Origin of the sequence: Bradyrhizobium sp. CCBAU 25360 (genome assembly GCF_028128695.1) — a bacterium.
GTDB classification, from domain to species: Bacteria; Pseudomonadota; Alphaproteobacteria; order Rhizobiales; family Xanthobacteraceae; genus Bradyrhizobium; species Bradyrhizobium ottawaense.
The window spans coordinates 113,032-169,077 of sequence record NZ_LBJA01000041.1; the positions used below are offsets into that span (position 1 = coordinate 113,032).

Annotated in this window: 56 protein-coding genes (2 of these 56 cut by a window edge); 28 read left to right on the top strand and 28 right to left on the bottom strand. The window is 65.4% G+C overall.

Annotated features, from left to right (window positions below; translation table 11 throughout):
• From ctaD to XH81_RS22175, 8 genes are all read left to right on the top strand, one after another.
• Window positions 1-604 carry the final stretch of a cytochrome c oxidase subunit I gene (gene ctaD / locus XH81_RS22140; RefSeq protein ID WP_028139836.1) on the top strand. Its footprint begins 1,016 nt before the window's first position, so 604 of the gene's 1,620 nt are visible here — the last part of the coding sequence; the start codon falls outside the window, past its left edge; the stop codon is at window positions 602-604.
• Window positions 605-665: 61 nt separating this feature from the next.
• A complete protein-coding gene (locus XH81_RS22145; protein ID WP_028139837.1) occupies window positions 666-1,610 on the top strand; it encodes a heme o synthase in 945 nt (314 codons plus the stop codon).
• Window positions 1,607-1,783, top strand: coding sequence for a hypothetical protein (locus tag XH81_RS22150; protein WP_018316353.1), 177 nt, complete (start codon window positions 1,607-1,609; stop codon window positions 1,781-1,783). Before XH81_RS22145 ends, XH81_RS22150 begins: the two co-directional genes overlap by 4 nt.
• A 5-nt stretch (window positions 1,784-1,788) precedes the next feature.
• Window positions 1,789-2,442, top strand: coding sequence for a cytochrome c oxidase assembly protein (locus XH81_RS22155; RefSeq protein ID WP_028139838.1), 654 nt, complete (start codon window positions 1,789-1,791; stop codon window positions 2,440-2,442).
• A gap of 78 nt (window positions 2,443-2,520) precedes the next feature.
• On the top strand, window positions 2,521-3,417 hold the full coding sequence (locus XH81_RS22160; protein WP_028139839.1) for a cytochrome c oxidase subunit 3: 897 nt from the start codon (window positions 2,521-2,523) through the stop codon (window positions 3,415-3,417).
• A gap of 97 nt (window positions 3,418-3,514) precedes the next feature.
• The gene (locus XH81_RS22165; protein WP_028139840.1) at window positions 3,515-3,916 is read left to right on the top strand and encodes a DUF983 domain-containing protein; all 402 of its coding nucleotides are present in this window, start codon (window positions 3,515-3,517) and stop codon (window positions 3,914-3,916) included.
• Entirely contained in the window at window positions 3,913-4,677 is a 765-nt protein-coding gene (locus XH81_RS22170) for an SURF1 family protein (protein ID WP_028139841.1), read from the top strand. Before XH81_RS22165 ends, XH81_RS22170 begins: the two co-directional genes overlap by 4 nt.
• A 105-nt stretch (window positions 4,678-4,782) precedes the next feature.
• Window positions 4,783-5,148 (top strand): nuclear transport factor 2 family protein, encoded by a 366-nt coding sequence (locus tag XH81_RS22175; protein ID WP_028139842.1) that lies wholly within the window; start codon window positions 4,783-4,785, stop codon window positions 5,146-5,148.
• 66 nt (window positions 5,149-5,214) lie between these two features.
• On the opposite strand, the gene XH81_RS22180 is transcribed toward XH81_RS22175, so the two are convergent.
• A complete protein-coding gene (locus XH81_RS22180) occupies window positions 5,215-6,561 on the bottom strand; it encodes a histidine kinase (protein WP_028139843.1) in 1,347 nt (448 codons plus the stop codon).
• An 86-nt stretch (window positions 6,562-6,647) separates the two neighbouring features.
• Here XH81_RS22180 and XH81_RS22185 point away from each other — a divergent pair, with 86 nt between their 5' ends.
• The 5 genes from XH81_RS22185 (at window position 6,648) to XH81_RS22205 (ending at window position 12,021) form a co-directional block, all read left to right on the top strand.
• Window positions 6,648-7,292 (top strand): response regulator transcription factor, encoded by a 645-nt coding sequence (locus tag XH81_RS22185; RefSeq protein ID WP_028139844.1) that lies wholly within the window; start codon window positions 6,648-6,650, stop codon window positions 7,290-7,292.
• A gap of 561 nt (window positions 7,293-7,853) precedes the next feature.
• Window positions 7,854-9,272, top strand: coding sequence for a threonine synthase (gene thrC, locus XH81_RS22190; protein WP_028139845.1), 1,419 nt, complete (start codon window positions 7,854-7,856; stop codon window positions 9,270-9,272).
• A complete protein-coding gene (locus XH81_RS22195) occupies window positions 9,269-10,558 on the top strand; it encodes a M16 family metallopeptidase (RefSeq protein WP_028139846.1) in 1,290 nt (429 codons plus the stop codon). The genes thrC and XH81_RS22195 overlap by 4 nt, the downstream gene beginning before the upstream one ends.
• 39 nt (window positions 10,559-10,597) lie before the next feature.
• Window positions 10,598-11,185, top strand: coding sequence for a GNAT family N-acetyltransferase (locus XH81_RS22200; RefSeq protein WP_018316343.1), 588 nt, complete (start codon window positions 10,598-10,600; stop codon window positions 11,183-11,185).
• Between the two features lie 185 nt (window positions 11,186-11,370).
• On the top strand, window positions 11,371-12,021 hold the full coding sequence (locus XH81_RS22205; protein ID WP_028139847.1) for a hypothetical protein: 651 nt from the start codon (window positions 11,371-11,373) through the stop codon (window positions 12,019-12,021).
• Between the two features lie 171 nt (window positions 12,022-12,192).
• Here XH81_RS22205 and XH81_RS22210 read toward each other — a convergent pair whose 3' ends face one another.
• The 5 genes from XH81_RS22210 to XH81_RS22230 form a co-directional block, all read right to left on the bottom strand.
• Window positions 12,193-12,678, bottom strand: a complete 486-nt coding sequence (locus XH81_RS22210; RefSeq protein ID WP_028139848.1) for a F0F1 ATP synthase subunit B family protein — start codon at window positions 12,676-12,678, stop codon at window positions 12,193-12,195.
• A 5-nt stretch (window positions 12,679-12,683) separates the two neighbouring features.
• Window positions 12,684-13,250 carry a F0F1 ATP synthase subunit B gene (locus XH81_RS22215; RefSeq protein ID WP_028139849.1) on the bottom strand — a complete coding sequence of 189 codons (567 nt, stop codon included), beginning with the start codon at window positions 13,248-13,250 and terminating at the stop codon, window positions 12,684-12,686.
• Between the two features lie 66 nt (window positions 13,251-13,316).
• Window positions 13,317-13,547, bottom strand: coding sequence for a F0F1 ATP synthase subunit C (locus XH81_RS22220; protein WP_007599451.1), 231 nt, complete (start codon window positions 13,545-13,547; stop codon window positions 13,317-13,319).
• A gap of 53 nt (window positions 13,548-13,600) precedes the next feature.
• A complete protein-coding gene (locus XH81_RS22225; RefSeq protein WP_028139850.1) occupies window positions 13,601-14,350 on the bottom strand; it encodes a F0F1 ATP synthase subunit A in 750 nt (249 codons plus the stop codon).
• Between the two features lie 109 nt (window positions 14,351-14,459).
• The gene (locus XH81_RS22230) at window positions 14,460-14,834 is read right to left on the bottom strand and encodes an AtpZ/AtpI family protein (protein ID WP_028139851.1); all 375 of its coding nucleotides are present in this window, start codon (window positions 14,832-14,834) and stop codon (window positions 14,460-14,462) included.
• 359 nt (window positions 14,835-15,193) lie between these two features.
• Here XH81_RS22230 and XH81_RS22235 point away from each other — a divergent pair, with 359 nt between their 5' ends.
• On the top strand, window positions 15,194-15,715 hold the full coding sequence (locus XH81_RS22235) for a hypothetical protein (RefSeq protein WP_028139852.1): 522 nt from the start codon (window positions 15,194-15,196) through the stop codon (window positions 15,713-15,715).
• Between the two features lie 159 nt (window positions 15,716-15,874).
• A complete protein-coding gene (locus XH81_RS22240) occupies window positions 15,875-16,348 on the top strand; it encodes a secondary thiamine-phosphate synthase enzyme YjbQ (protein ID WP_028139853.1) in 474 nt (157 codons plus the stop codon).
• A gap of 77 nt (window positions 16,349-16,425) precedes the next feature.
• Here the strand turns inward: XH81_RS22240 and XH81_RS22245 are convergent, their stop codons facing one another.
• On the bottom strand, window positions 16,426-18,051 hold the full coding sequence (locus XH81_RS22245) for an MFS transporter (RefSeq protein WP_173015728.1): 1,626 nt from the start codon (window positions 18,049-18,051) through the stop codon (window positions 16,426-16,428).
• Between the two features lie 338 nt (window positions 18,052-18,389).
• Here XH81_RS22245 and XH81_RS22250 point away from each other — a divergent pair, with 338 nt between their 5' ends.
• A complete protein-coding gene (locus XH81_RS22250) occupies window positions 18,390-19,061 on the top strand; it encodes a response regulator (RefSeq protein WP_018316334.1) in 672 nt (223 codons plus the stop codon).
• A 71-nt stretch (window positions 19,062-19,132) separates the two neighbouring features.
• Here the strand turns inward: XH81_RS22250 and XH81_RS22255 are convergent, their stop codons facing one another.
• Window positions 19,133-22,009, bottom strand: a complete 2,877-nt coding sequence (locus XH81_RS22255) for an ATP-binding protein (protein ID WP_028139855.1) — start codon at window positions 22,007-22,009, stop codon at window positions 19,133-19,135.
• A gap of 198 nt (window positions 22,010-22,207) precedes the next feature.
• On the opposite strand from XH81_RS22255, the gene XH81_RS22260 reads away from it, so the two are divergent.
• From XH81_RS22260 to XH81_RS22270, 3 genes are all read left to right on the top strand, one after another.
• Window positions 22,208-22,627 carry an organic hydroperoxide resistance protein gene (locus XH81_RS22260; protein WP_028139856.1) on the top strand — a complete coding sequence of 140 codons (420 nt, stop codon included), beginning with the start codon at window positions 22,208-22,210 and terminating at the stop codon, window positions 22,625-22,627.
• Window positions 22,628-22,664: 37 nt separating this feature from the next.
• A complete protein-coding gene (locus tag XH81_RS22265; protein ID WP_028139857.1) occupies window positions 22,665-23,693 on the top strand; it encodes an alpha/beta fold hydrolase in 1,029 nt (342 codons plus the stop codon).
• Window positions 23,694-23,766: 73 nt separating this feature from the next.
• On the top strand, window positions 23,767-24,330 hold the full coding sequence (locus XH81_RS22270) for a cytochrome P460 family protein (protein WP_028139858.1): 564 nt from the start codon (window positions 23,767-23,769) through the stop codon (window positions 24,328-24,330).
• A 325-nt stretch (window positions 24,331-24,655) separates the two neighbouring features.
• Here XH81_RS22270 and XH81_RS22275 read toward each other — a convergent pair whose 3' ends face one another.
• From XH81_RS22275 to hemA, 3 genes are all read right to left on the bottom strand, one after another.
• Window positions 24,656-25,072: a RidA family protein gene (locus XH81_RS22275; RefSeq protein WP_028139859.1), complete on the bottom strand. Its 417-nt coding sequence runs from the start codon at window positions 25,070-25,072 to the stop codon at window positions 24,656-24,658.
• Between the two features lie 1,047 nt (window positions 25,073-26,119).
• Window positions 26,120-29,629, bottom strand: coding sequence for a PAS domain-containing hybrid sensor histidine kinase/response regulator (locus tag XH81_RS22280; RefSeq protein WP_028139860.1), 3,510 nt, complete (start codon window positions 29,627-29,629; stop codon window positions 26,120-26,122).
• A gap of 369 nt (window positions 29,630-29,998) precedes the next feature.
• Window positions 29,999-31,228 (bottom strand): 5-aminolevulinate synthase, encoded by a 1,230-nt coding sequence (gene hemA, locus XH81_RS22285; RefSeq protein ID WP_028139861.1) that lies wholly within the window; start codon window positions 31,226-31,228, stop codon window positions 29,999-30,001.
• A 342-nt stretch (window positions 31,229-31,570) separates the two neighbouring features.
• Here hemA and aroQ point away from each other — a divergent pair, with 342 nt between their 5' ends.
• Window positions 31,571-32,002 (top strand): type II 3-dehydroquinate dehydratase, encoded by a 432-nt coding sequence (gene aroQ / locus XH81_RS22290; protein ID WP_028139862.1) that lies wholly within the window; start codon window positions 31,571-31,573, stop codon window positions 32,000-32,002.
• Between the two features lie 34 nt (window positions 32,003-32,036).
• Here the strand turns inward: aroQ and XH81_RS22295 are convergent, their stop codons facing one another.
• The 4 genes from XH81_RS22295 to XH81_RS22310 form a co-directional block, all read right to left on the bottom strand.
• On the bottom strand, window positions 32,037-33,098 hold the full coding sequence (locus XH81_RS22295; protein WP_028139863.1) for an MBL fold metallo-hydrolase: 1,062 nt from the start codon (window positions 33,096-33,098) through the stop codon (window positions 32,037-32,039).
• Between the two features lie 134 nt (window positions 33,099-33,232).
• Window positions 33,233-35,398: a methyl-accepting chemotaxis protein gene (locus XH81_RS22300; RefSeq protein WP_028139864.1), complete on the bottom strand. Its 2,166-nt coding sequence runs from the start codon at window positions 35,396-35,398 to the stop codon at window positions 33,233-33,235.
• 164 nt (window positions 35,399-35,562) lie between these two features.
• On the bottom strand, window positions 35,563-36,288 hold the full coding sequence (locus XH81_RS22305) for an outer membrane protein (RefSeq protein WP_028139865.1): 726 nt from the start codon (window positions 36,286-36,288) through the stop codon (window positions 35,563-35,565).
• A gap of 224 nt (window positions 36,289-36,512) precedes the next feature.
• On the bottom strand, window positions 36,513-36,833 hold the full coding sequence (locus tag XH81_RS22310; protein WP_028139866.1) for a hypothetical protein: 321 nt from the start codon (window positions 36,831-36,833) through the stop codon (window positions 36,513-36,515).
• Between the two features lie 208 nt (window positions 36,834-37,041).
• Here XH81_RS22310 and XH81_RS22315 point away from each other — a divergent pair, with 208 nt between their 5' ends.
• The gene (locus XH81_RS22315) at window positions 37,042-37,326 is read left to right on the top strand and encodes a hypothetical protein (RefSeq protein WP_028139867.1); all 285 of its coding nucleotides are present in this window, start codon (window positions 37,042-37,044) and stop codon (window positions 37,324-37,326) included.
• A 15-nt stretch (window positions 37,327-37,341) separates the two neighbouring features.
• Here XH81_RS22315 and XH81_RS22320 read toward each other — a convergent pair whose 3' ends face one another.
• The 7 genes from XH81_RS22320 to XH81_RS22350 form a co-directional block, all read right to left on the bottom strand.
• A complete protein-coding gene (locus tag XH81_RS22320; RefSeq protein ID WP_333913685.1) occupies window positions 37,342-38,331 on the bottom strand; it encodes an AEC family transporter in 990 nt (329 codons plus the stop codon).
• A 109-nt stretch (window positions 38,332-38,440) separates the two neighbouring features.
• Window positions 38,441-38,650, bottom strand: coding sequence for a hypothetical protein (locus XH81_RS22325; RefSeq protein ID WP_028139869.1), 210 nt, complete (start codon window positions 38,648-38,650; stop codon window positions 38,441-38,443).
• Complete coding sequence (locus XH81_RS22330) at window positions 38,647-38,823, bottom strand: hypothetical protein (RefSeq protein WP_162832263.1); 177 nt, start codon at window positions 38,821-38,823, stop codon at window positions 38,647-38,649. The genes XH81_RS22325 and XH81_RS22330 overlap by 4 nt, the downstream gene beginning before the upstream one ends.
• 374 nt (window positions 38,824-39,197) lie before the next feature.
• Window positions 39,198-40,817, bottom strand: a complete 1,620-nt coding sequence (locus tag XH81_RS22335) for an ABC transporter ATP-binding protein (RefSeq protein WP_028139870.1) — start codon at window positions 40,815-40,817, stop codon at window positions 39,198-39,200.
• A 2-nt stretch (window positions 40,818-40,819) separates the two neighbouring features.
• Window positions 40,820-41,659: an ABC transporter permease gene (locus XH81_RS22340; protein WP_028139871.1), complete on the bottom strand. Its 840-nt coding sequence runs from the start codon at window positions 41,657-41,659 to the stop codon at window positions 40,820-40,822.
• Window positions 41,656-42,627: an ABC transporter permease gene (locus XH81_RS22345; RefSeq protein WP_028139872.1), complete on the bottom strand. Its 972-nt coding sequence runs from the start codon at window positions 42,625-42,627 to the stop codon at window positions 41,656-41,658. The genes XH81_RS22340 and XH81_RS22345 overlap by 4 nt, the downstream gene beginning before the upstream one ends.
• 206 nt (window positions 42,628-42,833) lie before the next feature.
• Window positions 42,834-44,384, bottom strand: coding sequence for an ABC transporter substrate-binding protein (locus XH81_RS22350; protein ID WP_028139873.1), 1,551 nt, complete (start codon window positions 44,382-44,384; stop codon window positions 42,834-42,836).
• A gap of 215 nt (window positions 44,385-44,599) precedes the next feature.
• Between XH81_RS22350 and XH81_RS22355 the strand changes: the two genes are divergently transcribed.
• The 3 genes from XH81_RS22355 to XH81_RS22365 all read left to right on the top strand — a co-directional run bounded on the left by XH81_RS22355 (window position 44,600) and on the right by XH81_RS22365 (window position 46,750).
• Window positions 44,600-45,238, top strand: a complete 639-nt coding sequence (locus XH81_RS22355; protein WP_028139874.1) for a TetR/AcrR family transcriptional regulator — start codon at window positions 44,600-44,602, stop codon at window positions 45,236-45,238.
• A 247-nt stretch (window positions 45,239-45,485) separates the two neighbouring features.
• A complete protein-coding gene (locus tag XH81_RS22360) occupies window positions 45,486-46,148 on the top strand; it encodes a DUF3313 domain-containing protein (RefSeq protein WP_097668976.1) in 663 nt (220 codons plus the stop codon).
• A 32-nt stretch (window positions 46,149-46,180) separates the two neighbouring features.
• A complete protein-coding gene (locus XH81_RS22365) occupies window positions 46,181-46,750 on the top strand; it encodes a DUF2147 domain-containing protein (protein ID WP_028139876.1) in 570 nt (189 codons plus the stop codon).
• Between the two features lie 3 nt (window positions 46,751-46,753).
• On the opposite strand, the gene XH81_RS22370 is transcribed toward XH81_RS22365, so the two are convergent.
• Window positions 46,754-47,065, bottom strand: coding sequence for a hypothetical protein (locus XH81_RS22370; protein WP_028139877.1), 312 nt, complete (start codon window positions 47,063-47,065; stop codon window positions 46,754-46,756).
• Between the two features lie 189 nt (window positions 47,066-47,254).
• Between XH81_RS22370 and irr the strand changes: the two genes are divergently transcribed.
• The gene (gene irr, locus XH81_RS22375) at window positions 47,255-47,740 is read left to right on the top strand and encodes a Fur family transcriptional regulator Irr (protein WP_028139878.1); all 486 of its coding nucleotides are present in this window, start codon (window positions 47,255-47,257) and stop codon (window positions 47,738-47,740) included.
• Window positions 47,741-47,761: 21 nt separating this feature from the next.
• On the opposite strand, the gene XH81_RS22380 is transcribed toward irr, so the two are convergent.
• Window positions 47,762-49,309: a winged helix-turn-helix domain-containing tetratricopeptide repeat protein gene (locus XH81_RS22380; protein ID WP_028139879.1), complete on the bottom strand. Its 1,548-nt coding sequence runs from the start codon at window positions 49,307-49,309 to the stop codon at window positions 47,762-47,764.
• Between the two features lie 133 nt (window positions 49,310-49,442).
• Between XH81_RS22380 and mddA the strand changes: the two genes are divergently transcribed.
• Together mddA and XH81_RS22390 are read left to right on the top strand one after the other, a co-directional pair.
• Window positions 49,443-50,231 carry a methanethiol S-methyltransferase gene (gene mddA, locus XH81_RS22385; RefSeq protein WP_028139880.1) on the top strand — a complete coding sequence of 263 codons (789 nt, stop codon included), beginning with the start codon at window positions 49,443-49,445 and terminating at the stop codon, window positions 50,229-50,231.
• Between the two features lie 216 nt (window positions 50,232-50,447).
• Window positions 50,448-50,870, top strand: a complete 423-nt coding sequence (locus tag XH81_RS22390) for a GFA family protein (protein ID WP_028139881.1) — start codon at window positions 50,448-50,450, stop codon at window positions 50,868-50,870.
• Between the two features lie 59 nt (window positions 50,871-50,929).
• On the opposite strand, the gene XH81_RS22395 is transcribed toward XH81_RS22390, so the two are convergent.
• Window positions 50,930-51,154 (bottom strand): hypothetical protein, encoded by a 225-nt coding sequence (locus XH81_RS22395; RefSeq protein WP_028139882.1) that lies wholly within the window; start codon window positions 51,152-51,154, stop codon window positions 50,930-50,932.
• 237 nt (window positions 51,155-51,391) lie between these two features.
• On the opposite strand from XH81_RS22395, the gene XH81_RS22400 reads away from it, so the two are divergent.
• Window positions 51,392-51,682, top strand: a complete 291-nt coding sequence (locus XH81_RS22400; protein ID WP_028139883.1) for a hypothetical protein — start codon at window positions 51,392-51,394, stop codon at window positions 51,680-51,682.
• A 136-nt stretch (window positions 51,683-51,818) separates the two neighbouring features.
• On the opposite strand, the gene XH81_RS22405 is transcribed toward XH81_RS22400, so the two are convergent.
• The 3 genes from XH81_RS22405 to XH81_RS22415 all read right to left on the bottom strand — a co-directional run.
• Entirely contained in the window at window positions 51,819-53,765 is a 1,947-nt protein-coding gene (locus XH81_RS22405) for a sensor histidine kinase (RefSeq protein WP_028139884.1), read from the bottom strand.
• Window positions 53,762-54,445: a response regulator transcription factor gene (locus tag XH81_RS22410; protein ID WP_028139885.1), complete on the bottom strand. Its 684-nt coding sequence runs from the start codon at window positions 54,443-54,445 to the stop codon at window positions 53,762-53,764. The genes XH81_RS22405 and XH81_RS22410 overlap by 4 nt, the downstream gene beginning before the upstream one ends.
• Before the next feature lie 151 nt (window positions 54,446-54,596).
• Window positions 54,597-56,046: the 3' portion of a DUF2235 domain-containing protein gene (locus tag XH81_RS22415; RefSeq protein ID WP_333909146.1), read on the bottom strand. The gene runs 1,232 nt beyond the window's last position; only the last 1,450 of its 2,682 coding nucleotides appear in the window; the start codon falls outside the window, past its right edge; the stop codon is at window positions 54,597-54,599.

Consider the following 56,046-nt stretch of genomic DNA (forward strand, 5'->3'; position numbering starts at 1 on the left):
TCCGACCGGCGTGAAGATCTTCTCGTGGATCGCCACGATGTGGGGCGGCTCGATCGAATTCCGGGCCCCGATGATCTGGGCCGTGGGCTTCATCTTCCTGTTCACGGTCGGCGGCGTCACCGGCGTCGTGCTGGCGAACGCCGGCGTCGACCGCGTGCTGCAGGAGACCTACTACGTCGTCGCCCACTTCCACTACGTGCTGTCGCTCGGTGCGGTGTTCGCGATCTTCGCCGGCTGGTACTACTGGTTCCCGAAGATGTCGGGCTACATGTACAACGAGACGCTCGCGAAGGCGCACTTCTGGGTCACCTTCATCGGCGTCAATCTGGTGTTCTTCCCGCAGCACTTCCTCGGCCTGTCGGGCATGCCGCGCCGTTACGTCGACTATCCCGACGCGTTCGCGGGCTGGAACCTGGTCTCGTCGGTCGGCTCCTACATCTCCGGCTTCGGCGTGCTGATCTTCCTCTACTGCGTGCTCGACGCCTTCATGAAGAAGGTGCCGGCCGGCGACAATCCGTGGGGTGCAGGTGCGACCACGCTGGAGTGGACCTTGCCCTCGCCGCCGCCCTTCCATCAGTTCGAAGTGCTGCCCCGCGTGCAGTGATCGATCTCCCGCGGCGCCCGTGACGGGCGCCGCGGCTCTATAACGAAGCGAGTTGAATTAAGTGTCCGTCCTCGACCACAACGTCATCGACATCAATCCCCGCATCTCCGAAGCGGAGGTCGGCGACTACATCGCGCTCTTGAAGCCGCGGGTGATGTCGCTGGTGATCTTCACCGCGCTGGTCGGGATGGCGATGGCGCCCGGGCATTTCCACTGGGTGCTGGCGATCACCTCGCTGCTCTGCATCGCCGTCGGCGCGGGCGCCTCGGGCGCGCTTAACATGGCGCTGGAAGGCGATATCGACTCCAAGATGTCGCGCACGGCGAACCGGCCGATTCCGCGCGGCCGCATCACCCGCCCTGAAGCCATGGCGTTCGGCCTGACGCTGTCCTTCTTCTCGGTGATGACGCTCGGCATCCTCGTCAACTGGATCGCGGGCGCGCTGCTCGCCTTCACCATCTTCTTCTACGTCGTGATCTACACCATGTGGCTGAAGCGCTGGACCGCGCAGAACATTGTGATCGGCGGTGCCGCCGGTGCGCTGCCGCCGGTGGTGGCCTGGGCCGCGGTCACAGGCACGGTCGACGTCGAGCCGCTGCTGCTGTTCGCCATCATCTTCTTCTGGACCCCGCCGCACTTCTGGGCGCTGGCGCTGTTCCGCTCCGACGATTACGCGCGCGCCGGCATTCCGATGCTGCCCAATGTCGCCGGTCCCGACGCGACGCGGCTCCAGATCCTGCTCTACACCATCGTGCTGATCGCGGTCGCCGCCGCGCCCTGGGCGCTCGGCTATTTCGACGCCGTTTACGGCATCGTCTCGCTGATCCTCGGCGCCGGCATGCTGGTGCTCGCGATCAACGTCTATCTGCGCCGCGAGCGAGCTGCGTCGCTGCGTGCGACCCGCAAGCTATTCGCCTTTTCGATCCTCTATCTGTTCGTGCTGTTCGCGACCCTGCTGGCCGAGGTCGTGTTCCGGGCACTTGCTCCGCTGGTAGGGGGCGCATGATCGCAGGGATGGTCGACAAACCCGAGCCAGATGGAATCGTCCTCACCGAGGCGCAGAAGAAGAGCCGTCGTCAGCGATCGATCGCGATCGCGCTCGCGCTCGGCGTGCTCGTGGTGCTGTTCTTCGCCGTCACCATGGTCAAGGGGCCGGCAGTCCTCGTGCGGCCGATGTAGGAAACATGGATCACGAGCCGACCATATCGCAGGATGTCAGCGCCAAGCCGGCCAAGCGTGAGCCGACCAAGGGCCGCGGGCTGGGCCGCGATGTGGTGGTTGCTTCCATCTGCGGCGGCGTGGTCGCGCTGATGGTGGGTGCCTCCTACGCGGCGGTGCCGTTCTACAACTGGTTCTGCCGCGCCACCGGCTTCAACGGCACGACCCAGGTTGCGACCTCCGCGCCGGCCACCGGCCCGATCGCGCGGAAAATCTCGGTACGCTTCGATTCCAACGTCGCGCCCGGCCTGCCCTGGAAGTTCGAGCCGGAGCAGAGCGAGATCGAGGTCAATATCGGCCAGGTCGTGACCGTCTTCTACACCGTGACCAACCAGGCCGCGCGCACCACTGCCGCGCAGGCCGCCTACAATGTCGCGCCGCTGACGGTCGGCTCCTATTTCCAGAAGATCAACTGCTTCTGCTTCACCGAGCAGACCATGGCACCCGGCGAGAAGCGCGAGATGCCGGTCGTGTTCTACGTCGATCCGTCGATCGCCGACGATCACGAGAACGACGGGCTGAACACGATCACGCTGTCCTACACCTTCTATCCGGTGAAGGATCCCGTGGTGAAGCCGCTGGCATCGGGCGAAGGCGACAAGCGCAAGGGAAATCTTTGATCGCCGGGCTCACGCTCAGGCGGTTGGAAACAAGGGGATAAGTGCCTGACAGGCACGGGATTGAGGAGAGAGACCGAAATGGCTACGGCGCACACCAAGCATCACGACTATCACCTGGTCGACCCCTCGCCATGGCCGGCCGTCGGTTCGCTCTCGGCCTTCATCATGGCGGTCGGCGCGATCACCTGGATGCATCACATGTTCTCGGCCGCGCCGATCGTGTTCGGCGTCGGCACCGTGGGCGTGCTCTACACCATGGCGAGCTGGTGGGGCGACGTGATCAAGGAAGCCCAGTACAAGGGCGACCACACCCGCGTCGTGCAGCTGCATCACCGCTATGGCATGATCCTGTTCATCGCCTCCGAGGTGATGTTCTTCGTCGCCTGGTTCTGGGCCTATTTCAACGCCGCGCTGTTTCCGGCCGACGCCGTTCACGCCACCCGCGATGCCGTATTCGGCTGCGGCCTCGGCACCCAGGCCGGCGCCTGCGCCGTCCCCGGCACCTGGCCGCCGAAGGGCATCGAGACCTTCGATCCCTGGCATCTGCCGCTCCTCAACACGCTGATCCTGCTCACGTCGGGCACCACCGTGACCTGGGCGCACCATGCGTTGCTGGAGAACGACCGCCAGGGCCTGAAATACGGCCTGATCCTGACCGTCGTGCTCGGTGCGCTCTTCACCTGCGTGCAGGCCTACGAGTACAGCCATGCGGCGTTCTCGTTCGGCGGCAACGTCTATGGCGCGACCTTCTTCATGGCGACCGGCTTCCACGGCTTCCACGTGCTGGTCGGCACCATCTTCCTGCTGGTGTGCCTGTTCCGCGCTTACGCCGGCCACTTCACGCCGAAGCAGCATCTCGGTTTCGAGTTCGCCGCCTGGTACTGGCACTTCGTCGACGTGGTCTGGCTGTTCCTGTTCCTCTGCATCTACGTCTGGGGACACGGCGCCGAGACCATGGCCCACGGCGCGCACTGAGCCGCGACAACGAGATCAGAAAGGGCGGCCGCCGGGCCGCCCTTTCGCTTTTGGGCCGCCGGAAGCTCCCGCGAAAACTGTGATAGAGTCTGCCATCATGAACGACACCGCCGGCAAGCCCGAGCCTGAAACCACCGTCCTGCAAAGCGCGCTGCGCGGGCTTGCCTGCCGATGCCCGCGCTGCGGCCAGGGCAAGCTCTATGCGGGCTTCCTCACCCTCGCACCCGCCTGCGACCGCTGCGGTCTCGACTACGCCTTCATCGATACCGGCGACGGGCCGGCGATCTTCATCATCATGCTGGCCGGTGGGATCGTGGTAGCGGCTGCGCTCATCGTCGAGGTCAAATACCAGCCGCCTTACTGGCTGCATGCGGCGCTGTGGTTGCCGCTGATCCTGGCCACCACGCTGCTGCCGCTGCGCGCGATGAAGTCGCTGCTGATCGCGCTGCAATTCCACCACAAGGCGGCGCCGGGCCGGTTGGTCGACCGCGCGAAATGAACCAGCCTGCGCGCAAGCCCCGCGTGGCCGGCTTCGCGCTGTTCACGCTGTTCCTGACGGCCGTCTTCGTCGCGCTCGGTGTCTGGCAATTGCAGCGCCGGACCGCCAAGCACGCGCTGGTCGCGGCGCTCACCGAGCGCCTTGCAGAGGCGCCCGTCGCGCTGCCGCCATCTTCGCAATGGGCTGCACTCAATCCCGCGCGCGACGAATTCCGCCGCGTCAGCTTCACCGCGACCTACGCAGCCCTGCCGGATGCGATGGTCTATTCCTCGGGCTCGGCGGTGCGCAAGGACGCCTCCGGCCCCGGCACCTGGGCGTTCCTGCCGGCGCGACTTCCCAGCGGCGAGACGGTCGTGATCGATGCGGGCTTCGTCGAGAACACCATGCAGGACCGCAGCGTCGAGGATCGCGCGGTGAAGAAGCTCGTTACCGGGCAGCCGGTCGCGCTCACCGGTTATCTGCGCTTTCCCGAGCCGTCCGGCTGGCTGACGCCGGCGGAGAACCGCGACAAGCGGCTCTGGTTCGTGCGCGATCATCCGGCCATCGCAAGCGCGCTCGGCTGGGGCGCGGTTGCGCCGTTCTATGTCGACCTCGAGCAACCGGTGCCCGAGAACGGCATCCCGCGCCCGGGGCCGCTCGACGTGCATTTGAAGGACGACCACCTGCAATACGCCGTCACCTGGTTCATGCTGGCAGGCGCCGTGCTGATCGCCTTCGCCGTGTGGGCAAGAGGCCGGCGGCAGAGCTGGGCTCGACCGTAGATACCCCGTGGGAACCCGGTATCGCCCGGGGTTTATTATTCAGCGCACATTCACGAGTGTGGTTCTAAGCCGCCGGTGAGTTTCCGCGGCAGACAGGATTGCGGCGTGAGCGATTTCGACCAGATGGGAATTGTCGTCGATTGGGTGGACGCCTGCCGGAAGGGCGACCTCACGTCGTTGCTCGACCTCTATGCGGACGACGCCCAGGTCGAATGCACGTGCAACGGTGCGCAGCGCTATCGCGGCCGCAGCGAGCTCGAGGCCTATTGGCAGCCGCGACTCAGTGCCTTCTCCTTGGCCGGCTTCGGGCTGGAGGAGATCCATCCCGCGCCCCATGGCGTCGATCTCGAATATTCCGTCGCCGGCGCGCTACGGATTCACGCCTCGTTTCGCTTCAGCCCCGAAGGCAAGATCCGCAGCACGCTGTGCGAGCCGGCGCAACAGAACGCGCATCATGGCTGCGCCTGTTAGGGCATGATCCGGACCCGAAGGGCCGCGTGGGCGTAAAGTGTGCGGCGGTTTTCCGACAAGGTCAGCTCAACCAATTGGCTGGACCGGCGCCTCGCGTGCCGGCTCGGCCGGAAGGCGGCAGCGTACATGGGTTCGCCCATCCACGCGCAACAGTGACAGCGATCCGCTGAGCGCGCGCACGCGCTCATGCATGCCGGTCAGGCCGCGGCCGAAAACGTTGCCGTCGGGAAAGCCGCCGCCGTCGTCGGAGATCTCGACGACGAGCGCCTTATCGGTGACGGTTGCCTGGACATGGGCGTTGCTGGCCTTGGCGTGGCGCAGCACGTTGGTCAGCGCCTCCTGGATCACGCGATAGACGGTCTGGGCCAGCGGCCCGGCGATGCCGTCGAGACCCGGATCGATCGTGTCAGTCAGGACGATGTGCGGCGCCTGCTTGCGAAAGTTCTGGAGCAGCGTCTGCACGCTGGTCGAAAGGCCAAGCTCCTGAATGTAGAGTGGCCGCAACCGATCGAGGATACGGCGGTTGGTCTGCTGGAGCGCCTCGACCGATTGCAGCACATCCTGGGCCGACTTGCCGAGATTTCCCGCCTGCGGCGAGGCGTCGACCAGCGCGATCGTGCCGGCGCGGATGCTGAACAGCAGCGGTCCGAGCTCGTCGTGCAATTCGCGGGCGAGATCGCGCCGCTCGTCGTCCTGGAGCGACACCAGGCGGTGCATCAGATCGCGATTGTCCTGGCTCAATTGCGCCAGCGTCGCGGCCAGCGCGTTTGCTTCCGCACAGCTCTGCCGGATCTCCGGCGGCCCTCCGATCGGGATCGGCTTTGCGTAGTCGCCGCGCCGCATCCGTGTGAGGCCTTCACCGAGATGCTGCAGGGGACGCAGTGCCGATCCCGCGAAGACGTAAGCGATGATTCCGGTGAGCACGGTCAGCATGGCGACGAGGCCGGTCAGCGCCAGGAAGCCGATCCACTTCTCGAACAGGTCGGCCGACAGGTCCGGCAGGAACACGATATCGCCGACACGCTTGCCATCGATCAGCACCGGGGTCGCAGCGTCCATGTCCGGTACCATGAGCAGGTTGACAAACCACTGCGGAACCCCTTGCAGGTTGTGCCGGCCGTCCTTTCTCGGCTCCGCGGCAGGGCCTTCCGCGGAACGGAACTGGATGTCCGAGGAGGTGGTCAAGGATTGGACAAAGGCGTCGAGCGTCTTCCGCGGGTCGTCCGACGCGCGCAGAGTGTTGTTGAGTGCGGTCGCGATCGTCCGGGTCGAACGTCGAGCGGGCTCGTTTTCGTCGGCGAGCTGGCCGGCCGCGAAGATCTGGAGCAGAACGCCGCCCAGGATCAGCGTTGCGAGAAAGCTCGCGCCAAGTGGAAGAAACAGTTGCGTTCTGAACGAGAGCCGTTGCCACATTAGGTCAATTCTAACGCGCATCGGCGGGATTTACTCTTTCCATTTGTTCCCGCCGGTCTATGAGTCGAACAACAAGAGAGTGCGCGATGCAAGATACCGCCAAGCCGGCGACCAGGGTCCTGATTGTCGATGACCACCCCGTGGTGCTGTCCGGTTGCCGCACCCTGTTCGCTTCGGACCATTCGATCCGTATCGACGAGGCGACCGACGCCAAATCCGGCCATCGCGCCTATGTCAGCAAGCGGCCCGACGTGACCGTGATCGACATCAGCCTGCCCGATGTCTCCGGCTTCGAGCTGATGCGACGCATCCGCAAGGACGACCCCGACGCCAAGATCATCATGTTCAGCATGAACGACGATCCCGCCTTCGTGGTGCGGGCGGTCGAGCTTGGGGCGCAGGGCTATGTCTCCAAGGGCGATGATCCCAGGATCCTGCTGAAAGCGGTGCGCAAGGTGGTCGCGGGCGACAACTACATCTCGCCGCAACTCGCGGAAGCCGTGACGTTTTCCGGCGCGGCGATCAAGGCCAACCCGGCCTCGCAGATGACGCCGCGGGAGCTCGAAATTCTCCGCCTGCTCGGACGCGGCGACAAGATCGTGGAAGTCGCCGAGGCGCTCGGCATCTCCTACAAGACCGTCGCCAACACCACGTCCCTGCTCAAGCAGAAGCTGGGAGCCAAGAACCATTCCGACCTGATCAGGATCGCGGTTGAAATCGGGCTGAATTGACGGCCCGGGGGACTGGCGGCCCGGCACCGAACCGGCTGCTCCAGGATGCAGCCGGTTCGGCGAGACGGATTGGTGTCGGCGTGCAGCCGGGCAATGCATGGACACCGCCGACACCCATCCGCGGACACAATGGGTCGAGGTGGCATTCGTTCCGGACCCCCGCAATTGTCGGGATAAAATGGCAATCCTTGGCGGCGGTTCGCTGGAATGCGCTCGCAAAAGCTTGGGCATGTCGGGAAAAATAGGAACACCTTCCCGCGCTCGTCGTTTTCGCCCTTGACGATTTCGTGACTGACGGCGAAAGGTTGCCGGAGAAGTTTCAGCGGGGGCGGCGACCCCCAGAGACAAACCGGTCTGCACATATCAACGACAGACCTTCCAAGAGAGGGCTGCGGCACCGCCGCAGCCCTTTTTGCTGGGCAGGGGTGAAGGCGGGAAGCGGTTTCCTGATGCCGCAAAACACTTTATGGTGGCCCAAAGCCTCTGGCTGTTAACAAGTAATTTCGTAAAATCAAAGGCTTAACGAGCGGGCGCAGGCCCGGTCGGCCTTTGGAGGGCAGTTTGACTCGTTATATCTCGACCCGGGGCGAGGCCCCCGAACTCGGCTTCTGCGACGTGATGCTGACCGGGCTTGCGCGCGACGGCGGCCTGTATGTGCCGACGATCTGGCCGCAGCTCTCTGCCGAGACCATCGCCGGCTTCTTCGGCCGCCCCTATTGGGAGGTCGCGGTCGACGTGATCCGTCCCTTCGCCGGCGGCGAGATTTCGGACGCCGAGCTTGGCCGCATGGCGAACGAGGCCTACGCGACCTTCCGCCATCCGGCGGTGGTGCCGCTGCGTCAGATGTCGCCGCACCAGTTCGTGCTGGAGCTGTTCCACGGTCCGACGCTCGCCTTCAAGGACGTGGCGATGCAGCTGATCTCGCGGCTGATGGACCACGTGCTCGCCAAGCGCGGCCAGCGCACGACCATCGTGGTCGCCACCTCAGGCGACACCGGCGGCGCTGCGGTCGAAGCCTTCGCCGGCCTCGAGAACGTGGATCTCATCGTGCTGTTCCCGCACGGCCGCATCTCCGAGGTGCAGCGGCGGATGATGACGTCGACGGGCGCGGCCAATGTCCATGCCCTCGCCATCGAGGGCAATTTCGACGACTGCCAGGCGCTGGTGAAGGGGATGTTTAACAACCATCGCTTCCGCGATGCGACCTCGCTCTCCGGCGTCAATTCCATCAACTGGGCGCGCATCGTCGCCCAGGTCGTCTACTATTTCACCTCCGCCGTTGCAGTCGGCGCGCCGGCGCGCGCGGTGGATTTCGTCGTGCCGACCGGCAATTTCGGCGACATCTTCGCCGGCTACGTCGCCAAGCGGATGGGCCTGCCGGTGCGGACCCTGCGCATCGCCGCCAACGTCAACGACATCCTGGCGCGCACGCTGAAGACCGGGATCTACGAGGTGCGCGAGGTGCACGCGACGGCGTCGCCGTCGATGGACATCCAGATCTCGTCCAATTTCGAACGGCTGCTGTTCGAAGCCGGCCGGCGCGATGCCGCCGGCGTGCGCCGTCTGATGGATTCGCTGAAGCAGTCAGGACGTTTCGTGCTGCCAGATGCGACGCTGGCCGCGATCCGCGAGGAGTTCGACGCAGGGCGCGCCGACGAGACCGAGACCGCGGCTGCGATCCGCGCCGGCTGGCGCGAGGCCGGCGAGCTGGTCGATCCCCATACGGCGGTGGCGCTCGCCGTCGCCGACCGCGACACCACCGACACTGGGGTGCCGAGCATCGTGCTCTCCACCGCGCATCCGGCCAAATTCCCCGACGCTGTCGAAGCGGCCTGCGGCCAGCGGCCGCAACTGCCGGCCTGGCTCGACGGATTGATGACCAAATCCGAACACATGAAGGTGATGAAGAACGATCAGGCCGAGGTCGAGCGGTTCGTGCTGTCGGTCAGCCGCGCCGCAAAGCAGGGAGTTGCCGGATGAGCGTCGAGATTTCCAAGCTTGCCTCCGGCCTGACCGTCGTCACCGACAAGATGCCCCATCTCGAGACCGCGGCGCTCGGCGTGTGGGCCGGCGTCGGCGGACGCGACGAGAAGCCGAACGAGCACGGCATCTCGCATCTGCTCGAGCACATGGCGTTCAAGGGCACGACGAAACGCTCCTCGCGCGAGATCGTCGAGGAGATCGAGGCGGTCGGCGGCGACCTCAATGCCGGCACCTCGACCGAGACCACGTCCTATTATGCGCGGGTGCTCAAGGCCGACGTGCCGCTCGCGCTCGACGTGCTCGCCGACATCCTCGCCAATCCCGCCTTCGAGCCGGACGAGCTGGAGCGCGAGAAGAACGTCATCGTGCAGGAGATCGGTGCCGCGCAGGATACGCCCGATGACGTCGTGTTCGAGCATCTCAACGAGCTCTGCTACCCCGACCAGCCGATGGGCCGCTCGCTGCTCGGCACGGCCAAGACGCTGCGCGCCTTCAATCGCGATTCGCTGCGCGACTATCTCTCGACGCATTATCGCGGGCCCGACATGGTGGTGGCCGCGGCCGGTGCGGTCGATCACAAGCAAGTGGTCGCTGAGGTCGAGAAGCGCTTCGCAAGTTTTGAGGCGACGCCGGGTCCCAAACCGCAGGCGGCCATGTTCGGCAAGGGCGGCGCCAAGGTGGTGCATCGCGAGCTGGAGCAGGCGCATCTGACGCTGGCGCTGGAAGGCGTGCCGCAGAGCGATCTGTCGCTGTTCTCGCTCCAGGTCTTCACCAACATCCTCGGCGGCGGAATGTCGTCGCGCCTGTTCCAGGAGGTGCGCGAGAAGCGCGGTCTCTGCTACTCGATCTATTCGTTCCACGCGCCCTATACCGACACCGGCTTCTTCGGCCTCTACACCGGCACCGATCCGGCCGACGCGCCGGAGATGATGGAGGTCGTGGTCGACATCATGAACGATTCGGTCGAGACCCTGACCGAAGCCGAGATCGCGCGGGCCAAGGCGCAGATGAAGGCGGGCCTCCTGATGGCGCTGGAGAGCTGCTCTTCCCGCGCCGAGCAGCTGGCGCGCCACGTGCTGGCCTATGGCCGGCCGCAGACGGTCGAGGAGCTGGTGGGCCGGATCGACGCCGTCAGCGTCGAATCGACCCGGGATGCCGCGCGTGCGCTGCTGTCGCGGAGCCGGCCTGCCGTTGTCGCATTAGGCAGTGGCAGGGGTCTGGACACGGCGGTGTCTTTTGCGGAAGGATTGACGCGGGCACGTGCCAAGGCGCGGCTGCATTAGGAGCCGCGCGCGGGCTGAGCTGCCCCGGGAAGCATCACCATGGCCCTCTTTCGCCTGCCGTCCAGTGGACCCGCCGCCCTCGCGCCGCGCGGTAACGGGCTGTTGCTGCGCGCGCCGCAGATGTCGGACTTCCTGCAATGGGCGCATTTGCGCGAGACCAGCCGCGATTACCTGACGCCCTGGGAGCCGATCTGGCCGTCTGACGATCTCACCCGCTCCGGCTTCCGCCGCCGCCTGCGCCGCTATTCCGAGGACATTGCCGCGGACCGTTCCTATCCCTTTCTGATCTTCCGGGAGCTCGACGGCGCCATGGTCGGCGGCATCACGCTGGCCAATGTCCGGCGCGGCATCGTGCAGGCCGGCACCATCGGCTATTGGGTCGGCCAACCCCATGCCCATCGCGGCTACATGACGGCTGCACTGCGGGTGCTGCTGCCGACGCTGTTCGGCGAGCTCAATCTGCACCGGGTCGAGGCCGCCTGCATCCCCACCAATGCGCCGTCGATCCGGGTGCTGGAGAAGTGCGGTTTCTCCCGTGAGGGCCTGGCGCGCCGCTATCTCTGCATCAACGGGGTCTGGCAGGACCATTTGCTGTTCGGCCTGCTGCATGAGGATTTCCGCGGCTGAGCGGCTCGCTTCATTGGGCCAAGTCTCCTGGTCAAGTCCCCTGGTCAAGTCCCTGGTCAAGTCCCTGGCCAAGTCCCTGGCCAAGTCCCCCCTTTTGCTGCCTTGGGTTCGCCGATTTTGGCGATATAACCCGCATGCCCCGGCCGGCGATCGGCCGGATAATTGTCATTGGAGTACGGGCTTTGATGGTGAAGCAGCTTCGGTCATCGCGGAATGTGCTGCGGCGGATGCCGGCGATCGCGCTGGCATTGTCGATGTCGTTCGCGACGGTTTCGCCGGTGGCCGCCCAGTCCTTGACCGACCGCTTCAAGAGCCTGTTCGGCGGCAAGTCGGATGAGCCGGCCCCGCCCAAGCCCGCGCCTGCGCCTGGCCAGCCGGCGGAAGACGACGTCGATTGCCCGCAGGTGACGGTGCGTGCGGGTGCATCGACCTACGCGGTGGGGGCGGCCGGAAAGCCCGCCGTCGGCAACGAGATCCGCTTCCAGGCCTCGATCACCAAGATGGCGCGCGAATGTGCCCGCAGCAGTGCCGGCATCACGGCCCGGATCGGAATCCAGGGCCGCGTGATCGCCGGTCCCGCCGGCGCGCCCGCCACCGTCGAGGTCCCCTTGCGTGTCGCGGTGGTGCAGGGCGGCGTCGGCGAGAAAGTGATCGCCTCGAAGGCTTACCGGACCACGGTCGAGATGTCGGAAGGGGGCAGCGTGCCCTTCACCTTCATCGTCGAGGATCTGGCTTATCCGACGCCCTCCGCCTCGACCGCCGATTCCTATGTCTTCTATGTCGGCTTCGACCCGCAGGCGCTGTCCCCCGAGCCGAAGGGACGGAAGAAGAAGTAGGGTTCTCGTTGCCCCGGACGCAGCGCAGCGCTTCTTCAGCGGTGCGCTGCAGAGCCGGGGCCCATGCCGCCGGCACACTGGGTCCCGGCTCTGCGTCCGGGACACGAGAGTCTTTCGACAAAAAAGCCGGCGCTCATTGCGCCGGCTTTTTGATTGGTGAAGGCAGAACCCTCAGTTCAGCTTTTGCCGGACCTCGGTGATGCCCTTGGCGATCAGATCGTCGGCAACCGAGCCCTTGACCGACTGCGACAGGATCGTCGAGGCGGCCTGGACGGCGGCTTCCGCCGCTGCGGCACGGACATCGGCGAGCGCCTGGGCTTCGGCGAGCGCGATCTTGCTCTCCGCGGTCTTGGTCCGGCGGGCGACGAAGTCTTCCATCTTCGCCTTGGCCTCAGTCGCGATGCGCTCGGCTTCGCTCCTGGCGTTGGCGATGATGTCGGCGGCCTCGCGTTCGGCCGAGGCGGTGCGCGCCTTGTAGTCGGCGAGCACCTTGGCGGCTTCCTGCTTGAGACGCGTCGCGTCGTCGAGCTCGGCCTTGATGCGGTCGGCGCGATGGTCGAGCGCAACCATCGCTTTCTTGAAGACCCCGAGATAGCCGAACAGGACCATCAGGATCACGAAAGCGATGGCGACCCACGTTTCAGGATCGAAGAACATATCGACTAACCCTTCAAGGACGCATCAACGGCGGCATTGACCGACGCCGCGTCCGGAACCACGCCGGTGAGCTGCTGCACGATCTGGCCTGCCGCATCGGCGGCGATGCCGCGAACGTTGCTCATGGCGGTTGCGCGGGTCGAGGCGATGGTCTTCTCCGCCCCGGCGAGCTTGGCCGCCAATTGCTCTTCCAGCGTCTTGCGCTCGGCGTCCGCCTGCGCATTCGCCTTGTCGCGGGATTCGTTGCCGATCGCCTGCGCGCGCGAGCGTGCCGAAGCAAGCTCGTTCTCATAGGCCTTCAGCGCCGCGTCGGACTGGTCCTTCAGCTTCTGCGCTTCGGCGAGGTCGCCCTCGATCTTGTTCTGACGGGCCTCGATCGCACCGCCGACACGCGGCAGAGCAAGCTTGGACACGATCACGTAAAGCAGGACGAAGAAGATCGCGAGCGACACCAGCTGTGAAGCGTAGTTGCTGCTCTCGAACGGCGGAAAACCGCCACCGTGGTGACCACCGTCAGCCCCGGTGTGAGCGCCCGCCGCCGGACCTTTTGCGCCGCCATGACTTTCAGCCACGGAGTTCTCCTGTTGCTGTCACACGCGCCGTCCCAATGGGATGGAACGGCGCGAAAAACGTCGTCCTCAGAGCGGAACGAACAGCAGCAGCAGCGCGATCAGCAGCGAGAAAATGCCGAGCGCTTCGGTCACGGCGAAGCCGAAGATCAGGTTGCCGAACTGGCCCTGAGCGGCCGACGGGTTGCGAACGGCTGCGGCGAGGTAGTTGCCGAAGATCACGCCGACGCCGACGCCTGCGCCGCCCATGCCGATGCATGCGATGCCCGCGCCGATAAGTTTTGCTGCTGCCGGATCCATTTTAGACTCCTTGGAAGAAAGATTGGGTTTTGGGTGGAAATTCCCCGGACCGCTCAGTGTCCCGGATGAATGGCGTCGTTGAGGTAGATGCAGGTCAGGATCGCAAACACATAGGCTTGCAGGAACGCGACCAGAATCTCGAGCGCGTAGAGCGCGACCGTGAGAGCCAGCGGCAGCACGCCGCCAACCCAGCCCAGCGCCCCGAGCGAGAAGCCGAGCATGGCGACGAAGCCCGCGAACACCTTCAGCGCGATGTGGCCGGCCAGCATGTTGGCGAACAGACGGACGCTGTGGGAGACCGGCCGCAGGAAGAACGACAGGACCTCGATGAACATCACCAGCGGCAGGATGTAGCCGGGGACGCCGTGGGGCACGAAGATAGAGAAGAATTTCAGGCCGTTCTTGGCGACGCCGTAGATCAGCACGGTGAAGAAGACCAGAAGCGCCAGCGCCGCGGTGACGATCAGATGGCTCGACACCGTGAAGGTGTAGGGGATGATGCCGACCAGGTTCGAGACGCAGATGAACATGAACAGCGAGAAGATCAGCGGGAAGAACTTCATGCCTTCCGCGCCGGCCGTCGAACGGATGGTCGAGGCGACGAATTCGTAGGAGATTTCGGCAACCGACTGCAGGCGCCCGGGAACCAGCTGCGTGCCGCTGGCGAGCATCAGGATCGAGATCACCGCCACCGCCACCAGCATGTAGAGCGACGAATTGGTGAAGGCGATCGTGTGATTGCCGATATGGCCCAGGGTGAAGAGAGGCTCGATGTTGAACTGGTGGATCGGGTCGATTTTCATCAGCGCGGCATCTCTTGGTCTGCCGGGCAATGCCGGCGGGTCTCGGTCTGCCGGCCGGGCCGGCCCGTACCGGCAAGGCCGGCACGATCATTCCTCTGGTGCGGATCGGCTAAGACCCACCGCGCCTGTCTTGACCCGCACCCGCCGTTCTCACCACATTCACCACGCCGGCGACGAAGCCCAGCAACAGGAACACGATAAATCCGAAAGGCGACGTCGACAGCAAGCGGTCGAAACCCCAGCCAATCCCCGCTCCGACGACGACCCCGGCGACCAACTCGGAGGATAACCGGAAACCAAGCGCCATCGCCGAAGCTCTGGCCGCTCTGTCTTCACCGTCACCTGCGGGTTGCTCGGTCTTGATTCGTTGGTCCCGGAGTTCGGACAACCGCTGATCAAGTTTTCCGAGCCGTTCGGAAAGCGCAGCTTCCTCGGACGATCTATCGCGATCCCCATTCTCGCCGTGTCCCGTGCCCTGTGTCATGCAACGAAGACCCGAAACGCCGCGGCTGAATGGAAATTGCGCCCGCCACCCTCAAAAGCCGCGCGGACCATACTGATGGCCCATAATCAAGTCAAGCCAAGTCACGATTGCGTCGCTTTCGGTTATGTAGCTGATTTGTTTGATGATATTGGCGCACACGGCAGCGCTGCACACAGCGTGACGCCGCACCGCAGCAGCAGGCCTCAGGATCGGCGGATGCGGCCGCCCTTACGCCACGCTGCCGGGATCGAAGACGCCGCCGCGATCGTTGATGCGGGTGCGTGTTTTGGGCGGCGGATCGCCTCACCGGGGTGTAGAATTTGCGAGAGGGCCACCTGCACGTCGTGGCGGAGAGCGCGATGAGACCAGTGACGTCATCCACAACATCATGGCTTGCGCTGGCGGCGTTCGCCGCCGCGATGGCGATCGGCGGCGACCTCGAGGCCGCGCAATCCACGCCCGACAGCGAGAACGGCCGCTACAGCATGGCGCCGATCCCCGAGGGCGTGCTGCGGCTCGACACGCGCACCGGCACGGTATCGACCTGCACCAAGAACGGCATCGGCTGGGCCTGCTACGCGGTGCCCGACGAACGGACCGCGCTCGACGCCGAGATCGGCCGACTCCAGGCCGAGGTCGAGAGGCTGAAGGGACAGCTCGCAGCCGGGCCGACGGTGTCCGGCAAGATCGACGAGGCGCTGCCGAAATCCGACCCGCTGAAGAAAGCGGAGCCCAAGGGCGCCGAGGGCGAGCGCAAGATCGAGATCCCGCTGCCGAGCGATCAGGACGTCGACCGCGTGATGTCGTTTCTGGAAAGGGCCTGGCGGCGGCTGATCGACATGGCCAACCGCGTCCAGAAGGACGTGTCGGGGAAGATTTGAGGACCTCTTCGCGCCATCCATGCGTTGAGGTGCCGTAGGTGGGCAAAGGCGTTCTTACGCCGTGCCCATCATGTTTCCACGATGCTGAGAAAGGACGTGGGCACGTCGCTTCGCGCCTTTGCCCACCCTACGGCAGTGTTCGATCAATCGAGATATTTGATGACATCAGCCAAATCCATCACGCGCTCGGCGCCATCGTCGGTGCAAGCCACCACCATCGCATCGTCATTGCTGACCGTGCAGACATCGGGCCACGGCTTCACCGATCTGACCAGCGAGGCTGCAAAATTCATCGCCGAGGTTCACGCGCGCGACGGCGCGCTGACGCTGTTCATCCGCCATACCTCGGCCTCGCTGACGATCCAGGAGAATGCCGATCCGTCCGTGCTCGTCGATCTCACCACGGCATTATCCCGGCTCGCGCCGGAGAATGCCGGGTGGACCCACGACACCGAAGGACCCGACGACATGCCGGCACATATCAAGACGATGCTGACCGGGGCCTCGCTTCAGGTTCCAGTCCTGAACGGCCGGCTTGCCCTCGGCACCTGGCAGGCGATCTACTTGATCGAGCACCGCAAGCGCCCGCACCGGCGCGAGGTGGTGCTGCAATTCGTCGGCAGCAATCAGTAAAGCAATTTTAGCGCTCAAAACAAAACCGGCCGCGGATCGCTCCGCGGCCGGTTCGTTGTGCTTATCGCTGCTTTCGATCAGGTCGCCTTGATGTCGACGTCCTTGGTCTCGGGCAGGAAGAAGAAGCCGATCACGACGGTAATCGAGGCGAAGATGATCGGATACCAGAGGCCGGCATAGATGTCGCCCGTCGAGGCCACGATGGCAAAGGCGGTCGCCGGCAGCAGGCCGCCGAACCAGCCGTTGCCGATGTGGTAGGGCAGCGACATCGAGGTGTAGCGGATGCGGGTCGGGAACAGTTCGACCAGCATCGCCGCGATCGGGCCGTACACCATGGTGACGTAGACCACGAGCACGAACAGCAGGCCGATGATCGCCGCCACCTGCGGACGGAAGATGTCGAACGGATGCGCCATCTTCACGATTCCGGCGTCGCCGCCCTTCGGATAACCGGCCGCCTGCACCGCGGCGAGCACCGCCGGGTTGCCGTCCTTGGCGTTGGCGTAGGCGATGTCCTTGCCGTTGACCACCACCTTCACGCCCGAGCCGGCTGCGCCCGGCGTGGTCGTGTACCTGACCGACGACTGCGACAGATAAGCGCGTGCGGTGTCGCAAGGTGCGGTGAAGACACGGGTGCCGACCGGGTTGAACAGGTCGCCGCAACCCGCGGGATCCGCCACCACGTCGACCTTGACCGATTCGATCGCCTTTTCCAGTGCCGGGTTGGCATTGGTGGTGATCATCTTGAAGATCGGGAAGAAGGTCAGCGCCGCGATCAGACAGCCGCCGAGGATGATCGGCTTGCGGCCGATCTTGTCGGACAGCATGCCGAACACGATGAAGAAGCCGGTGCCGAGCAGCAGCGACCAGGCGATCAGCAGGTTGGCGGTGTAACCGTCGACCTTCAGGATCGATTGCAGGAAGAACAGCGCGTAGAACTGGCCGGTGTACCAGACGACGCCCTGGCCCATCACGCCGCCGAGCAGCGCGAGCAGCACGAGCTTGCCGTTCTGCCAGTTGCCGAAGGCTTCGGTCAGCGGCGCCTTCGAGCTCTTGCCCTCGTCCTTCATCTTCTGGAAGATCGGGGATTCATTGAGGCGAAGCCGGATCCAGACCGAGATGCCGAGCAGCAGCACCGAGACCAGGAACGGGATGCGCCAGCCCCACGCCGCGAAGTCGGTCTCGCCGAGGGCGCTACGGGTGAACAGGATCACCAGCAGCGACAGGAACAGGCCGAGCGTCGCGGTGGTTTGAATGAAGGAGGTGTAGTAGCCGCGCTTGCCGTTCGGAGCATGTTCCGCGACGTAGGTCGCCGCGCCGCCATACTCACCGCCGAGCGCCAGGCCCTGGGCGAGGCGCAGCGCGATCAGGATGATCGGAGCCGCGATGCCGATGGTGGCCGCGTTCGGCAGCAGGCCGACGATGAAGGTCGACAGACCCATGATCAGGATGGTGACGAGGAAGGTATATTTGCGGCCGACGATGTCGCCGATGCGGCCGAACACGATCGCGCCGAACGGACGCACCAGGAAGCCGGCTGCGAACGCCAGCAGCGCGAAGATGTCGCGGGTTGCCGGCGGATAGGCCGAGAAGAACTGCGCGCCGATGATGCCGGCCAGCGAACCGTAGAGGTAGAAATCGTACCACTCGAAGACGGTACCGAGCGAGGAGGCGAGAATGACGAACCGTTCGTCCTTCGTCATCCCTCCCGCGCCTGCTTGAGATACGGCCATTGTCGACATGTTGAGTCGCTCCCCGAATTGCGTTTCCTCGCGCCCCAGACGTCCGGACATGCCGGATCAACCCAGGTCTTGCCCGCAAGGTAACATCGGCGTGAAACCCGCCCCAATACGACTTTCGGCCTTGCGCACTGACGCGTAGCTGACGCCCGGTATCGGGCACCGGCGCGCCGCCACGTAGGCTTCCGGATTAACCCCTTTGCAGCAAAGGGATAATGTGCACTTGCATGCCACGGCCGCTCGGGGAAGAATTGACATACCCGGGATTGGTCCGCCGGCCCGCGAACGACAGCAAGAGAACGATGAACGCTCCCTCGACCCATCTCGTCATCGCCGATGACCATCCTCTTTTCCGCGACGCGCTGCGACAGGCGGTGGCCGGCGTCCTGACCTCGGCCAGGATCGACGAGGCCGGATCGTTCGAGGATCTGACCAAGCTCCTGGAACAGACCTCGGATGTCGACCTGATCCTGCTCGACCTCTCGATGCCCGGGATCTCAGGCTTTTCCGGCCTGATCTATCTGCGCGCGCAATATCCGGCGATCCCGGTGGTGATCGTCTCGGCGTCCGATGACAGCGCCACGATCCGCCGTTCGCTCGATTTCGGCGCCTCCGGCTTCATTCCCAAGCGATTCGGCGTCGAGACCCTGCGCGACGCCATCCTCAAGGTGATGGAGGGCGACGTCTGGGTTCCCGCCGATACCGATTTGTCGGCTGCGGCCGATCCCGACATGACGCGCCTGCGCGACCGCCTGGTGACCCTGACGCCGCAGCAGGTCCGGGTCCTGATGATGCTGTCGGAGGGCCTGCTCAACAAGCAGATCGCCTATGAACTCGGGGTCTCCGAGGCCACCATCAAGGCACATGTCTCGGCGATCCTGCAAAAGCTCGGCGTCGAGAGCCGCACCCAGGCGGTGATCGCGGCCGCCAAGATCGCCGGCGGCCAGTGGAAGCAGGGCACGCCGACGGGGTGAGCGCCAAGCCATCAAACCCGTCATCCCGAGGCGCCCCATGGAGCGCGTTGCGTCCCATGCCTCGCACCTCATCAGGATGGCGGGGTTGATAACCTCCGCAGCAGTTCGTTGCCGATCCTGATGTCCTCCGTTTCGGCACCTTCAGCAAAGCCCTTCAGAACCGATTGAAGCAACCGTTTTGCTTCGTCACGCCGGCCGCGTTCGGCAATTAGCCGGGCGAGGTCGATCGCGGCCCGCAGCTCCCAGGCTTTCGCGCCCTTGCCGCGGCTGAGCTCCAGCGACTGCACCAGGCAGGCCTCCGCGCCCTCGACCTGCGGTTCCGGCAGGTACGATAGGACCTTGCCTTTCATGCGCAACAGCTCGGGCATGTAGAGGTGATCGCCGCTCTGCGCGACGAGGCGGATGGCGTCGTCGATCAGCTGTGCGCTCTGCTCGATCTGGCCGAGCGCCAACAATCCCTGAACCAGCGCGATGTTGAACGTCGTGGTCAGCAGCTCGTAGCCGGCATCGTGGAGCTCGCGCAGGCAAGTCCTGATCGTCTCGACGCCGCCGGCCGCATCGCCGCGCCGGATCGCCAGCTCGCCTTTGACGCCGCGGCCGACGGCGAGATAAGGCCCCATCGAGCGCGACGTCGCATGCGCGATGAAGCGGTCGATATTCGCGTCCGCACCGTCGAGGTCTCCGCTCCACAGATCAATCGCGACCGTCCAGATCAGCGCAATGCAGAGCGTGATCGGGTGATCCATCTGCGCGGCCTCGGTGACCGTCTGCCGCGCCAGCTGCAGCGCATCCGCGGGCCGGCCCTGCAACCAGAGCTCGCGAGCCAGCGTGATGCCGGCCCGGTTGCGATGATCGAAGCCGTGGACGGTGCTGATTCGCTCCGTGCCCGGTCCCCGCCAGGCGACCTCCAGCATCTCGAGCGCGTCGCGATGCTCGCCTGCCAGATGCAAGGAGACGCCGAGGAGGGAATGGGCGAGGGCGATCGAGGCGGGATCGCCCAGCGACCTCGCGACCGCGAGGCTCTGCTGCGCATAGCCGAGCGCGGCGTCGAACTCTCCCATCCGCTCGTGAAAGATATGCATCCGGCCGAGCAGCTGGAGCTGGTTGATGTCGTCGCCGCGCGCTTGCGCGATCGCAAGGCTCCGGCTCAGGGCGCTGCGCGCCGCTTCGCTGCCGCCGCGGGTGAACATCAGGGTCAGTCCGAGGGCGGCCTGGATGTGCATTTCCTCGGCGCTGCCGCGCGAGGAGGGGTCCATCGCCAGCAGCGCCCGTTCCGACCAGCGCCGGCATTCGATCAACAGGGACATCGCCAGGAAGATCGGCGCCGCGGCGGCGGTGAGCGCAATGCCGATGCCGAGATCACCGCCCGCCCCGAAGCACCAGTCGAGCGCGGCGCGCACATTGTGAAGTGCGGAGAAGTGAGCAGCTCGTTCGTCCGCGCTCGGCACGGCGGCCCATGTCATGCCGGCCTGTTCCAGCCATCGCCGGTAGTAAGTCGCGTGGCGCGCGGCGAGAGCCGCGCCGTCGGGCTCGATCTCGAGCAGATAGGCGCGCGTCGTGTCGAGCAGGCGGTAGCGCATCATGGCGCCGATGGGGCGCGGCGCGACCATCGATTTGGCCACGAGACTGTCGACGGCGTCGAACAGGCGGGCCTGGTCGACGCGCTCGTCCGGCACGACCTCGAGCGCCGCGTCGATGGTGAAATGCCCGGCGAAGACCGCAAGCCTGCGCAGTACGAGGCGTTCGAGATCCGACAGCAGTCCGTAGCTCCAGTCGAGCGTGGCCTGCAATGTCTTCTGCCGGGGCGGCGCCGTTCGCTGGCCCTGCCAGAGCAGATTGAGGCGCTCGTCGAGCAGTGCGGCCGTCTGCTCCAGGCCGTAGGCTTCGACCCGGCCGGCGGCGAGTTCGATCGCCAGCGCCATGCCGTCGAGCTTGCGGCAGATCCTCGCGATGATCGCGGCATTGGCGTCGTCGAGACTGATCTGCGCGCCGCTGGCCGTGGCACGTTCGAGGAACAGTTGCAGCGCCGGATAGGTCTGCGCTGCGGCGACCGTCAGTCCGGAGCCGTCGGGCGGAACGGCAAGCGGCGCCAATCGATAGACCTGCTCGCCCTCGACGCGCAGGGCCTCGCGGCTGGTCGCGAGGATATGGACATGTGGCGCCGCCTGGAAGATGTCCGCCGCCAGCGGTGCGGCCGTCGCGATGACGTGCTCGCAATTGTCGAGAACCAGCAGCATCCGCTTGTCCCTGACATGCGCGAGCAGCGCGGGCAGGGGATCGTCGGTCTCGGCCGGCAAGCCCAGCATCAGCAGGATCGAGGTGATCACGAGATCGGGATCGCTGAGCGCGGCGAGATCAACAAAGTGCGCGGCATCGGAGAAGGTCTCGAGCAGGTCGTGAGCGATCGCCACTGCGACCGCCGTCTTGCCGACGCCGCCCGGGCCGGCGATCGTCACAAAGCGCGAGGCGATGAGCCTGTCGGAGACGGCGGCGATCTCATCGTCGCGCCCGACCATCCGCTGTAACCGGTTCGGCAGTTTCACCGGCGGCAATTCCAGCCGCGGCGCGGGGCGCTGGGCTGCCGCAATGCCTGTTTGCGAAATCGGCGCTGCGAGTTGCGAAATCGGCGCCACGAAGCAATAGCCGCGGCCGGACAGCGTCGTGATGTAGCGGGCGCCGTCCTTGCCGTCGCCGAGCGCCTTGCGCAGCGCTGCGACGTGAAAGCGCAGATTGGCCTCCTCGACGGTGATGCCGGGCCACACCAGCGCCATCAGGTCCCATTTGCCGACGACCTGGTTCGGCCGCGACATCAGCGCCATCAGCGTGTCGAACGCTTTCGCGCCGAGCGGCAACGCGACGCCGTCGCGCATCACGAGCCGTTCATGTGGCGTCACGGAGAATGGCCCGAACGATAAAGTTCCCGTTGCGGTGCCGGCCGGCTCTGTCATGGCAAATCTCGGGTCCCTTCGACAGGCCCCGATAGCCAGATGATCGCGATCCGGCAAGGCCGTCGCTGCATCGGCATCAGACCGCGGATGCAGGCCTTGTTAAGCGCGCGAGGTCTGGCCTCACAACTTCTCACAACTCCCAACGGGTGTCCTGCACCAGCCACTGCTAGTCAGTTGCGCAACGGAAAGGACAGCTTCATGACGCAGGCGGCAAAAACACTCTACACGGCCAAGACCCACACCAGCGGCGGCCGAGGCGACGGCATATCGCGCAGCTCCGACGGCCGCCTCGACGTCAAGCTGTCGCCGCCGGGCGCCGCAGGCATCGGCACCAATCCCGAGCAATTGTTCGCCGCCGGCTGGTCGGCCTGCTTCGAAGGCGCGATGGAGATCGCGGCGCGCCAGCGGAAGATCGAGCTTCCCAGGAAATGCGCGATCGATGCGGAAATCGATCTCGTGCTCGACGAGGGCGCCTATTCGCTCCGGGCGCGCCTCAATGTCAGCCTGCCGGGCCTCGACCCCGAGATCGCGCGCGGCATCATCGATGATGCGCATCGGACCTGCCCCTATTCCAAGGCCGTTCGCGGCAACATCGACGTCACGGTCGCGCTGATCTGACGCGCCATCACCAACCATCAAGAAAGGTAGCTCCACCATGAAGCAGATCATCGACCAGCATCGCCGCCAGTTCTTTGGCGTCGCCGCAGGAACCGTCGCCGTCGGTCTTGGCGTGATCGACCTCGCGCGCGCCGAGACCGAAGCGCCGAAATCGTCCGCATCGATTGCGTCCTTCGGGGCGATCAAGCAAATCGATGCCGGCGTCCTCAATGTCGGCTATGCCGAGGCGGGTCCTTCGAACGGTCCCGTGGCGATCCTGCTGCACGGCTGGCCCTACGACATTCACGCCTTCGTCGACGTCGCGCCGATCCTGGCCAAGGCCGGCTATCGCGTGATCATCCCTCACTTGCGCGGCTACGGCACGACGCATTTCCTTTCGAGCGAGACGCCGCGCAACGGCGAGCCTGCCGCGATGGCGGCCGACGTCATCGCGCTGATGGACAAGCTCGATATCAAGAAGGCGGTCGTCGCCGGCTTCGATTGGGGCGCGCGCACCGCCGACATCATCGCCGCGCTGTGGCCGGAGCGCTGCCGCGCGCTGGTGTCGGTCAGCGGCTATCTGATCTCGAGCCAGGCCGCCGGCAACGCGCCGTTGCCGCCGTCTGCCGAGCTGCAATGGTGGTACCAGTTCTATTTCGCCACCGAGCGCGGCCGTGCCGGATACGAGAAGTACACGCATGATTTCGCCAAGCTGATCTGGAAGCTCGCCTCACCGCAATGGAAGTTCGACGACGCCACCTTCAATCGAAGTGCGGCGGCGCTGGACAACAAGGATCATGTCGCGATCACGATCCATAACTACCGCTGGCGGCTCGGGCTCGCCCAGGGCGAAGCGAAATACGAGCATCTCGAAAAGAAGCTGGCAGCGGCTCCCGTCATCGACGTGCCGACGATCACGATGGAGGGCGACGCCAACGGCGCGCCGCATCCCGACCCGAGCGCCTATGCCAGGAAGTTCTCGGGTCGATACGAGTTTCGCCTGATCACCGGCGGCATCGGCCACAATTTGCCGCAAGAAGCACCGCAAGCCTTCGCCAAGGCCGTCATCGACGCCGACGGCGCCTGAGCATCTACGACACCTCGGTCCAGCCATGGGCCGGACCGGGGATCGCCCATTGAACCCAGCTTGATGAATGGTCATGACGCCAGCCGAACCTGAAAAGAACAAATCTCCTTACGCCACGATGATCGTGCTCGCCGTGGTCCTGCTCGTCGTGCTCCTGACCTGCGTGCCGTATCTCGTCACGATCGCTTCGGCGGAGGGGCCGGCGGCACGCGACACGGCCGACGCCTCGCCGATCTTCGGCGTCACGATTCCGCCGGGCTACAAGCAGTGGGAGCTGATCGCGCCGGCCGAAGAGGCCGCGCCGCTCGACGAGTTCCGCGCTGTCGTCGGCAACCGGACCGCAATCGACGCGTATCAGGCCGGCAAGCTGCCGTTCCCCGACGGCACCATTCTGGTCAAGCGCGCCTGGAAGCGCAAACAGTCACCGGAGTTTGCGTCCGCGACCATCCCCGGCGCCGCCACCACGGTCCAGGTGATGGTCAAGGATTCCAAGAAATATGCCTCCACCGGCGGCTGGGGCTTTGGCCGCTTCATCGGCGGCAAGCCGGTCGACGAGGCCCAGCACCGCACCTGCTGGGGCTGTCACGAAGCCCGCGCCAGCAGCCGCGACTACGTCTTCACACGGCTTGCGCCCTGAAGCGGACCTCGGCCGGCAATCATTCCGCCGCCATCCGCAAGGCGCACATCTGCGCGATCCTGCAAAAGCCCGGCATCGAGAGCCGGACGCAAGACGCGATGGTTGCCACCAGGGCAGGCAGGGCATGCCGACGGGCTGAGGCGCTTCCTCGCTAACTCGCGGATGTCCGGTCTTGAGGCAGAGCGAAGTCATTCGGCTCGTTCAGAACATTGCCGGTTTTGACCCATTGCGGACGTTCAAGCGATGCCGCTCAATGACCGAGCGACAGAGGGCCTTGACCACCGAGTTTGCTTATCGCAGCCCGAGGCTGCCGCTGGCTATCAAGTCACTCTCGGTCAATAAAAACGACCGAAGGCTCGATCTCGATGAGGAACGCCTCATTCGCGAGGCTCGACACCCCGATCCAAGTTGCGCAAGGCGGATTCTCGCCGAAGGCCGCCTTGAGAGCTCCGGTGATGGCGCTGCTCTCATGCATATGACTTTGCCTGATATAGAGCCGAAGTGCACCGACGTCGCATAGTTTTGCACCGACGGACGCCAGGGCGGCCGCAAGATTCTCCAGACTTTTCTCGAGTTGGAGCCGAATATCACCGGCACCAACGACGTTTCGATCTGCGTCCCAAGCCACTTGGCCAGAGACATGGACGGCGTCGCCGAGGCGCGTTGGGACGATTGCTACCTGCGCAAAGCCGTAGTGCCGGCTATCAAAGAGTCCAGTGGGAGCGTGTACCGTTCGGCTCATTGCGAAACCTTGGTTATATGCCGACGATCGGCGGTGATCCTACGAGGATAATACCCATGATTCCGGCAAGCCGCACTTCCGGTTATGAAGTTGGACAATATCCGCGTTTGCGCTGCTGGAGGAGATCAGCGGACATTCAAGTGCGTTCTTCAAGGCATGATTTTGCGGGCGACGTGCCCGGGTCACCCCAAGGGCTTGGGTGATCGTCAGGCAAAACAGCAACGGCTGGGTCAATCGGCTTGATCGAAAATATTCGTATTTACAGAAATTCGGCTTTGTCGTAGGTATTGCTCACCCTGATCCGGCGAAAAGGGGCGGTCGTACGTCGTCACGAGCCGCGGATCGGGCTGCGGTGGACGCATTGGCGCCGTCGCGGATGTGAGACGCGGGGCGGGGTGATGGATTGAGCCGATCCCCGTGAGCTTCTCGCAAGCCGCGTTGTACGAACGGCGCTGTGTGCGTACGGCAAAACCGTGTGGTCCTGGCCGTCGTTGCTACGGTCAAGTCTTACGGAGGCGACATGGCGCCAACCGGCGCCATGCCGGCGAATTCCGTGAGGCAAGGGAGGCCAGAGGGAAAGTTCGGCTCCCGGGAGAGCACGGCATAAGCCGTCCGACCATCGCGCAGGGAAGGCCGTGTGTTCGGCGTCACCTGTATGCTGCTGTGCGGTTCTTCCTGCGTGTGCATTTCGCGCAGCGGACCGCGGGTGCCAGCCGGCACCCGGCCTTCCCTGCGCCCTTTTCTCCAGGAGGGCGTGACGAGAAGCGCAAACCTCGGGCGAAACACGCCGCGAGAAGGCGAAGGCGTATCTGCGAAACGAGATGCCGATTTGAGGACGACAACATTTCACCTTGCTCCGTCATTGCGAGGAGCGAAGCGACGAAGCAATCCAGAATCTTTCCACGGGAGGATTCTGGATTGCTTCGCTTGCGCTCGCAATGACGATGTGGAGGTCGCGGTGCACCCTTCCGTCACCGTACCCGGCTCAATGGCCAAGCCGTTGTCCCTGGAGGCGCTCTTCATGAGCGCGGGCGCTGGCAGTGCGTCTCACTCCGCAGCCACCATCTGCTGCGTGCGCCACTGGCCGAGGAGCGCGCGGAGCGAGGCCGGCTTGACCGGCTTGTTGAGCACTGCGACCTTCTCGTCGCGCGCAGCGACCTGCACGGCGGGGCTGCGGTCGGCGGTGATCAGGATCGCGGGAATGGCGTCGCCGAAGCGACGGCGGATGTCGCGGATGGCGGCGATGCCGTTGCCGCGGTCGAGATGATAGTCGACCAGGAGGCCGGTGACGCGCCGTCCCGCCGTCTCGATGGCGGCGATCGCGCCCTCGGGATCGGCGACCGCGATCACCTCGGCGTCCCAGGCCTTCAGCAGCGTGCGCATGCCGTCGAGGATCGCCGCGTCATTCTCGATACAGACGATCAGGGCACCCGAGATCGGCGTCCGCGCCAGCGGCGTCGCGCTGGTCACCGCGGCGGTGTGGGTGATCGCTTTCGCCGTCGGCACGGTCACGGAGAAGACCGAGCCGCCGCTTCTGTTGCCGTCGATGGCGATGCCGTGCTTGAGCACCCGCGCCAGCCGTTCGACGATCGACAGGCCGAGCCCCAGCCCGCGCGCGATCCGCGCGCCCTGCTCGAGGCGGTGGAATTCCTTGAAGATCTCGCCGCGCTTGACCGGCGGAATGCCGACCCCGGTGTCGTAGACGCAGATCTTGAGCGAAGGGCCTTGTCGGCGACAGCCGACCAGCACGCGGCCGCGCGGGGTGTATTTGATCGCATTCGAGATCAGGTTCTGCAGCAGGCGCCGCAGCAGGAGCCGGTCCGATTCGACCGGCAGCGAGCACGGCACGAAGGTGAGCTCCAGGTTCTTGGCGCGCGCGATCGGCGCGAACTCGATCTCCAGCGAGCGCATCAGATCGGCCATCTTGAAGCTCGAGATCGAGGTCGTCATCGCGCCGGCGTCCAGTCGCGAGATGTCCAGCAGCGCGCCGAGGATCTCTTCGATCGCCTGCAGGGATTCGTCGATGTTCTCGACCAGCCGCGTCTCCTCGCCGCTGTGCTGGCGCTCGACCAGGCTCGTGACATAGAGCCGCGCCGCGTTCAGCGGCTGGAGGATGTCGTGGCTGGCGGCGGCGAGGAAGCGTGTCTTGGAGATGCTGGCGTCTTCCGCGGCGCTCTTGGCCAGCGCCAGCTCGGAATTCAGCCGCGTCAGCTCCTCGGTGCGGTCGCGCACGCGCTTTTCCAGTGTCGCGTTGGCGCGCTCCAGTGCTTCCGCCGCCTCGAAGGTGGGTGTGACATCGGTGAAGGTGATGACGAAGCCGCCGCCGGGCATGCGGTTGGTAAGCACCTCGATCACCATGTGGCGTTCCGGCAGACGTTCGAGATATGGCTCGCTGTCGGTGGTGTAGGCGGCAAGGCGCCGCTCCAGCATGGCCTCGCGCTCGACCGGGTCGTCCGGATCGCTCACGCCGATGAATTCCAGGATCTCGCGCAGCGGCTCGCCGAACTGGACGATATGCGGGGGGACGTTGAGGAGATCGCCGAACTGCCGGTTGGAGCAGATCAGCTGCAGATCGGCGTCGAACACGGCGATGCCCTGACGCACGTGGTTGAGCGCGGTCTGCAGGATCTCGCGGTTGAAATGCAGGGCTGCGTGCGAGTCGTCGAGCAGCTTGAGTGCGGCTTTGGCCGAGACCGTGCGCTTGCGCAGCAGCAGTGACATCACGAGGCGCGAGGAGGCCGCGCCGATCGAGGAGGCGATCAGGTGCTCGGCGTGCTGCAACAGCTCGAAATCGGCGGGCGCTCCAGCCTCCAGGCGAACGTTGCGCCGTGCGGAGAATGCCTCGAAGGAATGCCGGGCGCGGTCGGGTCCGAGATATTGCGCCACCGTGGTCTGGATGTCCTGCACGGTGACGGTGGTGCGCCAGCGGCGGAAACTAGGCGAGATCGGCGCAAGCGTATTGGGCACGAACAGATCGGCCTGCAGCAGCTCGATGGACGAGGGCCTTCGCGCCAGCGACAGCAGCACATAGGTCAGGATGTTGAGCGACAGCGACCAGATCACGCCGTGCATCAGGGGAGGCAGATCGGCGCCGAACAGCGCCTGCGGCCGCAGCGCCTCGATGCCGAACGGACCGTGCTGAAGCAGCAGGATGCCCGATGTCGAGGAATCCATGAAACTCGGAATGAACAGCGTGTAGAGCCACACCGCGAAGCCGACCAGCATGCCGCCGATGGCGCCGCGCGCGGTCGCGCGCCGCCACAGCAGCCCGCCGAAGAAGCTCGGCGCAAGCTGCGCGATGGCGGCAAAGGAGAGCAGGCCGATCGCCACGAGCTGGGTATTGCCGAGCGCGCGATAGTAGAAATAGGCCATCACCATGATGGCGAAGATCGCGAGCCGGCGCGAGCGCAGCAGGAAGTCGCTGAAATCCGCGCCGCCGGCGCGTCCTTCCGGCCGTCGTTGCAGCACCAGCGGCACCACGAGGTCGTTCGAGACCATGATGGAGAGTGCGACGCATTCGACGATCACCATCGCGGTCGCCGCCGACAGGCCGCCGACGAAAATGGCGACGCTGAGAAGCCCCGCACCGCCCTCCATCGGCAGCGCCAGCACGTACATGTCAGGGTCGGCCGCGCCGAACGGGAAGGTGACGAGGCCGGCGAGCGCGATCGGGATCACGAACAGATTGATGGCGACGAGATAGAGCGGGAACAGCCAGCGCGCGCGGCCGACCTCGGCATCCGAGGAGTTCTCGACCACGCTGACGTGGAACTGGCGCGGCAGCAGCATGATCGCGCAGAGCGACAGCAGCGTCATGGTGAGGAAGTTGCCGATCGACGGCGAATAGTTGATGGCGCGCACCGCCTCCGGCGTCTTCATGGCGCGCTCGATCAGTTCGTGCGGCGAGAACATCCAGAAGGTGACGAAGATGCCGGCGGCGAGGAAGGCGATCAGCTTGATGATGGATTCGGTCGCGACCGCCAGCATCAGGCCGTGCTGATGCTCGGTCGCGTCGGTCTGACGCGTCCCGAACAGCACCGCGAAGGCCGCCATTGCCAGCGTCACCATCAGCGCGACGTCGCCGACGATCGGGATGTGGGAGAAGGCCTGGTCTTCGCTCAGGATCGTTTCGAGCGAGGAGGCGACCGCCTTGAGCTGGAGCGCGATGTAGGGCACCGAGCCGATGATCGCGATCAGCGCCACGGTCGCCGCCACCGCCTGGCTCTTGCCGTAGCGCGCCCCGATGAAGTCGGCGATCGAGGTGATGTTGTGGGCTTTCGCCAGCTGGATCACGCGGCGCAACACGCCGGCCCCTAACCCGATCATCAGGATCGGGCCGACATAGATGGCGAGGAAGTCGGTCGAGGCGCGGGTGGCGAAGCCGACCGAGCCGAAGAAGGTCCAGGAGGTGCAGTAGATCGCCAGCGAGAGCGGATAGATCAGCCCGGAGGCACGGCCGCGCCCGGCCGGCGAGCGGCGGTCGCCATGGCTCGCCACCAGGAACAGGAAGCCGATATAGCCGAAGGCGGCGGCGATCACGCCCCAATCGTGCAGCATGGCGAGCGCGCTTCTCCCAGGGCGCTGGCCGCGCCCGAGCTCATTTTCGCTGCAAATCTATCGCGTTAGGCGGGGGGAGGCGACAGCGAAATGCTCGGAAGGGCGGGAACTGGGGTTGTCGTTAAGGTGCGCAGCTTGGGGTTTCCCGAGAGAATCCCCGCGTGGCACCCCCTCCCTGACCCTCCCCCACAAGGGGGGAGGGAACGGAGAGAGCCTTGCTCCTCGCGACAAAGATGCGACTGGCGTTGCTCGACTTATTGGGCTGGATGACGTGAGGTGGGCACACCTGTCTCGCTCCTTCCCCGTGTGGGGGAGGGTTGGGGAGGGGGGTAGCTCCGGGAACGGTGGGAGTTGGGAGAGGCGAAACGCCTATTCCGCCGCGAGCGACTTCTCGCGCAGTGGCAGGCCGAGACAGTCCCACACCTGAAGCAGGGCCTCGGCGAGCTGATCGATCAGGCCGTCGTCATGATAGGGCGAGGGCGTGATGCGCAGCCGCTCGCTGCCCTTGGCGACCGTCGGATAGTTGATCGGCTGGATGTAGATGCCGTGCTCCTCGAGCAGCAGGTCGGACGCTTGCTTGCACTTCTCGGGATCGCCGACGAACAGCGGCACGATGTGGGTGTCGCTCGACATCACCGGCAGGCCGGCGGCGTTGAGGATCGCCTTGACGCGGGCGGCACGGTCCTGGTGGCGCTCGCGCTCCCAGTTCGAGGTTTTCAGATGCTTGATCGCGGCAGTCGCGGCCGAGCAGATCGCCGGCGGCAGCGCGGTGGTGAAGATGAAGCCCGGCGCATAGGAGCGCACGGCATCGATGATCTGGCCGTTGGCGGCGATGTAGCCGCCGAGGCAGCCGAACGCTTTCGCCAGCGTGCCTTCGAGGATGTCGATGCGATGCATGACGCCGTCACGCTCGGCGATGCCGCCGCCGCGCGGGCCGTACATGCCGACCGCGTGGACTTCGTCGACATAGGTCATCGCGTCGTACTTCTCGGCGAGATCGCAGATCCTGGCGAGCGGGGCGACGTCGCCGTCCATGGAATAGAGGCTCTCGCAGACGATCAGCTTCGGCCGGTTCGGGCCGGCTGCTTTCAACAGCTCCTCGAGATGCGCAAGATCGTTGTGGCGGAACACGACCCGCTCGCAGCCGGACTGGCGGATGCCCTCGATCATCGAATTGTGGTTGAGCTCGTCCGACAGGATCAGGCAGTTCGGAATGAGTTTTGCGATGGTCGGGATGCCGGTCTGGTTCGAGACATAGCCCGAAGTGAACAGCAGCGCGGCTTCCTTGCCGTGGAGATCGGCGAGCTCGGCCTCGAGCTGGACCAGCGGATGATGCGTGCCGGCGATGTTGCGGGTGCCGCCGGCACCGGTGCCGACGCGCGTCGCGGTCTCGACCATGGCGCCGACCACTTTCGGGTGCTGGCCCATGCCGAGATAATCGTTGGAGCACCAGATCACGACGTCGCGCTTGCCCTTGGGCGAGTGCCAGACCGCGTGCGGGAATCGGCCGGCCGTGCGCTCCAGGTCGGCGAACACGCGGTAGCGCCGCTCGGAATGGAGACGATCGAGGGCGGAATCGAAGAACTGGTTGTAATCCATCGGCAAAACCTGCAACGGAACCCGGCCAAGGCGGCCGCTCATTTTTAGAGCTTTTCCAGCTCCAATGTCCATGCGCCCGCACACATTTGTGACGAGGCGCGCGGGTCCATTGATAGCGGCGTATCGCCGGCGATAGTTGATGTGGATCAAACGCCTAACGCTGGTCCGCCCGCGCGGGCCGAGGCTCCCGGGAAAGTCCGGGACCGTTGTCGCTGGCTTGGACATTTTGTCCATGGGGCGCGCGCCGTCCATGATTGCTGAGCCGGTCGCGCCGATGTCGTAGCCTTTGCCTTGGCGAGGCGCGGATCGGCGCCCGGCAAGCGCACGCGAAAGGACGCCCCGATGAAGCGTGTCATGGTTCTGAACGGTCCCAACCTCAATATGCTCGGCATCCGCGAGCCGCACATCTACGGCACCACGACGCTCGCAGAGGTCAACGCGAGCTGCGAGGCGGCTGCCGCAACCCTCGGGCTCAAGCTCGCCTTCCACCAATCCAACCATGAAGGCGTGCTGGTCGACCTGATCCAGTCGGCGCGGCAGGACGCCGATGCAATCATCATCAATCCGGCCGGCTTTTCCTTCACCTCGGTCGCGATCATGGACGCGATCAAGACGTTCGAAGGGCCGGTGCTGGAAGTCCACATCTCCAACATCCTCGCCCGCGACGAATATCACCGCCACTCCAAGATCTCGTTCGTGGCGAGCGGGGTGATCTGCGGCCTGGGTCCGTTCGGCTACATCGCCGCGCTGCACGCGATCGCGAATATGAAGTGACATGCCGCCACAAGCCCGGGCATGACGAAGCGACTCACGTCGTCCTGAACTGCAGCACGCCGTCCTTCGTCTCCGCCGTCAGCCGGCCCTCGACGATCATGTAGTTGACGTGGGCGACGAGCTCTCCGGCGGCAAAGCCCATCTGGTGTTCGTCGAGCACATGCTTGTTGAACACGACGGGTACCAAGGCGCGCGAGGTCTGCGGCACCTCGCGGCAGGCTTCCGCGATCAGGCGGCAGCGCTCTTCATGGTGGTCGGCGAGCTGCTTGATCCGGGTCTTCAGCCCGTAGAACGGCACGCCATGGCCGGGCAGCACCAGGACGTCATAGGGCAGCGTCGTGGTGAGGCTGGCGAGCGAGGCCAGATATTCGCCGAGCGAGTTCTGGTCGGGCTCGACCGCCCAGACGCTGACATTGGGCGAGATCTTGCTCAGCACCTGGTCGGCGGAGAGGAACAGCTTGTCGTCGGCGCAATACAGCATCACCTGGTCGAGCGCGTGGCCGCCGCCGGTGATCACCTTGAAGCGGCGCGTGCCGATCACGACGTCGTCGCCATGGGAGATGCGGCGGTAGGAGGGCGGCAGCACCGAAACGCGCTTGAGATAATCCTGGCCGCGGCCGAGCAGCTTTTCGGTGAGCGACTCGTCCATGCCATGGCGACGGAAGAACAGCCGCTGCGCCTCCTGCCGCTCCGCGGTGCCGCGGTTCTGGTGATAGACCGATTGCAGATATTCGACCTGCGACATCACCAGCGGGCAGTTGAACCGCTCGACGACCCAGCCTGCGAGCCCGACATGGTCGGGGTGGGAGTGGGTGACGATCAGGCGCGTGATGTGGACGCCCTTCAGCGGTCCGTCGAACAGCTTGGTCCAGGCCTCGATCGTCTCCTCGTTGCCGAAGCCGGTATCCACCATCGCATAGCCGTCGCCGTCGGCGAGCAGGTAGATGTTCACGTGGTTGAGGCGGAACGGCAATTTCAGCCGCGCCCACAGCACGCCGGGCCTGACCTCGACGATCTCGTCGTGGCCAGGGTGCTGCTCCCAGGGGTAGCGCAGGGCTTCGGCTGAGGACTGTGCGGTGTCGGTTTTCGCGTTCATGCTACCGGCTTAAACCCAGCGCGCGCGGGGCGCCAGCCGAAAAAGGCTGGCCCGTGGTCTCCGCATGGCGGTCATACCGGGCGTGTTTTTCCGTAGCCCGGACGAAGCGCCGTCCGGGCTACGGGCCGGCGCTGTTACGCCGCCCGCATGTTGTTGAGGAACGCGTCGATCTCTCCGCGCAGCATGTCGGCTTCGCGGCGGAGCGCGTCGGAGGCGCCCAGCACTTCGTTTGCCGCGGCGCCGGCTTCGGCCGAGGCGGTGGAGACGCCGACGATGTTGCTGGAGACTTCGCTGGTGCCGCCGGCGGCATGCTGGATGTTGCGCGCGATCTCGCGGGTGGCGGCGCCCTGCTCCTCGACAGCGGCTGCGATCGTCGTGGTCACGTTGTCGATCTCTCCGATGATCCGGCCGATGCCCTGGATGGCGCCGACCGCCGAGGTCGTGATCTCCTGCATGCTGGCGATCTGGGTGCGGATTTCCTCCGTGGCCTTGGCGGTCTGGCTCGCGAGGCTCTTCACCTCGGAGGCAACCACCGCAAAGCCGCGGCCGGCCTCGCCCGCACGCGCCGCCTCGATGGTGGCGTTGAGCGCGAGCAGATTGGTCTGCGAGGCGATGGTCTGGATCAGGTCGACCACGACGCTGATGCGGCTCGCGCTGTCGGCAAGGCTCTGCACCGTGGTGTCGGTGGCGCCGGCCTCGTCGACCGCCTTCTTGGCGATCGCGGCCGAGGTCACGACCTGCTTGCTGATCTCCTCGATCGAGGACGACAGCTGCTCGGTGCCTGACGACACGGTCTGCACGTTGACCGAGGTCTCCTCGGCGGCGGAGGCGACCGCGTTGACCAGCGCGTTGGACTGGTCGGCGGTGGTCGACATGCTCTGCGCGGTCGATTGCATCGAATTGGCCGACTGCGCCAGATTGTCGAGCGCGGAGCGCACCGTGCTTTCGAATTCGGCGATCTTGGCTTCCATGCGCGCGGCCCGCTCGGCCTTGGCGATCCGGTCCTTGTCCTGCTCGCCGGCGAGCGCCCGGGCTTCGATCATGCTGTCGCGGAACACGGTCAGCGTTTCCTTCATCACGCCGATCTCGTCGTTCTGCCGGGAGCGGACGATCTCGGTGTCGAGGTCGCCGGCCGACAGCAGCTGCATGGCGCGCTGAAGCTCGCGGATGCGGCGCAGGATGTTGCGGCCGACATAGAGCCAGACGAACAGCGCCGAGCCGACCAGCATCAAGGCCCCAAGCGCCAGCATCACGGTCGTCGCGAGCGAGGTCTCCTGCTGCGCCTGCGAGGTCGAGGCGTTGGTCTCTTTCTGCACGCCGTCGACGAGCTGCTGCACGCTGATGCCGAGGCCGACATTGAGCTTGCGGGTCTCGTCGAGGATGGTCTGGCCGTAGTCGACGGAGTCGAGCTCCTTCTCACGCAGGTTGAAGACGCCGGTCTTGCCGGTGCCGAGCGCCAGCAGCTTCTCCGCCGTTTCGCGCAGCATCTTGTTGCCCTGATTGTCCGGCAACAGATCGAGGTTGGACCGCAGGCGTCCCTGCGCCGTCTTGAATTCCTTCTGGATGTCGTCGAGCTTGTCGCTGGTGTTCGCCGACAGTGCCGCACTCATGTCGGCGGCTGCGAGATTGCCGCTGGCGACGACGTTGCCGAGCTGGCCGACGGTCTGCGCGGCATCGCTGGCATCCGCGGCAGACAAGTCGGCCGAGCCGAGAATGGCGTTGACCCGGGTCTGCGCGTCGAGCATCGCCGGGCTGGCCGCGCCGACGAAGGCGCCCTGGGCGCTGCGCAGCGCGTCATATTGCTTGTCATGGAGGGCGGCGATATCCAGCCGTTCGCGCGCGGCCTTGGCCAGGCTCTGGGCCGCCTCGTTGATGCTCTTCATCGTCTCGCTGAGTCCGGAGACGACGGCCTTGTCGCCGCCGAGCTGGATGATCTCGTTGAGCTTCTGCTGTGTTTGCTCCTGCAACTCCTTGAGCTTCTTGGTGCGCTCGTTCAGCGCTTCCTCGCTTTGTGCCGCGAGCAGGGCAGGTCCCTGTGCCGCAAGGCTCGCGCTCAATGCCGACAATTGCAGGCTGGCGGCAAGGCGCGGAATGTCCCGCCCGCTCAGTTCGGTCATGCGTCCGCCGAGATTCTGCAGCGCCAGGCCGGCGCCGGCCGCGATCACGAGGCCCATGCCGGCGATCACTGCGAAGGCGGCGAACAGGCTGCCGCGTACGCCCCAGGTCGGCATTTTGAAACGCGGCCGCATTCGGCCAAGTGGGCCGCCAAGTGAGCCGCCAAGGCTGAAACGGATCGCCATCGAAATTCCCCCAACGTTCTTGCTTCTGTTTGCGGCCGGCAGTATCCGCACGGCGGGTTAAAAATTCGCAATCTCCGCAAACGGTTGCATGTGTTCCGCAGGGCGAAAAAAGAAGGGCCGGCGAAATCGCCGGCCCCCCGTCATGGTAAGGTTGTGGTAACCGATCAGTAGCGCGCGACGGCCGGGCTTGCCCAGTTGAAGCGGTAGTTGACGCCCGCCTTGATGGTGTGGTCGTCGGTGGTGAAGCTGCCGGTGCCCGCGAGCGGGCCGCCGGTGAAGCTCGAGTCGCCGAAATTGTAGTACTGGTACTCGGCCTTGGCCGACCAGTTCGGGGCGAACATGTATTCGAGGCCGGCGCCGACGGTATAGCCGTTGCGGTGATCGCCGGTGATGACGAACGCGGTCGGCACGCCGCCGACGGTCACCTTCTCGTTGTTGTCCGAATAGGCGTAGCCGCCCTTCACATAGACGAGGCCGGGGCCCCAGGTGTAGCCGACGCGGCCGGTGATCGAGCCGAGGCCACGCTGGTCGTTGGTGTAGGCGATGCCGCCCGGAAACACGGCGCCGACGCTGCCGGAGAGCCAGGAATACTGGCCCTCGACGCCGACCACGAAGTTCGGGTGGAACTGCCAGTCGCCACCGACCTGCACGCCGCCGAGGAAGCGGCCGTTGCCGTTGTTGCCGGTGGAAAGGCCGTTGAAATTGTTGTCGCTGGAGAACGCGCCACCGACATGGCCGCCGATATAGAAGCCGGTCCAGTTGTAGATCGGCGCGGCATAGGCCGGCGCGGGCGACTTGTAATAGTTGCGGTTGCCGAGATCGGCACCGACGGCCGGTGCAGCAGCGCCCACCACGAGCAGCGCAACGGTCGCAAACAGAATCTTCTTCATCGTCTTGAACTCCGACACTTAAGGTCCCCGGCAGGCGCGCTTTCCGCGCCGCGTTGGTTTTGCAGATAGCTTCCTTTTGACGAAAATGCTGTCACATGCATGGCACAACGAGACCCAACCTAACTTATTGGGCTGCAAATGATTTTCGTGCTTAATGCCGGCTTAAGAAGTGGTGAAGGAAGGCTTAACTTCGCAGGGCTTCGGTAACCTCTGCGCGTCCTTCGTTAACCAAGACGCCGTCGCGCCTCATCGCGCATCTGCTCGCGGAACGCCGCGCGCTTTGCGGGGCGGTCCTCCTCGCGCACGTCATGTCGATCGAAGATGTCGAACTTCTCCAGGATGGGATAGCGCTCGCTCGCCATCGCAAGCACGCGCAGCACCTTGGTCACCGCCGGCGTCGGGCCGCTCACCTCCCAGCGCCGGATGGTGTCGCCGCCGCCTTTCTCCGGCAATCCGCAGAGCTTTGCCATGTCGGCCGCGGTGAGCTTCCGTTCGAGGGCGTCGGAGAGGTCGGCGCGGAGTTGCTTCAGTTCGGGCCCGGTCATGTCGCCTCAATACGCGAAGTCGCTGAGGGCAATGCACTAGCGCTGATTCGGGTCCATCCGAAGGCGGGGATGATCCGTCCGAAGCGGAGGTGACGAACGCATTGCTTCGCCACCTTCGCCAGCACACGGAGTTATGAACTTGTGCCTATGGACATCGTGCGATCAATGAACACATGCCACAAGGGCCCCAGCGATCGAGGGATCAGCCATGACAAGCATCAAACTCGCCATTGCCGCGCTCATCACGACCGGGCTGCTGGCCGCGCCCTTTGCGGCCGAAGCGAAGAAGGCGCGGTCGAGCCGACACTACAGCACGGGCGTGGTGGCCCCGACCTATGGCGGCGCCGGAGCGCCGGCAGCGCAGCCGCGGGCGTCCTACGGCTCGTCCGGCCAGACGGTCGGAACGGTCACGGCACCGTCGGTCGGATCTTACAATTGGCCCTCGGTCGGCGTGACCAACTCGGCGCCCACCTGGAGCAACACCACGAGATAAGTGCGGCCGTGCGGGTTAGCGCGTGCCGGTCGCCAGACCCGAGAGAAGGTATAGCGCGACCAGCAATGTCGCTACCGACAGCATCGTCGTGACCGAGACCGTGGCCGCGACCAGTTTCTCCTCGACCTTGTGCTCGTGCGCCAGCACGTACACCGTCTTCGCCGTGGGCACGGCGGCGCATATCACGGCGGCGACGGTGTAGAGCGCGTTGAGGCCGGTGACCACACAAAGTCCGTAGACGATCAGCGGCATGATCACGAGCTTCACGAGCGCGAGCGCGAACGTTGCCTTCAGGTTGGAGCGCAGGCCCTCGACCGACAGGCCGAGCCCGATGGCGAACAGTGCGCAGGGCGTGAGCGCGGCGGCGATCATGTTGAGATAGGCCGCGACCGGCGCCGGAATCGGCAGGCCCGTGATCGCCCAGACGAGACCGCTAAGCGTCGACAGCACCATCGGATTGAGCAGGATCTGCTTCGCGAGGCCGGCGGGCTGCGCGGACGATCCGCGCGCGTCCCTTTCCAGCAGGATGACCGTGATCGGAAACATCACGGCCGCGACGAATACCGTCGCTACCGCAGCAGGCAGGACGGCGGGCTGGCCGTAGATCGCGTGCAGGATCGGCAGCGCCACGAAGCCGGTATTGGTCATCGCCGCCGCCATGCCTTGAATCGTGCTGCTGGCGAGATCATGCTTTCCGCCGGCGCGGACCACCAGGAAGACCAGCGCAAAGCAGACGAGGGAGCCGCCGCCGAACGCGAGCAGGAAACGCCATTCCAGCAGATTGCCCGCGGGCTCCTGCGCGATGGTGACGATCAATAGCGCAGGCATTGCCACGTTGTAGGCGAAATGCACCAGCGCGTCGGCGAGCGAGCGGGAGAGATAGCCGAGCTCGCCGGCCAGCCAGCCGGTGACGATGATCGCGAATACGGGAAGAACGAGGCTCGCGACTTCAATCCGGCTTCCCCCTTGCTGCCAATGGCCGCAACGAGAGGTTACCCCGGCAATGGAGTGTCGTCACTGCTTTGGTCGAGCCGTGGCCCTGGCTCAAGAGCTCCCTTCAGTCGAGACCGTCATGGCTGGGCGTGGCGGGCCGATCGAACGCGGCCGTCAGAGGCTAGATGCCCCGGCCGGCCTGTCGACCGATCACGCAGCGCCACGCAGCCAGTCGCTCCGCTGGATGCTGGTTCATCCAGTCGGCGAGCTGCGGTGCGCCCATCAGGCAGGACTGCACCGAGACCTCGGCGAAATCCGAGGTGGTGACGACCTGCTCGTGACAATTGGTCGGGGAGGCAAGGCTGCAAAGCACGGCGATGATCTTGATCACGACAGGTTACCCCCGTCGCGGCCGATATATGTACGACCCATCGCGGCCTTATCCTGGCCTTCGCTGGCCGGGTCGGTCGGCGGGAAGATACTGTCGTAGATGGCGCGCGCCTCCTGGATGAGACGTGCTCGCTCGCGCTCGGACTTGGAGACAAATCGAATGACTTCGCCCATGTTGGCTCCGAATATCAGTTGGCAAATCCCGTCATCAGATGACGCTTATCATTTCATCGTCATCTATGACGCCGTCTTCGGCTTTGAAGCGGTGTCGCCGATCACGAAGGAGTAAAAAGCGCGTGAGCGCACTCCGGAATCCCAACGTCTCCCGTGCCTTTGATGCGCCGGGTTGAGATACCGCTCACCAGCTCACATCCGTTGCGGGGCTTCGGGAGCCGCGCGAGCGAATGCTGGTGTCGACTTGCTCCTTGCGCTCATCGGCAAGGATATTTTCGTCAAGAAAATTCTTCTGGACCGAATTTGTTTCACCTCGGGCCGCGTGCAAGTTTTTGGAACCATCCCGGAATTCGGCAACTCGATACGATCGATCGTCACGCCGCCGGCGCGCGCTCTTTCCGTCCCGGCACCGCCGCCAGCAGCTCGCGCGTATAGGCATGCTCCGGCGCGGCGAACAGCTGCGCGGTCGGCTTCAGCTCGACGATGGCGCCGCGCTGCATCACCGCGATGCGGTCGCAGATCTGGGCGGCGACGCGTAGATCGTGGGTGATGAACAGCATCGAGAGACCGAGGCGCGTCTTGAGGTCTTCGAGCAGCCGCAAGACTTGCGCCTGGACGGAGACGTCGAGCGCGGAGACGGCCTCGTCCGCGACGATGATCTCGGGTTCGAGTGCGAGCGCGCGCGCAATGCCGATGCGCTGGCGCTGGCCGCCGGAGAATTCATGCGGATAGCGCTCGAGCGCGCCGGCATCCAGGCCCACCATCTTGAGGAGATCGCGGGCCCGGTCGAACGCGACCTTGGGATCAAGGCCGGCCGCGATCGGACCGTCGGCGATGATGTGGCCGATCTTGCGGCGCGGATTGAGCGAAGCGAACGGATCCTGAAAGATCATCTGGATGCGATGGCGCTCGGCACGCAGCGCCTTGCCTGAGAGCTGGGTGAGATCGGTCTCGCCGATCCGCACCGTGCCGCGGTCGGCCTCGATCAGCCGCATCACCAGGCGCGCCACCGACGATTTGCCGGAGCCGGATTCGCCGACGAGGCCGAGCGTCTCGCCCCTGAGGATGTTGAAATTGACCGCGCGCGCGGCATCGACGCGGCGGTCTTCGCGAAACCAGCCGCCCGAGGTGACATAGGTCTTGTCGAGCCCGATCACCTCGACGGCCCTGGCCTGGTCGTCGAGCGGCTCGCGCGCCGGCGGGTCCATCGAGGGCACGGCGGCGAGCAGCGCCTTGGTGTAGTCGTGCTGCGGCGCGTTGAAGACGGTTGCGGCCGGACCTTCCTCGACGACCTTGCCGTGCCGGAGCACGACGACCTGGTCGGCGATATCGGCGACCACGCCGAAATCGTGGGTGATGAACATCACCGCCATGTTGCGATTGCGCTGGAGGTTGCGGATCAGCTTGAGGATCTGCGCCTGCGTGGTGACATCGAGCGCGGTGGTCGGCTCGTCCGCGACCAGCACGGCCGGCTCGAGCGCGAGCGCCATCGCGATCATGGCGCGCTGGCGCTGACCGCCGGAGAGCTGGTGCGGATAGGCGCGGACGATGCGCTCGGGGTCGGGCAGGCCGACCTCCCGTGCCAAAGCGAGCGCTCGCGCGCGCCGCTCCCTCGGCGTCAGCAGGCCGTGCGCCTCGAACATCTCCGCCATCTGGTCGCCGATCCGCATCAACGGATTGAGCGCGGTCATCGGCTCCTGGAAGATCATCGCGAGACGGCGGCCGCGCAGATCGCGCCAACCGTCGTCGTCGAGCTTGAGCAGGTCGCGTCCCTCGAACTGGATCTCGCCGGAGGCGACCGAGACCGTATCCGGCAACAGGCCCATCAGCGCATGCGCGCACATCGACTTGCCGGAGCCGGACTCGCCGACGACGCAGACGATCTTGCCGGGCCGCAAGTCGAGCGAGACGCCGTCGACCGCGAAGGGACGCTCGGCGCCTTTGGGCAGGGCAATTCGCAGGTTCTTGATGGAGACGGCGGGCGGGGCGGTCATTGTCAGCGTCCCTCCCGCGACAGGCGCGGATTGAGCGCGTCGTTGAGGCCTTCGCCGATCAAATTGAGCCCGAGCACGGAGATCAGGATGGCGACACCGGGAAACACCGTGATCCACCAGGCCTGGCGGATCACGGTGCGGCCGGCGCCGACCATGTAGCCCCAGGAGATCAGATTGGGGTCGCCGAGGCCGAGGAACGACAGCGAGGATTCCAGGAGGATCGCGGTCGCCACCATCAGTGAGGCCAGCACGATCACGGGCGACAGTGCGTTCGGCAGGATCTCGCGCATGATGATCCAGGTGTTGCTCTGGCCTGTGACCACCGCCGCCTGGACATATTCGCGCGTGCGCAGCGACAGCACCTCGCCGCGCACGAGGCGGGCGACCGGCGGCCAGCTCACCAGCGCGATCGAGGTCACGATCGAATAGATCGAGGGCTGCAGGATCGCGACCAGCACGATCGCAAGCGCGAAGCTCGGAATGGTCTGGAAGAACTCGGTGAAGCGCATCAGGGCGTCATCGACCCTGCCGCCGAAATAGCCGGCCATGGCGCCGATGGGAACGCCGACGATCAGCGCGACCAGCGTGGAGACGAGGCCGACAAGCAGCGAGACGCGCGCGCCAAAAATCATACCGGCGAACACGTCGCGGCCGAGCGCGTCGGTGCCGAGCGGCACGGCGGAGAGCGTAAACGGCGGCAGGAACGGCCGCTGCACCATCCGCCATGGCGAGTTCGGGAACAGCATCGGTCCGAACAATGCGACCGAGATCGCGAGAACCAGAATGATGAGCCCGATGACGCCGCTCGGGCTACGCAGCATCGATTTCCAGAACTGTTTCATGAGGCGAATTCGATGCGCGGATCGACCAGGCGATAGACGAGGTCGGTGATGAGGTTGAAGATCAGGACCATGGCGGAGCAGATCACGAAGACGCCGAGCAGCAGATTGTAGTCCCGCTGCAACAGCGCGTCGTACATCAGCCGTCCGATGCCGGGCCAGGCGAACACGGTCTCGGTGATGACGGCGCCGCCGATCAGCGTGCCGGAATGCACGCCGGCCAGCGTCACGACGGGGAGCAGCGCGTTGCGCAGCACGTGGCGGCGCTGGATCACGGCGTCCGAGAGGCCCTTGGCGCGCGCGGTCTTGACGAAGTCGAGCCGCTTCACCTCCAGCATCGAGGCGCGCGTCATGCGGGTATAGGTCGCCATGAAGAACAGGCCGAGCGTCATCGCCGGCATGATCAGGTGTTTTGCGACGTCGACCGCGTGGGCGAAGCCGGTGAGGTTCGCACCGACCGTCTCGTAACCAAAACTCGGCAGCCAATCCATGGTGACCGAGAACAGCAGGATGCCCATCAACGCCACCCAGAAGATCGGCATGGCGTAGAAGATCAGCGCGAAAACGGTGATGGCGGTGTCGAGGAAGGTTCCGGCAAAGCGCGCGGCGAAGGTGCCGAAGAGAATGCCGAGCATGAGCGAGATCGCGAATGCCGTCAGCGTCAACAGCAGCGTCGCCGGCAGCCGCTCGCCGATCAGCTTTGCGACCGGCGCCTGCTGGCGGAAGGAGAAGCCGAGGTCGAGGGTGACGACGCCCTTGACGTAGAGGAAGAGCTGCTCCGGCAGCGGCTTGTCGAGGCCGAATTTCTCCCTGAGCTGCTTGACGAAGATCTGGTCACTGGCCCCGGCCTCGCCCGCCATCACCACCGCGGGGTCGCCCGGCGCAAGCCGGATCAGGAAGAAATTGAGGACGACGATCGCAAGCAGGACGATCACGCCCTTGAGGACACGCTGAGCGACGAAGGAGAGCATCTAGTGAGTCATATTGGTGATGTGACCTGAAGCCACGGAGACGGAGCGACTCCCTCGCCCCGCTTGCGGGGAGAGGGTTGGGGTGAGGGGGACTCTCCGCGAGCGTATCAGCAGTTGGACTCGTGGAGACTCCCCCTCACCCGAATGTGCGCTATGCGCACATTCGACCTCTCCCCGCAGGCGGGGAGAGGTGAAGAAGGAAGGGCTCACTTGTCGAGCCATGCGTCCTTGAAGCCGTCATTGACCCCGATCCCCGTGGTGATCAGGTTCTTGACCTTGCAGCGCATGATGGTCGGGAATTGCAGCTCGAGCATCCAGGCCACCGGCACGTCTTCGACCAGGATCTTCTGCGCCTTCTCGTAGATCTCCTTGCGCTTGGAGTCCGGCGTTGCGACGGCGCCGTCGGCGAACAGCTTGTCGATCTCGGGGTTGGAGTAGCCCTCGACGTTGTTGAAGACCTGGCCCTTGGCGATGGCGCTGGAGACGTAGTTTCGGCCGACGCCGAGCGCGGGATCGCCATACTGGTAGAGATAGGTGAAGGCGATGTCGTAGTCCCAGTCGCCGATCTTCTGGTTGCCGCCAGCGACGTCTGTGGCGATGGTCTCGATGTTGATGCCGACGTCCTGGAGGTTCTGCTTCACCGCTTCACCCCAGCGCTGCCAGGTCTCGCCATAAGCGAGCGGCAGCAGGCGGATCTTCTCGCCCTTGTAGCCGGCTTCCTTCAAGAGGGCCTTGGCCTTGGCCGGGTCGTACGGATATTTCGGCACGTCGTCAGTATAGTATTTGATGGTCGAGGCGGAGGGGCCGGTCGCGACCTTGCCGAGCCCGTTCCAGATCACGTCCTTGGCGAATTCGCGGTCGATCGCATACATGACCGCCTGCCGCACCCGCTTGTCGGCGAGCGGGCCCTGGCGGTTGTTGAGCCACAGCCAGGCCAGCGGCGAGAAGAACTCCCAGCCGGCGCCGGTGACGCAGGTGTCCTTCAACTTGGACAGCCTGGGCACGTCGAAGTTCTCGACCGAGCCGCCGGGCAGCACGTCGACCTTGCCAGTCTCGTAGGCCACCGAGCGAGCGGCGGCGTCGGGAATGATCTGCCAGTAGATCTCGTCGAGATAGGGTTTGCCCTTCTCGTGATAGTTCGGGTTCTTGGCCAGGCGAATGAACGAGCCCTTCTGCCATTCCTTGAACATGAAGGGGCCGGTGCCGACCGGGGCGTTGTTGTAGGGATTGGTCTTCCAGTCGGTGCCGTCATAGAGATGCTTCGGCACCATCGGCATCGAGCCGACCTCGAAGATGCCGAGGAACGGGCCGAACGGCTGCTTGAGCGTGAAGACGACCGTGTAGTCGTCGGGCGCCTCGACCTTGTCGACCTGCGCGAGGTTGTTGCGGGCGCGCGCGTGGGTCTGCTTCAGCATCTCGACCGAGAACAAGACGTCGGCGGCGGTGAAAGGCTTGCCGTCATGCCAGGTGACGCCCTTCCGGAGCTTGAAGGTGTAGGTCTTGGCGTCCTCGCTGACGCTCCAGCTTTCGGCGAGCTCCGGCTGCGGTTCGAGCTTTGGGCTGTAGCGCAGCAGCCCTTCGAAGATGTTGCCCGACACCATCTGCACCGGGCCGTTCTGGACCATCGCCAGCATCAGGCCGGGCGGCTCAGGCTGGATCACCGCATTGATCACACCTCCCGTCTTCGGCTCTTGCGCCAGTGTCGGGGCCGTGAGGCCGCACGCCAGGAGGAGACCAAGCAACACTCGTTTCGGCATGTCGTATCTTTCTCAAGCGAGACCAGCCGTCAACGCTTCGCACGTCATGGCGCGCAAAGCTACGGCCGGCCCATCCCAGTCCCCATCCGGTATCGAGGCTCACACAGTCCCGTTCGGCGCCGCAAGATGAAAGTCGCGACAGTGTTCGCACAAAAAATGTACAGCGCGTCCTGTTTTCACTTGATTCATCGTCGTGCCGCGGAGACAAGTCGGCGATGGACAATGCCACGCGCTCCGAACGGTCCCGCAATGCTGCGCTCGAAGCAGCCATCGCGATCATCGCGCGCGACGGGCCGGGCCGGTTGACGCTCGATGCGATTGCGCGCGAGAGCGGGCTGAGCAAGGGCGGCGTGATGCATCAGTTCCGCACCAAGGAGGCGGTGCTGAAGGCACTCCTCGAGCGGCAGATGGCGCATTTCGAGGAGTTCTCGACGCGTTATATGGCGAAGGCGGGCGAGACCTCCGCGAATCCCAATCTGGCGACCCAGCTGGCCACGGTGCGCGAAGCGGCGACGTCGCCGAATTCCGCCGCGCTGGCGCTGGTTGCGGCCATGGTGGAGAATCCGCGTCTGATGGCGCTGCCGCGCGAGCGCGAGATGGAGCGGATGGCCGCGATCAGGGAAGAGGCCACGGACCCCGATCTCGCGATGCTGCGCTGGGCCGGAGCGATGGGACTGCTATTGAGTTCGCTGTTCGGCATGTCGCCGCTCAGCAAGGACGAGCACCAGCGACTGTTCGCCCGCCTGCTCGACGATGCGCAGTGGACCAGCCTCGAACAACCGGCCGCAAAACGTGCCGCCAAATCCGGAACGGCAGCGGTCGCGAAGGCTGCAACCCGGCGCAAACGCGCCTGATTCATCGTTAACGAATTCGAACCGGGCCTGCCCAAAGCCGCGCCTGCGGCCAAATGCGTCAGGACGTGACTTTCGAACTTTACAAACCGGCTGGTCGGTTTTATGACTCCGAGCACTGAGGCAGCCCAACGCTTCCGAAACGCCCCGGACGAAGCCGAGGGTTGGCAATGGTGAGCCCCGCAGCCGCGTCCAGTCCTTGACGTGGCTGCGGTCGCCATCGCCAGAACAGTGCCAAGAGGAGTCTGGAATGAATCGCTCGATCGCGGTGCGCGGTCTGGGAACGCTGGTGCTTTGCGTGGCCGTGGCCGGCTGCGCGTCGATCGCGCCGGTACCCTATTCGGAGATGGCGTCCTCGGCCTACATGGCGCCGGACAAATCGGACGTCTCCGGCCGCGTGCCCTACCGCTATTCCACGCCGGTCGACTGGCGCATCTATAACAAAGTGATCCTCGATCCCGTCGTGATCTATCGTGGCCGGGATCATCAGTTCGGCGACATGTCCGGCAGGGACAAGGCGACGCTCGCTGCCTACATGCAGAACTGTTTCGCCGACCGGCTGCGCGGCCGCTTCGTGCTGGCGCGCGAGCCCGGGCCGAACACGCTGCGGATCAGGCTGACACTCACCGGCGCCGTCGCCAACACGCCGGTGCTCGGCACGCTCTCGCGCTTCGACCTTGCCGGCGCCGTCTACAACGGCGTGCAGGCGGCGCGCGACGGCGAGGGGACGATGACCGGCTCGGTCGTCTACGGCGTCGAGATCTTCGACGCAACGACCTCGCGGCTGCTCTCCGCCTACGTCACCAAGCAATACCCCGCTGCCTACGACATCAAGGCCACCGCCGGCGCGCTCGCGGCCGCCACGGCGGGCCTCGACAAGGGCGCCGACGCGCTGATGGCGCAGCTGAACTGACGCCGCGATCCATTCAACGAAAGGTGTTGCTGATGAACATTCTCCTTCGCTTCGTGCTGCGCATCGCGATCACGATCGTGATGCTGGCGTTTGGCGGCCGCGCCGGCGCCGTCATGCCGACAGATCCGAGCGGCACCTGGCTGGTCGAGGACGGCCGCGCCCGAATCCGCCTCGAGCGCTGCGGGCCCTCACGCGATCGCCTCTGCGGCTTCATTGTCTGGATGAAGGAGCCGGCCGACAAGCGCGGCCAGCCTTACCGCGACAGCCAGAATCCGGATCCGGACAAGCGCGCCCGCACATTGCTCGGCCACCAGCTCATCATGGGTCTGCAGGCGACGCCCGAGGGGCGCTTCGCCGGCGACATCTACAACGCCGAGGACGGCAAGTCCTACTCGGTGTCGATCTGGCGCGAGTCGCCTGATCGCCTCAAGCTCAAGGGCTGCCTCATCAAATTCCTGTGCCAGACCCAGACCTGGCAGCAGACCCTCGACGTTCTGCCCGGCCAGCTCGTCGGCCTGACCGGCGATCTCAACGGCCCGCGCGCCGACAAGGAATGGGCGGCGGTGCCGGCCCCGAGGCCGATCCAGGCCAAAGCGAAGTAGTCTTCAGGAGGTCCGCAGCGCCCGGCGCAATTCGTCGAGCGCGTCCGCGAGCTGCTCGCGGTGTGCGATGTCGTCCTTGGGGAGGGCGGCGACGCTGACGGCGAGCTCACGCAGGATGCCGGCGAGGAGGCCGAAATTGAGGTGCAGGTGCACCGATTTGCGTTCGTCGGCGGCGCCGGGATGCTGCAGCACCAGCGCAACACCGCTGCCATCGAGCCGCGCCTCGAACCGCGACGAATGCTCGAAGGTGCCGACATAGAACTTGTCGGGATATTCGAGCGCGACCTCTGCTTTGTCGGGAACCGGCCTGGACATCTGAACCTCGTCGATATCAGCCATTTCTGGCCGGGAATAAACCCGGCTGCCTTGCGATAGGTCAGAGACGGCTTTCGAATTTGATCCGGATCAAAGCCAGGCCGCCGCTTTTGCGATCGAATAGCAACTGGCGGGACTTGGCGCTGTGCGTCCTGCCCCCCCTGAGCCGTGAGACGCGTGAGACGATCGATGGACATCCAGGCCACGAATATCCCTGCGGTCGACGATAGCGGACCTGATGTCGCCAACATCGAGCTGCCGCCCGATGCGGGCGTGCAGCATTGTCTGCAATTGCTCGGCAATGCCGGCCTGCGCCCGACGCGCCAGCGCCTGGCGCTCGGCCAGTTGCTGTTCCTGCGCGGTCATCGTCATGTCACCGCCGAGAGCCTGTTCGAAGAAGCGATGGCGGCGAGCGCCGATCTGTCGCTCGCGACCGTCTACAACACGCTGAACCAGTTCACCGAGGCCGGCCTCTTGCGCCGGATCGCGGCCGACGGCATCAAGTCGTTCTTCGACACCGACACATCGGTGCACCCGCACTTCTATCTCGAAGGCGAGGATGTCCTGGTCGACGTCGCCGAAGGTCTCGCCTTCACCAAGATTCCCGAGGCGCTTCCCGGCCACGAGATCGCGCGGCTCGACGTCATCGTCCATTTGCGCCGCAAGCGCGCGTAGCGCCGGGGTAAGAGAAGCCGCCTAGCGCAGCCCTGCGCGCCGGAATCCTTCCAGATAGTGTTCGCGATCCCCGTCATTGGCCCACGGCAGTTGCGTCGCGATCCAGTGCAGGGAGATGTCGGGCTGGGTGCGGCGGAGCTCGCCCAGCGCCGTCTCCGCAAGCGTTCCGTCACCGGTCATGCCGGCGGAGACCGCGAGCACGCGGTAGGCGCCGGTGAGATCGCCGCGATGGCGGATCGCCTCGCGCGCCAGCGCGATGGCCTCGTCATAACGGCGTTCGGTGAAGCGCGCATAGCCCGCGATGCCGTGATAAATCGCCAGCGACGGATCGCGCGGTGACAGCCGGATCGCCCGTTGGGCGGCCTCGAACGAATCCTTCGAGCGCCCGGCATAGGACAGCGCCAGTGCGTAATAGCCCTGCGCCAACGAGAAGTTCGGATTGAGTGCGAGCGCCTGCTCGAACTCGGACAGCGCGTCCGCAAGCCTGCGTGTCGAGAAGCAGACGCTGCCGAGGCCGACATGCGCCCAGGCATCCTCATGGTCGCAGCGCACCGCGGCCAGCGCGGCGGCTTCCGCCACCGGCGCCACGGTGGCGAGCTCGGCCCAGCCGAGATGCACGCCGAGCATGTAATTCGCCGCCAGCACCGACAGCGCCTGACCGTAATTCGGATCGATCCCGATCGCGCGTTCCAGCAGCGTCCGTGCGGCCTCGTGATCGCGCCGGGTCACGCGCCAATAATGCGACAACGCCCGCATCAGGAAATCCCAAGCGTCCAGGCTCGCAGGCCCCTTGCGGTGGGCGCGAAAACTCTCGGCCGCGTGAATCTGCGGCTCGATCGCCGCGGCGATCGCGTTGGTGATCTCGTCCTGGACGGCGAAGACGTCGACCAGCTCGCGGTCGTAGCGCTCGGCCCACAGATGGCTGCCTGACGTGGCATCGTTGAGCTGTGCGGTGATGCGCACCCGGTTGTTCGCCTTGCGCACGCTGCCTTCGACGACGTAGCGGACGCCGAGCTCCTCCGCGATCTGCCGGAGGTGGACTGCGCGCCCCTTGTAGGTGAAGGACGAGTTGCGGGCGATCACCATGAACCAGCGCTGCTTCGACAGCGCCGTGAGGATGTCCTCGCTGATCCCGTCGCCGAAATAGTCCTGCGCGGGATCGCCGCTCATGTTCTCGAAGGCGAGCACCGCGATCGCCGGGCGGTCCCCCGCGCGCGAGGGGGCGGGCCGGGCTTCGGCCGGCACGATCGACGCTGCCACATCTTCCCGGACATCGCCGACGAAACGAAAGCCCTTGCGTGGGATGGTCTTGATCAGCCGCTGCGTCGCGCCATCGTCGCCGAGCGCCTTGCGCGCGGCGTTGATGCGGCTGTTCAGCGCCGAATCCGAGATGATGCGATCGCTCCAGATCTGGCTGATCAGGTCATCCTTGCTGACCACACGCGCGCGTTGCGCGACGAGATAGAGCAAGAGATCGAACACCTGCGGCTGCAACGGCACGGCTGCCCCGCCGCAGGTGAGTTCCCGCAGGTCGCCGTCGAGCACGTTGTTTTCAAAGCGAAATCGCACGTTTCTGTCGTCTCAAGCAAAAATCAAAGTCGTCTCAGGCGAAAATCAACCGTCCGCGAAAGTCTGGGGGCGTCCGATCCGGCATGGTGCGAAGACCAAACAGTGCCGATGCCTCGGCACAACGGAGCGTTCTATGACCCAACTTGATCACCAGGTTCATTCTATCAGCCCGGAGGTTGCGGGCTCACGCATTTTCAAGTTCATCGCCTTTCTGTACGGAATTGCGGCATATCTCGTGTTTTTCGTCACCATTCTCTACGCCATCGGCTTCGTCATGGGGCTGGTGGTGCCCAAGACCATCGATACCGGAACCGACACGCCGACGGCCGAAGCCGTCATCGTCAATCTCCTCCTGATGTCGCTGTTCGCCCTTCAGCACAGCGTGATGGCACGCAAGCAGTTCAAGGCGTGGTGGACGCAGTTCGTCCCCAAGCCGGTCGAGCGCTCGACATATGTGCTGTTCGCGAGTCTGTCATTGCTGCTCCTGTTCTGGCAGTGGCGTCCGCTGCCTGCGATCGTATGGAATGTCGAGAATCCGGATCTCGCCGTGACGTTGGTCACGCTGTCCTTCGCCGGGTGGATCCTGGTGTTCGCCAGCACCTACCTGATCAATCATTTCGAATTGTTCGGATTGCATCAGGTGACCAACCATCTGGTCGGCAAGGAGATGACGCCGCCGCGCTTCAGGACGCCGCTGCTCTACAATTTCGTCCGCCATCCGATCTATCTCGGCTTCATCATTGCGTTCTGGGCGGCGCCGACCATGACCGCGGGGCATCTGCTGTTTGCGGTCGTCACTACGCTCTACATCTTCGTCGGCATCGCGCTGGAGGAGCACGACCTCGTCGCTCTCTTCGGCGACGAGTACCGGCAGTACAAACAACGGGTGTCGATGCTTATTCCCTGGCGCCGGTCACTCTAGCCTCGGCGCGGCACCGCGCGCGTCCGCCGAACGGAGGACGCTTGGCCGCGCCAACTGGGGTATGCGAGCATCTCGCACGCCCGTCCCCTCAACGTCCCCCGGGGTGATGTCCCCCTTCACCCCGACACCTCTCCCCGCATTCCCATCGGTCCCGACATATTGTGGACGAGGAGCGGGGAGAGGATTTCTTCCTCTTCATCAAACGGAGACGACCAAATGAAACATGTCGGAAATTGCTTCTGTGGCGCGGTCACGATCGAGGTCACGGGCGCACCGGAGGCGATGGGCTATTGCCATTGCCGTTCCTGCCGCTCCTGGTCGGGCGGCCCGGTCAACGCCTTCAGCCTGTGGAAGCCCGAAGCCGTGCGCGTCACCGAAGGCGCCCAGAATGTCGAGACGTTTGCCAAGACGCCGCTCAGCGAGCGCAAATTTTGCAAGAAGTGCGGCGGCCATCTCATGACCAACCATCCGCCGCTCGGACTGGTCGACGTCTTCACCGCCACCATCCCGACGCTCGCATTCGCGCCCGGCGTTCACGTCAACTATGCCGAGACCGTGCTGCCGATGCGCGACGGCCTGCCCAAGCTGAAGGATTTTCCGGCCGAGTTCGGCGGCAGCGGCGAGATGATGCAGGAGTAGCGGCGCCGGTGTCGAGAGGGCGGCAACGCGCCGCCCTCTTTGTAGAGAAGGATAACGGATCAGCCGCCGCGCGATTCGACGACCTTGCGGCAGCTGTCCGAGAGCTTCGACTTGTTCTCGCGCAGGCAGGCATTCATCTGCGGCGGCTTGCCGATATGTTCGGCGCAGAATTTGCTGGCATCGCCACGGCAGGCCATTTGCTCCTGGACCGATGGACCGGATTGCGCAGCAGCGGGCAGGGCGGAAGCGGCGAGCAGCAGCGCGGCAACAGCTGAAATCTTCATAAAGCACCTCTCTGGAATCGACGTTGTCCCGACCGGGATCAATCGGGCCGGACCATCTCGCGAAGGCCGTGCACGGGTCCATGCCATGTTCATGGCGTCGGCCCGGTGTCCCGGCCGCAGCGACCCCCATCTTCATGGCATGTATCCGCGCGCCGTCTTTTGTCATTCAGGCTGCACCTCGGCTGCGAAACCCGGTGATTGCATCGGGACGCCGAACGGGAAGCAGGAGAGCAAGGGATGTCGAAGAGAGCTGGAGCGCTGAGTGCGGGGCTGACGGTCATGGCGCTGGCCGGCGCGGCGATGGTGTCGCTGGGCACGAGCCCGGCACAGGCGGTGGTCTATTGCAAGACGGTCGGCGTGCCCAAGGGCTGCGTGGTGCGGCCGACGGCGGCGGTGGTGGTCGCGCCGGGAGCGCCGGTCGCAAGGGCCGCGGTCGCAACACCCGGCGTCGGCGCGCCCGGGGTCGGCGTGCGCGCGGGAACGCCGATGAATCGCGGCGGCCCGGTCAATCGTGCCGGCGTGCGCTGATATTTCCATTCGATTGAATTGATTGCATCGCCTCGGGCCCAGGGCGCCCTGCGGACGAACCCCCCGTCCTCCGCCGGCAAATCACCCGGCCCGTTCCCTCTCTCCGCGCGTCCCACACGTTCGGAGAGGGGGCTTTTCAGCCCGCAGCCGCGTCGCTGTCGGGAAAACGCTGCGGCAATTGCAGCCGCACGCGCGTCCCGGAAGCATCGGAACTCAGGTCGAGCAGCGCGCCGCAGCGCGCGGCGCGATTTCTCATGTTGCGCAAGCCGCGCGCGGTCTGGCCGGTGCGCCCGGCTTCGCCATGGCCGGCCAGCGCAAAGCCTTGGCCGTCGTCGGTCACGCTGATCAGGCCGTACGGCCCCTCGCTTGCATCGAGCGTCTCGATGGTGACCGCGATGCGATGTGCCTGTGCGTGCTTGACCGCATTGGTCACGGCCTCGTCGAGGATGCGCACGATCTGGATGACGTGCCATGGCCTGAGTTCAGGGTGCAGCGGCAGGCCCTGCGGGGTCGCCACGCGCCAGTCGAGCGTGATGTCGTGCGGCCGCAATTGTGCGCTCGCGCGCTCGCGCCAGGAGCCGAGCGCGAGCATCAGGTCGCCGCCGATGTCGTCCATGGAATCGATGACGAGGCGCAGATCCTTCAGCGCGGCCCGGGCAGCGTCGGTGATGGTCGCGCCCTCATGGCCGCGCTCGGAGAGCGCGACGATGCTGACCAGCTGGCCGCCGAGGCCGTCATGCAGGTCGCGCATCAGGCGCGTGCGCTCATTGGCGAGCGCGGCGGCGCGCGCGCGCTCCTCCTCGCGGACGAAGCTCGCCTTCAGCCGCTCCTCGGCCTCGCGCACGCGCGTCACCAACTGGCCGGCGAAGCTGTCGACCTGGTTCAGCGCGCGGGCGAAGCGCCAGGTCAGTCCCGCGCCGATCGCGACCAGCATCGCCGAATAGGACAGGCGCGAGACGAAGATGCGATCGTTGCTCACGATCTCGAGCACCGTGAGCATGTCCTGGATCCAGCAGACCAGCACGATGGTGACGGCGCAGCCGATCGTGAAGCTCGCCGCATCCTGCCGCCGGACGACCGCGGTCGCGGTCACCCAGGCCATCAGAACCAGGCAAAGCCCGACCGTGGGGATGCCGAGCACCAGAAAAAGAATGCGCGGCAGCGGCGGGCCTCCGATCAGCCCGACCACGAACACGACCAGGCCCGGCACGAACAGCAGCATGCCGTAGCGCGGCCAGCGCCAGCCGAAGAACAGCACGCCGAACATGACGACCAACGCGCTCTCGATCGGCGCGGACGCCAGCAGCACCGCGGCAAGCCGCGACGTGGCGGCCGGCGGCACCGGCGGCGGGACGTAGGCCTGCACCACGCCGAGCACCATCGCAGCCGCCAACACGCCATAGACCGGCTCGCGGCGCCGCATCAGCCACATGATCGCGAGGATGACGGCGAGGATCGACTGCCAGGCCGAAAACACCACCGGGAGGGTGACGAACAGCAGCGTCCGCGTCTCATAGGCTGGCCGCAAGGCGGCGTCGGGTCCGACATACACCGTGTCGAGAAAGCCCTTCAACGGTCCCCACACGAACAGGCGCACCGTGATCTCGTTGGCGCCCTCGCGCAGCAGTGAGGCGGGGATCGCTGCGATCTGCGGCGTGTTGCGGTCGGGCCGGTTGGCGTTGGCGTCGCGCCGGGAATCGAGCACGACGACGCCGTCGACGGCGACCCCCACCGCGTTGCTGAAGCGCGGCAGGTAGACCGACCATCCCGATGCCGCTTCGCCGCGCCGGAACGTGAAGCTGCCGGTGTAGATCGGCGGGTCGTCCAGGGAATAGCGCGACGCCGTGAAATGCGGCAGGTTCACGGGCAGCGTCACGCCGTCCTGCCGCAGCGAAAATCCGCTCAGCGCAAAATCGTCGGGGTCGTTCGGCTGCAGCAGCCGCAGCCCGAGAATGGTGGCGATCACGATCAGCGCCTGCAGCAGCAGATAGGGCACGAGGCGCGAGGCGATCAGCCGGCGCCGCGGCCGCGTGGGCGCCTTCGGAGCTGCCTTTGTAGGTGCCTTGGCCGCGATCTCGCTCACAGCTTGATCAGGCCCTGCTGCACCGCTTCGAACACCGCTTCGCTGCGCGTGTGCACCTCGAGCTTGCGATAGATGTTCTTGATATGGCCGGGCACGGTCTGCTTGGACAGGCCGAGATGGCTGGCGATCTCGGCATAGCTGAAGCCTTTTGCGATGCCCCAGAGGATGTCGATCTCGCGCGGGGTCAGCCTCGCCGTATTGAGCACGGGTCCCGGCGGTGGCTCCGCCGAATTTGGCACGGCACCTTGGGTTCTGCGCACGATGAAGCGCGCGATCGAGGCCGAGATCGGCGAATGGCCGGCGACCAGATCGCGCACGGTGGTGGCGATGTCGGTGGGGAAGGCGTCCTTGAGCAGATAGCCGGTGGCGCCGACCGTGATCGCCGAGATCACGCTCTCCTCGTCGCCGAGGGCCGAGATCACCATGATCTCGGTGTCGGGGAAGCGCTGCCTCATCTCGCGGATCAGCTCGATGCCGTGGCCGTCGGGCAGGCGCAGATCGGTCAGCAGCACGCGGGGCGCGCCGCCGGCAAGCGCGGAACGGGCTTCGCCGAGCGTGCCGGCGCTGCGCACCTCGTAGCCGGCCTTGACCAGCGCATCCTGCAGCCGCCAGCAGGTCGGCGCGTCGTCCTCGACGAGGAGGATGGTGATGGGTTCACCCGTCTCGCCCTGTTCGGTCATGATCATGGTCCCGCGACCCGCGTGTCCCCCGCGGCGCAAGGGCAAGTTTAACCGCCGGACGCGGGCAGCGACACCCATAATCATGGGGGCGGGAATGCCCCGTGTCCAAGTCGCGGCGCTGAGCGCTCCGACGCTGCGTCCCCACTGGACCTCAGTTGCTCGCCAGCGGTAATGCCGGCTTGTCCGGCGGCATCGGTGGGGCCGGCAGGCGCTGGACCTTGATCTTCGCAGTGCCGCTGTTGTTTCGGTAGAAGAGATCGTGCGGCCCCTGGATCGCATCGAGCCAGGACGGGACCAACGACTCCGGAAGCAGCCGCGGGAATATCTGGACGGCGTCATTGACGTAGAAGAACAGCTCGCCGGACTCGGGCGCCACGAATTCGGCGACGACGCGGCCGGTCAACAGCTGCTTCGTCCAGGCCTGGCCTGCCTCGGCGAGCATGACCGGCGGAATCGGTTCGAATTTGCCGAGGCCGTCGAGCCTGCCCTTGAACTCGGCAGTGTCGTCGAGCCGCACGGGGTACCTGTTGCGGCTCCTGCTGATGTCGTCCTCCGCGGGCAGGGTGGGCTTCATGCGGCGGGGAAATTCGTCGGCCGGCATCACGTTGACTGCCTTGAGCGGCAGGTCGTTGATGCCTTTGCTGCCGACGCGCACCACGGGCTGGAACCAGTCCGCCGCGAACAGACGACGCTCCGGCAGCGCCACGTAGTGGTGCGGCTCGTAGGTCGCAAATCCGTTCGCGCCGCTCATGATGGTGCGGTCGAACCATGGTTCTTTGATCTCGAGAAAGACGCGGTATTTGCGGCCCTTCTCGACGGCGAGCCCGCTCCACCAGCAAAAGTCCCTGGTGTCGAACAGCGCGCGCGCGTCGACCGGCTCGTCCGTCACCGGCGTGCCGGTCTGGAACGCGGCAGAGCCCTTGACCGTAGGCGGCGAGCAGACCGAGCCGAGGGCGAGACGACCGGTGAACAGGCTGCTCGACACGATCAGCGCGGCCGAGCCGAAGATCGCGATCAGGAAGACCGCCGGCACCAGTCCCCTGGTGATGACGCGTTGCGCCGGGCTGGCATTCAGGCGCATCCAGTGTCCGAACCGCATCAACGGCCCCGGCTTGTCGATGTGCTTCATGCTCGCCCTGCGGCGCGACGTGTTCCAGGCAAGACGCGCCCGCTCCTCGATGTCGTCACGCAACGTTCCGTTCTTGTGCCAGATCCACCAGGTGACGATCACCACGATCGACGTCAGGAAGGGATAGTAGGTCGCGATGTTGAGCCAGGGGGCCGCATAGGACGGCAGCACGTCTCGCAGCAGATTGGTCAGCGGCGCCACCACTGCGCCCATCACCCAGTCGATATTGGTGATGAAGGACAGTGCGCTGGTGCCCTCCAGGGCGCGGTCTTCGGACCACTGCACCAGCGCGTGCGCGATCCACGGCCAGGCGGCGATGACGCCGGCCATGAACAAAAGCGAGAAATAGGCGACGCGCCGCCACCACACGGTGTCGCGCGTGAGGCTCGACATGGTGGCGTCAGGCGTGCTCATCGCGGTAAAGGCTTTCGCCTCCTGCTCGCGTCGAGGGCCCGTCGCCTTTGCCAGATAG

Bases quoted from the DNA above. Each gene is read 5' to 3' on its own strand.
- XH81_RS22355 (WP_028139874.1), top strand. From the start codon at position 44,600: ATGGACAATGCCACGCGCTCCGAACGGTCCCGCAATGCTGCGCTCGAA.
- XH81_RS22365 (WP_028139876.1), top strand. From the start codon at position 46,181: ATGAACATTCTCCTTCGCTTCGTGCTGCGCATCGCGATCACGATCGTG.
- XH81_RS22395 (WP_028139882.1), bottom strand. From the start codon at position 51,154: ATGAAGATTTCAGCTGTTGCCGCGCTGCTGCTCGCCGCTTCCGCCCTG.
- XH81_RS22360 (WP_097668976.1), top strand. From the start codon at position 45,486: ATGAATCGCTCGATCGCGGTGCGCGGTCTGGGAACGCTGGTGCTTTGC.
- XH81_RS22315 (WP_028139867.1), top strand. From the start codon at position 37,042: ATGACAAGCATCAAACTCGCCATTGCCGCGCTCATCACGACCGGGCTG.
- XH81_RS22255 (WP_028139855.1), bottom strand. From the start codon at position 22,009: ATGACAGAGCCGGCCGGCACCGCAACGGGAACTTTATCGTTCGGGCCA.
- XH81_RS22240 (WP_028139853.1), top strand. From the start codon at position 15,875: ATGACATCAGCCAAATCCATCACGCGCTCGGCGCCATCGTCGGTGCAA.
- XH81_RS22260 (WP_028139856.1), top strand. From the start codon at position 22,208: ATGACGCAGGCGGCAAAAACACTCTACACGGCCAAGACCCACACCAGC.
- XH81_RS22230 (WP_028139851.1), bottom strand. From the start codon at position 14,834: ATGACACAGGGCACGGGACACGGCGAGAATGGGGATCGCGATAGATCG.
- irr (WP_028139878.1), top strand. From the start codon at position 47,255: ATGGACATCCAGGCCACGAATATCCCTGCGGTCGACGATAGCGGACCT.
- XH81_RS22235 (WP_028139852.1), top strand. From the start codon at position 15,194: ATGAGACCAGTGACGTCATCCACAACATCATGGCTTGCGCTGGCGGCG.
- XH81_RS22295 (WP_028139863.1), bottom strand. From the start codon at position 33,098: ATGAACGCGAAAACCGACACCGCACAGTCCTCAGCCGAAGCCCTGCGC.
- XH81_RS22400 (WP_028139883.1), top strand. From the start codon at position 51,392: ATGTCGAAGAGAGCTGGAGCGCTGAGTGCGGGGCTGACGGTCATGGCG.
- XH81_RS22195 (WP_028139846.1), top strand. From the start codon at position 9,269: ATGAGCGTCGAGATTTCCAAGCTTGCCTCCGGCCTGACCGTCGTCACC.
- XH81_RS22245 (WP_173015728.1), bottom strand. From the start codon at position 18,051: ATGACGAAGGACGAACGGTTCGTCATTCTCGCCTCCTCGCTCGGTACC.
- XH81_RS22250 (WP_018316334.1), top strand. From the start codon at position 18,390: ATGAACGCTCCCTCGACCCATCTCGTCATCGCCGATGACCATCCTCTT.
- XH81_RS22205 (WP_028139847.1), top strand. From the start codon at position 11,371: ATGGTGAAGCAGCTTCGGTCATCGCGGAATGTGCTGCGGCGGATGCCG.
- XH81_RS22170 (WP_028139841.1), top strand. From the start codon at position 3,913: ATGAACCAGCCTGCGCGCAAGCCCCGCGTGGCCGGCTTCGCGCTGTTC.
- XH81_RS22390 (WP_028139881.1), top strand. From the start codon at position 50,448: ATGAAACATGTCGGAAATTGCTTCTGTGGCGCGGTCACGATCGAGGTC.
- hemA (WP_028139861.1), bottom strand. From the start codon at position 31,228: ATGGATTACAACCAGTTCTTCGATTCCGCCCTCGATCGTCTCCATTCC.
- XH81_RS22305 (WP_028139865.1), bottom strand. From the start codon at position 36,288: ATGAAGAAGATTCTGTTTGCGACCGTTGCGCTGCTCGTGGTGGGCGCT.
- XH81_RS22225 (WP_028139850.1), bottom strand. From the start codon at position 14,350: ATGAAAATCGACCCGATCCACCAGTTCAACATCGAGCCTCTCTTCACC.
- aroQ (WP_028139862.1), top strand. From the start codon at position 31,571: ATGAAGCGTGTCATGGTTCTGAACGGTCCCAACCTCAATATGCTCGGC.
- XH81_RS22350 (WP_028139873.1), bottom strand. From the start codon at position 44,384: ATGCCGAAACGAGTGTTGCTTGGTCTCCTCCTGGCGTGCGGCCTCACG.
- XH81_RS22275 (WP_028139859.1), bottom strand. From the start codon at position 25,072: ATGAGCCGAACGGTACACGCTCCCACTGGACTCTTTGATAGCCGGCAC.
- XH81_RS22330 (WP_162832263.1), bottom strand. From the start codon at position 38,823: ATGGGCGAAGTCATTCGATTTGTCTCCAAGTCCGAGCGCGAGCGAGCA.
- XH81_RS22410 (WP_028139885.1), bottom strand. From the start codon at position 54,445: ATGACCGAACAGGGCGAGACGGGTGAACCCATCACCATCCTCCTCGTC.
- XH81_RS22210 (WP_028139848.1), bottom strand. From the start codon at position 12,678: ATGTTCTTCGATCCTGAAACGTGGGTCGCCATCGCTTTCGTGATCCTG.
- XH81_RS22150 (WP_018316353.1), top strand. From the start codon at position 1,607: ATGATCGCAGGGATGGTCGACAAACCCGAGCCAGATGGAATCGTCCTC.
- XH81_RS22185 (WP_028139844.1), top strand. From the start codon at position 6,648: ATGCAAGATACCGCCAAGCCGGCGACCAGGGTCCTGATTGTCGATGAC.
- XH81_RS22310 (WP_028139866.1), bottom strand. From the start codon at position 36,833: ATGACCGGGCCCGAACTGAAGCAACTCCGCGCCGACCTCTCCGACGCC.
- XH81_RS22220 (WP_007599451.1), bottom strand. From the start codon at position 13,547: ATGGATCCGGCAGCAGCAAAACTTATCGGCGCGGGCATCGCATGCATC.
- XH81_RS22335 (WP_028139870.1), bottom strand. From the start codon at position 40,817: ATGACCGCCCCGCCCGCCGTCTCCATCAAGAACCTGCGAATTGCCCTG.
- XH81_RS22160 (WP_028139839.1), top strand. From the start codon at position 2,521: ATGGCTACGGCGCACACCAAGCATCACGACTATCACCTGGTCGACCCC.
- XH81_RS22270 (WP_028139858.1), top strand. From the start codon at position 23,767: ATGACGCCAGCCGAACCTGAAAAGAACAAATCTCCTTACGCCACGATG.
- XH81_RS22340 (WP_028139871.1), bottom strand. From the start codon at position 41,659: ATGAAACAGTTCTGGAAATCGATGCTGCGTAGCCCGAGCGGCGTCATC.
- XH81_RS22165 (WP_028139840.1), top strand. From the start codon at position 3,515: ATGAACGACACCGCCGGCAAGCCCGAGCCTGAAACCACCGTCCTGCAA.
- XH81_RS22345 (WP_028139872.1), bottom strand. From the start codon at position 42,627: ATGCTCTCCTTCGTCGCTCAGCGTGTCCTCAAGGGCGTGATCGTCCTG.
- XH81_RS22370 (WP_028139877.1), bottom strand. From the start codon at position 47,065: ATGTCCAGGCCGGTTCCCGACAAAGCAGAGGTCGCGCTCGAATATCCC.
- XH81_RS22280 (WP_028139860.1), bottom strand. From the start codon at position 29,629: ATGCTGCACGATTGGGGCGTGATCGCCGCCGCCTTCGGCTATATCGGC.
- XH81_RS22200 (WP_018316343.1), top strand. From the start codon at position 10,598: ATGGCCCTCTTTCGCCTGCCGTCCAGTGGACCCGCCGCCCTCGCGCCG.
- XH81_RS22265 (WP_028139857.1), top strand. From the start codon at position 22,665: ATGAAGCAGATCATCGACCAGCATCGCCGCCAGTTCTTTGGCGTCGCC.
- mddA (WP_028139880.1), top strand. From the start codon at position 49,443: ATGACCCAACTTGATCACCAGGTTCATTCTATCAGCCCGGAGGTTGCG.
- XH81_RS22300 (WP_028139864.1), bottom strand. From the start codon at position 35,398: ATGGCGATCCGTTTCAGCCTTGGCGGCTCACTTGGCGGCCCACTTGGC.
- XH81_RS22180 (WP_028139843.1), bottom strand. From the start codon at position 6,561: ATGTGGCAACGGCTCTCGTTCAGAACGCAACTGTTTCTTCCACTTGGC.
- XH81_RS22155 (WP_028139838.1), top strand. From the start codon at position 1,789: ATGGATCACGAGCCGACCATATCGCAGGATGTCAGCGCCAAGCCGGCC.